Genomic DNA, 56281 nt, shown 5'->3' with positions numbered 1-56281 from the left:
TGAGATCTTCTTCGAGGGCGGACAGGACTTCGAGTACCTCAACGACGCCGAGAAGACCAAGTCCTCGCGCGACGCACGCGGCTGGAAGACGGTGGGCGACATCGGATATCTCGACGAGGACGGCTACCTGTACCTGACCGACCGGCGCCACCACATGATCATCTCCGGCGGGGTGAACATCTACCCGCAGGAGGCCGAGAACATGCTCGTCACGCACCCGTTGGTGATGGACGCCGCGGTGTTCGGCATCCCCGACGAGGAGATGGGACAGAAGGTCAAGGGTGTGGTGCAAACCGTCGACCCCGCCGACGCCACGCCCGAGTTCGCCGACGAACTGCTGGGCTGGCTGCGTGATCGGCTGTCGCACTACAAGTGTCCCCGTTCGATCTCGTTCGAGGCCCAGCTGCCCCGCACCGATACCGGCAAGCTCTACAAGCAGGAGCTGATCAAGAAGTACTCGTGACCGTCCTCGAGCTGGCAGGCGGGATCACCGTCGGGGTCGGTGAACCGGTGCAGGACGCGACGTTGTGTCTGACCGAGAACCCGACCGCTGATCGACGGGCCATCACCGTGGCCTCGGTGGACGACGCGGTCGCCGAACTCACCGCGCGGTGCGCGCGCTGGCCGCAGGCCGCGGCGGTGTGCGACGACGTACTGCGCAGCGTCTCGGTCGCGGGCCCGGTCTTCGCGGGCGTGATCACCGAATCGCTGGCGTACTCGACGCTGCAGTCCGGGCCCGAGTTCGCCCGTTGGCTGGCCGACCGCGGACCGGCGCGGCCACCGGTGATCGGTGACCCGGTGCTGGCGCAGCGCGTCGAGGACACGCTGTTGGTGCAGTTCAACCGGCCGCAGCGGCACAACGCCTTCACCACCGATGCCCGGGCCGCCCTGCTGGAGGCACTCGAGGTGGCCCGCGTCGACGACTCGATCACCGAGGTGGTGCTGACCGGTAACGGCCGATCCTTCTGCAGCGGTGGGGATCTCGCCGAGTTCGGCACCTTCGCCGATCCGGCGAGTGCGCACCTGGCCCGCACCCGGCACAGCCCCGCGCTGGTGCTCGCCGCGCTGACCGAACGGCTGGGCCCGGCGTGCCGGGCGCATGTGCACGGTCAGGTGCTGGGCAGCGGGCTGGAGATGGCGGCGTACTGCGGGCACGTCAGCGCCGACCCCGACGCCACCATCGGACTGCCCGAGTTGGCGCTGGGTCTGATCCCCGGTGCGGGCGGCACGGTCAGCATCACCCGACGGATAGGCCGTTGGCGCACCGCGTATCTGGTGCTGTCCGGGGTCACCATCGATGCCGCCACCGCGCTGGCGTGGGGTCTGGTCGACGAGATCACCACCACCTTCTCCCGCTGAGCAGACGCAAAACTGCCCTCTTGGGGCACTTTTTCGACAGTTTTGCGTCTGCTCGCGGGAGGGGGCGTCAGCGCTGCCGGGCCGGGCGGATCACCAATTCGTTGACGTCCACATCGGCGGGTTCGTCGATGGCATAGGCGATCGCCCGGGCGATGGCGTCCGGGGCGATGGCATCGGCCCGGTAGGCCTGCATGGCCTGCGCCGCGCCCGGATCGGTGATCGTCTGTGCCAGCTCGGACTCCACGACGCCGGGGGAGACCGTGGTGACGCGGATGGCCGGGTCCAGTTCCTGGCGCAGTCCCTCGGTGACCGCCCATGCGGCGAACTTGGTGGCGCAGTACACCGCCGCGGTCGGGACGACCTCATGCGCGCCGATCGATGCCACGGTGACGAAATGCCCGCTGCCCGACCGCTGGAAATGCGGCAGCGTGGCGGCGACACCGTTGAGCAGACCGCGGATGTTGACGTCGATCATGGCGTCCCACTGGTCGACCAGCAGCGCATCGAGCCGGGACAGGGGCATCACACCGGCGTTGTTGATCAAAACGTCGATGCGGCCGTGTTCGGCGACCGCCCAGTCGGCGAACGCGGCGAAGTCGGCGCGATCGGTGACGTCGAGGCGGCGCACCTGAAGGTTGTCACTGGCCAGCGCGGTCAGTCGATCGGTGCGACGGGCACCGGCCACCACCGTGTGGCCCTGGGCGGCCAGCCTGCGGGCCACCGCCTCGCCGATTCCGCTGGTGGCTCCGGTGACGAGGATTGTCTTGGTTTCGGTGTTCTCGGTCATGACCCCAGCGTGCGAGCCGGCGCCGGGCGCGTGCCAGGGTGCAGGACACCCAGGCATGCGCCCGCACGCGCACCTACTGTGGCGTTATGTCGGATCTCGGGGAGTACCTGCGCAGCAGGCGTGCCGCGCTCGGGCCCGCCGATGTCGGGCTCGTCAGCGTCGGACAGCGCCGGGTTCCCGGCCTGCGTCGCGAGGAGGTCGCCCTGCTGGCCGGGGTGAGCGTCGACTATTACGTGCGCCTCGAACAGGGCCGGGAACGCTCGCCGTCGGTGCAGGTCTGCGAATCGCTGGCGGCGGCGCTGCGCCTGGACGACGACGCCCGCGCGCACCTGTTCCGGCTGGCCGGCACGGCGGCGCCGACTCGGGCCGCGGTGGCGCCGGACCGGGTCGATCCGGCGCTGCTGCAGTTGATGGCGGCCTGGCCGGACAACCCGGCACTGGTCTACAACCGCGCCTATGACGTGCTGGCGGCCAATCCCATCGCCGAGGCGCTGTTCGGCGATTTCGGCGCCCACGGCAACCTGATGACGCTGGTGTTCACCGACCCGCGGGCCCGGGAGTTCTACGCCGACTGGCCACGCATCGCGGCCAACTCGGTGGCCGGATTCCGCCGCAACCACGGCGAGCACCCCGGTGATCCCCGCGTCGCGACCGTGCTGGCCGACCTGCTGGCCGTCAGTCCGGAATTCGCCGAGTTGTGGGAGCGCCACGACGTGCGGGCAAAGTCGACCGACACCAAGGTCTTCCGGCACCCGATGGTCGGCACGCTCACCCTGGATCTGCAGACGTTCGCCGTGCGGTCGGCACCCGGGCAGGAGCTCGTGGTGTATCAGGCCGCGCCGGGGTCGCCGAGTGCGGATGCGGTGACGATGCTCGGCAGCCTGGCGGCCACCGCCGACCACTGAATGCAACACGTGCGCAACTGCGCACATGTTGTGCATACTTGGGTGGTGCCCGTCTTTCGGCGACTGTTCGCGGCCCAGGTCATCGCGCTGCTGGGTACCGGACTGCTGACCGTGGCGCTCGGCCTGCTGGCCTACGACCTGGCCGCGCATGCGGCGGGCACGGTGCTGGGCACCGTCCTGGCCATCAAGATGGTGGCCTATGTCGTTGTCGCGCCGGTGATGTCGGCCGTGACCGACCGGCTGGCCCCACGCACCGTGCTGGTCACCGCCGACGCGGTGCGCGCCGCGATCGCGCTGGCGCTGCCGTTCGTCGGGCAGATCTGGCAGGTGTACCTGTTGGTGTTCGTCCTGCAGGCGGCCTCGGCCACCTTCACCCCGGCATTCCAGTCGGTCATCCCCACCGTCCTGGTCGACGAACGCGCGTACACCCGGGCGCTGGCGCTGTCCCGGCTGGCCTATGACACCGAGGCGATGCTGAGCCCGCTGCTGGCCGCCGCGCTGCTCACCGTCATCGGCTATTCCGATCTGTTCCTCGTCACCGCCGCCGGTTTCGCCGCCTCGGCCGCGGTGGTCACCGGCACCGCCGTGCCGGATGCGGCCCGTCGCACCGACGCCGGGCGCTGGGCCACCCGGGTGTGCCGCGGCATGCGAACCATGCTCGCGGACAACGATCTGCGGGCGTTGCTCGCGATGAACCTGGCCGTCGCGGCGGCCACCGGTCTGGTGTTGGTCAACACCGTCGTCTACGTCCGCGGCCTACCGGGCGGCACCGACGCCGATGTCGCGGTGACGCTGGCGGCCTACGGTGCCGGATCGATGACGGCCGCCGCGACGGTCCCGCGACTGCTGACCGTGCTGACCGATCGCGCGCTCATGCTCGCCGGTGCAATCGGCGCCGCGGCCGGGCTGATCCTCACCGCGGCACTGCTGGTGCTGACGGTCCCGGGGCAATCGGCGCTGATGCTGGTGTGGGCGGGTCTGGGCGCGGCCACCGCCCTGGTCACCACCCCGGCCGGGCGGCTGCTGGCGCGTACCGGCCCGAACCGGTCAGCCGTGTTCGCCGCCCAGTTCTCGCTGTCACACGCCGGTTTCCTGGTCACCTATCCGATCGCCGGCTGGGTGGGCGGTGTCGATCAGGGGCTGGCGGCGGCCATCCTGGCTATCCTCGCTACGGGTGCGGCCGCCGTCGCGGCCCGCATCATCATCGGCGGGAGGGGTGAACAGGTCGATGGACCGTACGCCCAGTCTGGTTCACGAGGGCACACCCGACCGTGACCGCCTCGACGCCGCCAGCGACACCTTCCGGATGCTTGCCGACCCGACGCGGTTGCATCTGCTGTGGCTGCTGACCAACGGCGAGGCCGACGTCAGCGCACTGGCGCAGGCCACCGGCGCCTCACGGACATCGATCAGCCAACACCTGGCCAAGCTGCGGTACGCGCGGCTGGTCGACACCCGCAAGGACGGTCGCCGGGTCTTCTACCGGCTGCGCGACGGGCATTTGGGCCGTCTTGTGCGCGAAGGGCTCAATCACGCCGACCACCGGGTGACCGGAGAACCGCCACACGCCTGACACCGGATGGGTCCCGCGGGGCACAATGACACCCGTGAGCCCCGTGGACGTCCCGGCGGCGCTGTGCGCGCAGGCCCAGCGGGTGGCCGACGGTTTCACCGCCGCCACCGGCGTGCCGCTGGATGCCACCGAAACGATCACCGGTCGGGCGGCCCTGCTGGGGCTGCGCCGCGGAGACCGCATCTCGGCGGGCGGCGCCACCCGGATGCTGCGCGGTGCCGACACCTGGTGCGCCATCACGCTGTCGCGCCCCGATGACATCGCCGCGGTGCCGGCGCTGGTCGAGGCCGATGATGCGGGCATCGACGTGTGGGCCGACATCGCGCGGTGGGTGGCGCCGCGGCCGGCCGCCGACGTGGTCGCCAGGGCACAACTGCTGGGCATCCCGGCCGCGGTGCTGGGCGAGGTGGCCGCCGGTGCGGCGCGCATCACGGCACTCGGAGGCCGCCGGGCACCCGCCGCGCAGCCCCTGGTGGTCGACCTGTCCTCGATGTGGGCCGGCCCGCTGTGCACTCAGCTGCTGCGACGTGCCGGTGCGACGGTGATCAAGGTCGAGTCGGTGCGCCGTCCCGACGGCACCCGGGCCGGTCCGCCGGAGTTCTTCGACTGGATGAATCACGGAAAACTCTCGCATCTCGTCGATTTCGACGACACCGCGGCGCTGCGCACCCTCTTGTCGGCCGCCGACATCGTCATCGAGGGCTCCCGGCCGGCTGCCCTGCAGCGCCGCGGGCTGGGGCCCGACGGTATCGACGCCCGCGACGGACGGATCTGGTTGCGCATCACCGGTTACGGCACCGCGCCCGAGGCCGCGCACCGGGTGGCGTTCGGTGACGATGCGGCGGTGGCCGGTGGTCTGGTCGAATATGATTCCGCGAGAGCACAATTCGTCGGTGACGCGATCGCCGACCCGCTCACCGGACTGCACGCCGCGGCGCGGGTGGTCGACGCGTTGGGCCGCGGCGGGGGTGTGCTGATCGAGATGTCGATGGCCGCCACCGCTGCTGGGTACACCGGGTTCCTCGGCGGCGGGCGCCATGACCCCGTGGCTCCGCAGCGATGCCCGTCGGCTTCCCCGCTCGGCGCGGACAACGCGACGGTGCACGCGCTGCTGAACGAAAGGCATTCCCTATCATGCTGATTCGACGGGCGACACTCCTGGACGGGCGGACCGCCGACATCCGCACCGGCGCGGTGATCACCGAGGTGGGTCCGGATCTGGTCGCCCACCCCGGTGAGCAGGTGCTCGACGCCGCCGGGGGCACGGTGATCCCCGGTCTGCACGACCACCATCTGCACGTGCATTCGGCCGCTGCGGCAGCACATTCGGTGCGGGTGGGCACCGGTGAGGTGCACAACCGTGACGACCTGGCCCGGGTGCTTGCCGCGGCCGAGGTCGGCGGCGACGGCTGGATCCGGGCGATCGGGTATCACGAGGCGGTGGCGGGTCCGTTGGACCGCGCCGTCCTGGACGAGGTGTCCCCGTCGGTGCCGGTGCGCGTACAGCACCGCAGCGGCGTGCTCTGGACGTTGAACTCGGCCGGGCTCGCGGCTGTCGGTCTGGGCGATCACCCCGACGGCCGGTTACGCAGCGCCGACCGGTCCTGGTCGGATGCGCTGCAACGGCGCGAGACCTCGCTGGAGGATCTGAGTCGCCGGCTGTGTGCCCTCGGGATCACCGGAATCACCGATGCCACACCGGATCTCGATATCGTCGACATCGTCAAGCTGGAGGAGGTGCATCGGCACGGCGGGATGCGCCAACGCCTGCACCATCTGGCGCCGGGCAAACGCATCCTGCACGACGACAGCCTGGATCTGGCCGAGCTGACCCACTGGATCCAGCGCCGCCACCGCGACGGCGCCCCGGTCGCCGTGCACTGCGTCACCGCCGCGCAGCTGGTGGTGACCATCGCCGCGCTCCGCGCCGCCGGTGATCACCCCGGCGACCGCATCGAACACGCGGCGGTCGTGCCGGACGGTTGCCTGGCCGATCTCGCCGACCTCGGTGTCACCGTGGTCACCCAACCGAATTTCGTCGCCGAACGCGGTGACCAGTACCTGACCGACGTGCCGGAAACCGAACACCATGAACTGTGGCGGGTGTCCTCACTGCTGGACGCCGGGATACCCGTCGCGCTGTCCACCGACGCGCCCTTCGGTGACGGCGACCCGTGGGCCGCGATGCGCGCGGCGGTGCACCGGCGCACCGCCGGCGGTGCGGTGCTCGGCGCGACCGAATGCATCGACGCGCGCACGGCGCTGACCATGTTCTTCGGCACCGCCACCGAGCCGACGGTACCGCGCACCGTCGCCCCGGGGCAGCCCGGTGACCTGTGCGTGCTCGCCGCATCCCCGCAGCGGTTGCTGGCCGATCTCGACGGTTCGGCCGTCACCGCGACGGTGGTCGACGGCGGGGTCGTGCACGGGTCCTGATATCAGTCCGGCGGTTCGTTTCCCGGCTCGGGTTCGTACACATCGGGCGTCGCATCCCCGCGATCGGCCCGCTCTGCGGCCCGCTTACCGGCGGACTCCTTGTCCGGTTCGTCTGGATCGTCCACATAGACGCCCTTGCCACGCGGCATGGTTGTCCCTCCTTCCGGGCGCGGTCCAACTACCCCCGCAACGGTTGCATGAAACCCACCGGTGGGTACCCGAGCCGGCATGGACCAGAAGGCGGCACCTTTGCTCGACGCCCTGCGCGACTACCACGAGTCCCACCGATACGGGTTCTCCCCGCCGGGGCACCGGCAGGGCCGCGGGGCGGACCGCCGGACCCTGCGGGTGCTGGGCCGCGACCCGTTCCTCAACGATGTCCTGGCCACCGGGGGCCTGGACGACTGGCACACCAGCAACGGCTATCTGCGTCAGGCCGAGGATCTGATGGCCGACGCGGTCGGCGCGGACTATGCGTGGTTCTCCACGTGCGGCAGTTCGCTGTCGGTCAAGGCGGCGATGATGGCGGTCGCCGGCGGTGACGGCAGCCTGATCGTCGGACGGGACAGCCACAAGTCGATCGTCGCCGGGTTGGTCTTCGCCGGCGTGCAGCCCCGCTGGGTGAGCCCGCAATGGGATGCCGCCCGCCACCTGTCCCATCCGCCGTCACCGCAGCAATTGGAGCAGGCGTGGGAGCGTCATCCCGACGCCGCCGGGGCGCTGATCGTCAGCCCCAGCCCGTACGGCACCTGCGCCGACCTGCAGGCCATGGCCGAGATCTGCCACGCCCGCGGGAAACCGTTGATCGTGGACGAGGCGTGGGGCGCGCACCTGCCGTTCCACGAGGAACTGCCCACCTGGGCGATGGATGCCGGTGCCGATCTGTGCGTGGTCAGCGTGCACAAGATGGGCGCCGGATTCGAGCAGGGCTCGGTGTTCCATCTGCGGGGCGACCTGATCGACAAGGACCGTCTCGCCGAGTGCGCCGACCTGCTGATGACGACGAGCCCGAATGCCATGGTGTACGCGGCGATCGACGGCTGGCGCAGTCACATGGTCGCTCATGGTCACGAGCTGCTCACCGCCACGATGTCGCTGGCCCGAGGGCTACGTGCCGATCTGGAGCTCATCCCGGATGTCGAGGTGCTCGACACCGAACTGGTCGACGAATCTGCCTCCCACGACCTGGATCAACTGCAGGTGCTCATCGACGTCTCCGCGACCGGCACCTCCGGGTATCAGGCCGCCGACTGGCTACGGCAACATGCGCGCATCGACATGGGCCTGATGGACCACCGCCGAATCCTGGCCACCCTGTCCTTCGCCGACGGCCTGGACACCGCCAAACGGCTGGTGGTGGCGCTGACGCAGTGGCGCGCGGCGGCCGAGCGCTTCACCACACCCACCGAGATCCGGCTGCCGTCACCGTCCGAGATCGAGTTGGAGAGCGTGATGCTGCCCCGCGAGGCGTTCTTCGGTGCCGTCGAGTCGGTGCCGTTGGACCAGGCCGCCGGACGGATCGCCGCCGAACAGGTGACGCCCTACCCGCCGGGTATCCCGGCGATAGTGCCCGGTGAACTGCTCGACGACCCGGTGCTGGAGTATCTGCGCTCGGGGGTGCAGGCGGGCATGCGGCTGCCCGACCCCGCGGACCCGCAATTGGGCACCATCCGGGTGGTGGCTCGGTAACAATCCGGTCACAGTGCAGATCACGATCAATTAAGTGTTTGCCGCCTGACATAAGAAATCGGCCGTGATTTTGGTCATCGGCACACCGACGGCGGCCGTTCTGGGAGGTACGTCACGCCGCGTGGGTGTAACGCCGACGGGGACGGGGTATCACCACGATTCGGTCGGTCCAGGCCCCAACTGAACACGCGTACGGTGGTTTTCGGGTCTGGGAAGGCAACCGGCATGTCCAGGGAACGGCATGCGAAAGGTCCGAGTTCGAAGGACGACATCACATCATGAAGAACACGTTCACAACCATGCGTCGGGTATCTGCGGGTGCGTTGCTGGGTGCCGCCGCGGCGGCACTGGTGGCGACCCCGACGGCGTCGGCGGCTCCGAACTGCAGCCCCGACGCGGTGGCGGGCACCGTCAGCTCGGTGACCGGAGCGGCCAGTGCCTACCTGGGCAGCCATCCGGGCGCCAACCAGGTGGTGCAGGCGGCACGGACCCAACCGCGCGCCGAGGCGTCGGCCAACATCCGCGCCTACTTCACCGCTCACCCGAACGAGTACTACGAACTGCGGGGCATCCTGGCGCCGATCGGCGACACCCAGCGTGCCTGCAATGTGTCGGTGCTCTCGCCGGAGTTGGCGTCGGCCTATGCGGAGTTCATGGCCGGCTGACAGTCGACGACGCAAATCTCGCCGCCCGTGCCTTCAGGCACGGGCGGCGAGTTCGTGACGGCTCAGTTCGCGAAGGTCTTGCTCAGCCACTCCTGCTGGCTGCGCGAGAACGTCTGTGACACACCGCTTTTGGGTGCAACACCGTCGAATCCGTGGAACGCGCCCTCGATGATCGCCACCTCACACGGCACGCCGGCGGCCTGCAGTCGAACGGCGTAGGCCACGTCCTCGTCGTGGAACAGATCCAGGGTGCCGACGCCGATCCACGCCGGTGGCAGTCCCTGCAGATCCTCACGACGGGCGGGTACCGCCTGCTGCGGGTCGGCCGTGCCGAGATAGGCCGACCAGCCGAAGCGGTTGCACTCGTGCGTCCACAGTCGGTGGCCCGGATCATCGAATTCCGAGCCCACCGTGCGGTCATCGAGCATCGGATACACCAGTAACTGCGCGGCCACCGACAGTTCGGCGCGGTCGCGGGCCAACAGGGCCAGCGCGGCCGCGAGTCCGCCGCCCGCGCTGGCGCCGCCGATCGCGACGCGGGTGGCGTCGACGGCGGGCAGTCCGGCCAGCCAGGTCAACGCGTCGTAGCAGTCCTGCAGACCGGCGGGGTAGGGGTGCTGTGGCGCCAACCGGTAATCCACCGCGGCGACCGTCGCGCCGAGGGCGGTGGCGAACCGGCGACACAGCGCGTCGTCCTGGGCCGCGCTGCCTATCACGTAGCCGCCGCCGTGGATCCACAACAGCGCCGGGCCGGGCGCGGCCTGCATCGACGGCCGGTGCAGCCGCACCCGAACCCCGGAGCTCAGGGTGAGCACCTCGACACCGGCCGGCACCCGGCGATCGGTCAGCAGGTTCAGGCGTTGCAGCAGACGCAGATTGGTCGGCGTCACGATCTTGCGGGGCATGAAGCGTGCGATGCGGGACAGGTCGCGGTGGAAGGCCGCTGTGGTCGTCGTCACATCAGCAGTATGTCCTACCGTCCACGACGCGTTGCGCGACCGCCAGGACATCGGCGAGTGCGGCGCCGCGGGCGGCCGGGTCCTTGGCGGCATCGTCATACCGGCGCAGCCGCAACGCATCGGGCCACCACGGGTGGTCGACGAAGGCGGTGTCGATGCCCGCGCCGCCCTGAGCCCGCAGCGACAGCGCCGAGGTGTCGCTCAGCGCATAACCGGGTTCGGTGGCGGCCAGATAGCGCTTGGCCGCCACGTGCGCCCCGGCCAGCCAACCGACGCGCGTGCCGTATCGCGGGGTGAGCCAGTCCCGGGCCAGCGCGTCGTGTGCCGGGCCGTCGGGTAGCAGCGGGCTGTGCGCGACGTCGTGCAGCGCCGCGGCGAGCACCAGCTCGTCGTCGGCACCGTCGTCCATCGCGCGGGCGGCGCACTGCAGGGCATGGTCGAGTTCGTCGACCACCTCCTCGTCCCAGATGCCGCGCAGGGACAGCAGTACTAGGGCCAGATCCGTCTGCTCGGGCATGGGCATCAGCCTACCGCCCTTTGGTCTATACCAACTGTTCATCGAATGTTGGGGACGGCCACATGCAACCGACCCGGCGCCGTCGGATCTGCGGGCCACGATCGAACGTCATGCAGGTGAGCTTCGACCGCGTCGCGGTGTCCGGTGCGCTCGTCGATTTCGACCTGCAGATCGCCGACGGTGAGACCGTCGCACTGCTCGGACCGTCCGAGTCCGGTATGTCCGCCGCGCTGCGCGTGCTCGCCGGACTGGTGCGACCCACCTCGGGCACCGTGCGGGTGGACGGCCGTGATCTGGACGGAATCGCCCCCGCCGACCGCGGTATCGGACTGGTGGCGGCGGCCTACGGGCTGTTTCCGCACCTGCGGGTCGGCGAGAACGTGGCCTTCGGGCTGCGGCGCCGGCGCTGGAACCGCCGGGAGCGGGTGGCTCGGATCGGTGAGGTTCTCCAGCTCACCGGTATGGAGGGACAGGAAAAGCGTTGGCCGCACGAACTTTCCGGTACCGATCGGTTGCGGGTAGCGCTGGCGCGGGCGTTGGCAGCGAAGCCATCGGTGCTGCTGCTCGAGGAACCACTGGCCGCTCTCGACACCGCGCTGCGCCATCGGATGCTCGTCGAGTTGCAGCGGATACACGCGGCGCTACCGGGCGTGACGACGCTGTACACCACCACCGATCATGTCGAGGCCCTCGCGCTGGCCGACCGGATCGCGGTGATGGACACCTCGACACTGCTGCAGATCGGTAGCGCCGAGCGCCTGTGGCGGCGGCCGGGCAGCACTGCCATCGCGGCACTGCTCGGTGCGGCGAACCTGATTCCGTGCACCATCCGCCGGGTGGTCGGCACCTCGGCGCTGGTGTCGGTCGCGCACCGGACGGTGTGCGCGCAGATTCCGCCGACCGGTGACGGTCCCGCCGACTGGTCCCCGGGGGCGCGCGCACTGCTGTGTATTCGCCCGCACGCCCTGCGCATCGTCTCGCTGGGCGATCGAGACGCATTGCGCGCCAACGTCACCTCCGCGCTGTGGCGGGGCGCGACCACCCGCCTGGACGTGATGCTGACCAGCCTGCCGGACCGTCAGGTCACCGTCGAGGTGCCCGGACGCGCCACCGTCGGTGTGGGCGCCGAGATCGGGGTGCGCATTCCGGAACCGGCCGGGGTGGTGCTCCCGCTGGCCGGTTGACTACTTCAGCAGCGGGTCGCGGGGCAGACCGAGGATCCGTTCGGCGATCGAGTTCCGCGTGATCTCCGACGTCCCGCCGGCAATCGTCATGGCCCGGTTGCCCAGGTAGGTCCGGGTCAGGGCCTCGTTCTGGCCGGTGACCGCCGACACCCCGGCCAGCGTCATCCCCAGCTCCGTCAGCCGCTGCGATTGTTCTGCCAGCAGCAATTTGGTGACATTGCCCTCCGGCCCCGGTTCGCTCCCGGCGATGGCCCGGCTCACCCGGCGCAGGTTAAGCATCGGCAGGGTCAGCGTCTCGGCGATCACGGCGCCGGCGTCGTGCACGTGACAGACGGCGACCTCGGCGGGCACGGCGTCCAGCAGATCGACCAGATCGGCGGTCGTGAAGCCGGTCGGTGCCGAGGATCCGCCACCGATCGACACCCGCTCGTTGCCCAGCGTCGCCCTTGCCACCAGCCAGCCCTTGTTGACGTCGCCGACGACATCGGAGTCGGGTACGAACACGTCATCGAAGAAGACCTCGTTGAAATGTGCCTCACCGGTCAGGCCACGCAGCGGATTGACCTGCACACCGGGCGATTTCATGTCGATGGCCATCATCGTGACGCCGGCGTGCTTGGGGGCGTCGGTATCGGTGCGCACGGTGGCCAGACCCCACTGGCAGTGCTGGGCCAGGCTGGTCCACACCTTCTGGCCGGTGACCCGCCAGCCGCCGTCGACCTTCTTGGCCGACGTCCGCACCGCCGCGGCATCCGAACCGGCGCCCGGTTCGGAGAACAGCTGACACCACATCACCTCGCCGCGCAGCACCGGCTCCACCCAGCGCTCGCGCTGTTCGTCGGTGCCGGCCTGGGCGATGGTGAGCGTCACCCAACCGGTGATGCCCATATCGGGGATGTCGATTCCGCGGAACTCCTCCTCGATGACGAGTTGCTCCAGCACATCGGCCGCGCGGCCCCACGGCTCGGGCCAGTGCGCCACCAGGTAACCGGAGTCGACCAGGAAGTCGCGTTGCTGCTCGGCGGGCAGGGCGCGCACCTTGGCCGCCGCCTCGGCAGCCCCGGCGCGGTAGCGTTCGGCCTCGGGCGGCACACTGAACGAGACGGTGTGCGCGGTGCCCGCCCGTTGGGCGTCGACGAGTTCGGCCAGTGGGTCGTTGCCGTCGGCCAGCAGCGCCGACAGCGTGCGGGCCCGCCGCAGATACAGGTGTGAGTCGTGCTCCCAGGTGAATCCGATGCCACCGTGCAGGTGAATGTTGTAGTGCGCGTTGAACACCTGTGCGCGGATCGCGTGTGCGGTCGCGACGGTGGCGGCCAGCGCCGCCTCGTCCAGATCGCCGGAGCGGGCCGCGGCCCAGGTCGCGGCGGTGGTCTGTTCGGCGGCCACCAGCATGTTGGCGGCGTGGTGCTTGACCGCCTGGAAGGTGCCGATGGTGCGCCCGAACTGCTCACGGACCTTGGCGTACTCGACCGCCATGTCCAGCGCCGCCCAGCTGACGCCGACGGCCTCGGCGGCGGCCAGGATCCGGAACACCGTGCGAGCCCGGCCCGTCGCGCCGCGCAGCACCCGATCGGCGGGGATCTCGGCGCCGCGCATGGACACCGCGCCGATCGTGCGGGTCGGGTCCAGGGGTTCGAGTGCGGTGACGGTGACCCCGTCGGCGTGGGCGTCGACGATCAGCAGGTCCTCAGCGGCGGCGAGCACCAGGATGTCGGCATCGGGCGCACCCAGCACTGCAGGCCATTCCGCGGTGGCGGTCAGGTCGGTCTCCATGTCGATCCGGATGTTGAGCCCCAGTGCGGCGGTGGTGCTGCCGTCGGCCAGGCTGGGAAGCAGCTGTGTCCGAACGGAATCGGGAGCGCAGCGGTCGATGACGACGGCGGCGGCCACCGTCGGCAGGAATGGTCCCGGTGCGAGTTCGCGGCCGGTGATCTCGGCGACCACCGCCAGCTCGGCGAGGCCGAAACCGGACCCGCCGAACTCCTCGGCGATGGCCAGGCCGTTCCAGCCCAGCTCGGCCCCGGCCGTCCAGATGGCGCCCGGGTGGACACCGGGATCGGTCAGCGTCGCGCGGGCCGCGGCGCGGCTGTCCAGTCGCTGCAACTGGCCGATGACGGCGGCGGCGAGATCGGTGTGTTCTTCGGTGATGGCCAGCGCTGACTTGCTCATGATGGCTCGAAGTTACCTGGGCCGCGGTGGTGTCATTTCGTGATACAGATCACATTTGCGGTACGGGTAGACAGATCGCCGGAAATGTCTGCTTAGGAAGGGTCGTGCGCGGGTACGCTCGCGCCATGACGGCACAACCGGACCACCGCAGCTCCGGACCCACCCTCGCCAGTCGCGCCCGTTGGTTGCTGAGAGCCAATCACGCCGACCGTATGCTCGCACTTTCGGTGGCCTCGGCATCGCTGCCCATCATCGGTAAACAGCTGGAACCGCTCGGCGGCCTCGCCGCGATGGGGGTGTGGGGCTACCGCCAGTTCCCAGAGCTTTTCGCCGCGTCGGCGAAGTCATGGTTCGGGCCCGGTAACGCCCCGGTGCGCAAGGCCGAACGCGACCAGACGGTGGCCGTGGCCAAGGAGGGGCTGCGCGGCGTGGTTCACCCGACCGAGCTGGCCAGCAGCTGGCCGACCCCGGAATCGATGCCGCCGTTGTGGAACACCATGACCTACCGGCGCGATGTCTACCGCAGCTCGGTGCGCTACGGGGATCATCCCCTGCAGCTGCTCGACGTCTGGCGCCCGGCCGAACTGCCCAGCGAACCGGCGCCGGTGCTGCTGTTCATCCCCGGCGGCGCCTGGGTGCACGGCAGCCGGATCCTGCAGGGGTACGCCATGATGTCGCATCTGGCCCAGCAGGGTTGGGTGTGTCTGTCCATCGATTACCGGGTGGCGCCGCATCACCGTTGGCCGCGGCACCTGACCGATGTCAAGGCCGCCATCGCGTGGGCGCGGGCCAATGTCGACAAGTTCGGCGGCGACCGCAACTTCGTCGCGGTGGCCGGCTGTTCGGCCGGTGGGCATCTGGCCGCGCTGGCCGGGCTGACCCCCAACGATCCGGCGATGCAGGCTGATCTGGACGAAGGGGCCGACACCTCGGTCGACGCCGTCATCGGCATCTACGGCCGTTACGACTGGGAGGATCGCTCGACCGTGGAGCGGGACCGCTTCGTGGACTTCCTGGAGCGCGTCGTCGTCGGTCGCAAGATCGCCCGCCATCCGGACATCTTCCGGCAGGCCTCGCCCATCGCGCGGGTGCACCGCGACGCCCCACCGTTCCTGGTCATCCACGGTTCGGCGGATACCGTGATCCCGGTGGCTCAGGCCCGCAGCTTCGTCGACCGGCTCAAGTCGACGTCGGCGGCGCCGGTCAGCTACGTGGAGTTCCCCGGCGCCGGCCACGGATTCGACATGACCGACGGAGCCCGCACCGGAGCGATGGCCAAGGCAATCGGCTTGTTCCTCAATCAGATCCGCCGAAACTCGACGGCGGGCCAGGTCAAGGCGGTTATATAGAATCCTCCACCCAGGGGAGGAAAAAGCCGTGAAAAGGCTCAGTGGTTGGGACGCGTTTCTGCTCTACTCGGAAGCGCCGAACGTGCACATGCACACCTTGAAGATCGCGGTCATCGACCTGCACGGCCTCGGTGACCGCAGCTTCGGGATCGAAGAGTTCCGGAATGTTTTGCACGGCAGGCTCTACAAGCTCGAGCCGTTCCGCTACCAATTGGTCGACATCCCGTTCAAATTCCACCACCCGATGTGGCGGGAGAACTGCGATGTCGACCTCGAATACCACATCCGGCCGTGGCGGGTGGCCGCGCCGGGCGGGCGTCGCGAGCTCGACGAGGCCATCGGCGAGATTGCCAGCACCCCGTTGGACCGCAGCCGCCCGCTGTGGGAGATGTACTTCGTCGAGGGGTTGGCCGACGACCGGATCGCCGTGGTCGGCAAGATCCATCACGCCCTGGCCGATGGTGTGGCATCGGCGAATCTGCTTGCCCGTGGCATGGATCTCTCGCACGGGCCGCAGCGCGACCGCGACTCCTATGCCACCGACCCGGCGCCGTCCACCGGCGAGCTCGTCCGCTCCGCCTTCTGGGACCACATGCGCCATATCGCCCGCGTACCGGGACTGGTCAAGTACACCGCCGACGGGGTGGCCCGGGTGCGGCGCAGCAACCGCGCGTTCGGTCCGGAGTTGACCCGGCCGTTCACGCCACCGCCGAGCTTCATGAACCATGTGCTGACGCCGCAGCGCCGGTTCGCCACCGCCAGCCTGGCCCTGGCCGATGTGAAGTCGACGGGAAAACAGTTGGGCGCCACCATCAATGACATGGTGCTGGCGATGTCCTCGGGCGCCTTACGCAAGTTGCAGCTGCACTATGAGGGCAAGGCCGACCACCCGCTGCTGGCGTCGGTGCCGATGAGTTTCGACTTCTCCCCGGACCGCATCTCCGGTAACCGTTTCACCGGCGTGCTGATGGCGCTTCCGGTGGATGTCGCCGACCCGCTGGAACGGGTGCGGCGGGCCAGCGAGGCCGCGACCCTGGCCAAGGAGAGCAACCAACTGATCGGGCCGGAATTGGTGGCGCGCTGGGCGTCGTATATGCCGCCGGCCGGCGTCGAGGCGCTGTTCCGGCGGCTGTCCAATGTCGACGGCCAGAACAAGGTGCTCAACCTCAACATCTCCAATGTGCCGGGTCCGCGCGAGCTCGGCCGGGTCGGCGGCGCCACGGTGTCCGAGATCTATTCGGTGGGCCCGCTGACGGCGGCCAGCGGGCTCAACATCACGGTGTGGAGCTATGTCGATCAGCTCAACATCTCGGTGCTGTCCGATACCGCGACGGTCGAGGATCCGCATGAGGTCACCGATGCGATGGTGGCCGAGCTTCGCGATATCCGTGCGGCAGCAGGCATTTCCGCCGAGATCACCGTGCACGGGTGAGACCGGCCCGGGCGATCACCCGAGGGCGTCCTGCCGCCGTGCCGGGGATGGTCCACAATGGCCCCATGACACGGGCGGGCAGGCTGAGTGCGGCGCTGGCCGTCATCGTCGCGCCGGTCGTGCTGGTCGCGTGTTCGTACGGTCCGGCGCCGTCGTCACGCCCACAGACCTCGGCCGCCGCGAGCGCAGCCGAGGACGATCCCGAGGCGGTGTCCATCCTGCCCGGCACGGCGGCGCTGGGTTCGCCGCTGACCGCCAAGGGCGCCACCATCACGCCGCGGGCCGACAACCTCGCCGTCATGCGGTCCGGCGCGGACCTCGAGCTCGGTATCGAGGTGTCGTTCACCGGTGTCACCACACCGATCGACGCGACCGGGGCCGACGGCGGATTCCGGTTGCACCTCAGTGGTGGGGAACAGCTCTCGCCGTCGCGCGCCGATGTGCTCAAGACCGTGCCACTGTCCTCGCGCGTGCGCGCCGACACCAACGGCTGGGTGTACTTCCACCTCAGGCCCGGTCAGTTGCCGACCCAACTGCAGCTGACCGCGGCGCCACAGGGTTTCGGTATGGAGCCCGCGCCGATCGCGATCTGGACCATGCCGGCGAAACTACCTGCGGCCTCGACTCCGGCGCCGCCCCCGCCACCGCCGCCCCCGCCGGGGGCCGAACCGCCACCGGCACCCGCGCAACCCGGCGGTGACGTCGCGCCACCGGCACCGCGGGGCCCGCGGCTACCGCCACCGCCGCGGCTGCCACCACCGCCGCGACTGCCGCCGCCCCCGCAGTTGCCGCAGCCGCAACTGCCGCCACCTCCGCAGTTGCCGCCGCCACCGGCCGAACTGTGCCGGCACACCCCGATCTGCTGACCCGAATTGCACGCCGGCGCAGCGTCAGCCGCGTATCCAGTTCAGGAACCGCTCCACGGCGGCCGCGGTGTTGTGGCCGTGCGCCGAACCGAAGAAGTCGAACGCATGCTGCGCGTGCGGGATCTCGGCATAGATCACCGGTGCCTTCGACACGGCCTTGAGCGCGGCGACGAAATCGCGGCCCTCCTGCACCGAGATCACCGAATCATCCTCACCGTGCAGGACAAAGAACGGTGGTGCGTCGGCGTGCACCAGGGTGATGGGTGAGGCGTCCAGATAGACCTGCCGATTGGTCGCGAATGGCAGCTTGACGATGAACTTCTGCAGCACCTTGACGAATTCGCCGCGGCCGGAACCCTCGTCGGTGAACCAGTCGTAGCGTCCGTAGATCGGCACGGCGGCGGTCACCGATGTCTCTGCCTCCTCGAACCCGGGCTGCCACTTGGGATCGTTGGGGGTCAGCGCGGCCAGGGCCGTGAGGTGCCCGCCGGCCGATCCGCCGGTGATGTACACCGCGGTCGGGTCCCCGCCGTAGTCGGCGATATTGGCCTTGACCCAGGCGATGGCGCGTTTGACGTCGACGATGTGGTCGGGCCAGGTGTACTTCGGGCTGATCCGGTAGCCGATGGACACGCAGATCCAGCCGCGCTCGGCCAGCCGGCTCAGCATCGGATAGGCCTGCGGCCGGCGCATCCCGATCATCCACGCGCCGCCCGGAACCTGCAGCAGCACCGGTGCTTTCCCGTCACGGGGCAGGTCCGGACGCATCCAGATATCGGCCAGGTTGGGTCCGTGCGGCCCGTAGCGCGCCGTCTCGTGCACATAGCGCCGACGTGACCAACCCGTTCCGAACACCCCGCGCGGCTTGCGCTCGGGCTCCTTGGCCTCCAGGTAGTCCGCGCCGAGCGCCGCGCGCAGGGGATCCTCGAAGTAACGCTTGGATTCCTCCTGGCGGCGTTGCAGCAGCAACAGCAGGCTCCAGGTCAGCGCCTTGAGCGCCAACGAGATCCGGCCGTTGCGGGTCTGGTAATGCCCCAGCAGAGCTCGGCGCAGCACATCGAGCAGTGACCCGGTCAGCAGTAGCGGCGCGTTCTCCGACGTCGGCCAGCCGAACGCGAACGTCGGCAGCGTGCTGTACCCCTGGCGGCCCAGCGGGCGGACGGCGTTGCCGGCGTTGACCAGTTCGGCGAGCGCGCCCAGCACCGGGCGAGGTTTCAGCAGACGCATGACCGCAGGGTTACCCACCTACGCGATCCTGCAACTCACCCCGGGCGATCTTTCCGGTGCTGTTGCGTGGTAGCTCGTCGAGGAGGGTGATCTCGCGCGGGACCTTGTAGTTCGCCAGATTGTCGCGGACATGGGCCTTGAGTGCGTCGACGGTCACCGGGTTGCGCGCCACCACGAACGCCGCCAGTCGCTGGCCGAACTGCTCGTCGTCGACGCCGATCACCGCGGCCTCGGCCACATCGGGGTGGGTGACCAGCGTCTTCTCCACCTCGATCGGGTAGACGTTCTCGCCACCGGAGACGATCATCTCGTCATCGCGGCCCACCACGAACAACCGGCCGGCCGCATCCAGGTAGCCGACGTCTCCGGAGTTCATGAAACCGTCGTGGAACGCCTTGTTCTTACCGTTGGTGTAGCCGTCGAACTGGGTGGAGTTGCGCACGTAGATGGTGCCGACCTCGCCGGTGGGCAGCGACCGCAGGTCGGCGTCCAGGATTCGGATCTCGGTGCCCTCGGCCGGTTTCCCGGCGGTGTCGGGTGCCGCCCGCAGATCGGCCGGGGTGGCGGTGGCGATCATGCCGGCCTCGGTGGCGTTGTAGTTGTTGTAGATGACGTCACCGAACTGGTCCATGAACTTGATGACGACATCGGGGCGCATCCGCGATCCCGATGCCGCCGCGAAACGCAGTGTGCGGCCGCTGTACCGGTTGCGGATCTCGTCGGGCAGCTCGACGATGCGGTCGAACATCACCGGCACCACACACAATCCGGTGGCCCGGTGGGTGTCGACCAGCGCCAGCGTGGCCTCGGGGTCGAACTTGCGGCGGGTGATGATCGTGCAGGCCATCGACGCGGCGAAGGCCAACTGTGAGAAACCCCAGGCATGGAACATCGGGGCGACCACGACCACCGGTTCCTCGGCGCGCCACGGGGTGCGGTCCAGGATCGCCTTGAGCACCTCCGGTCCACCGCCGGAATGCTTGGCGCCCTTGGGTGTTCCGGTGGTACCCGAGGTCAGCAGGATGACCTTGGACTTCTGCTTGGCGCGCCGCGGTTCGCGGCCGGCGTATTCGGTGATCAGCTTCTCGACGGTGAACAGTGCCGTCGCGGTGTCGGTCCAGGCCACCACCCGGGTGGTCTGCGGTGAATCCTGCAGCGCCCGTTCGACGGTCGCACCGAACTCCTCGTCGTAGATGACCGCGCTCGGGCGTCCGGCGGTCTCGCGTTGCCACACCTCGGCCAACGCGGGTCCGGCGAAGGCGGTGTTCAGCAGCAGCACGTCCGCGCCGAGGCGGTTGGCTGCGATCAGCGCCTCGACGAAGCCGCGATGGTTGCGGGCCATGATGCCGATCACCTGTGGCTCGCCCGAGGGCAGCTTCTGCAGGCCGGCGGCCAACGCGTCGGCCCGCTGGTCGAGCTCCCGCCAGGTCAGCGCGCCGAGCTCGTCGATCAACCCGACCCGGTCACCACAGCGCTGCGCGGCGCTGGCGAATCCCGATGTGATGCCCATGTTCTCGCGCGCCATGGCGGCGGCGATGCGCAGGTACTTGTCGGGCCGCAGCGGTGCGATGACACCGGCGCGCACCATGGTGTCGACCAGGCCGACGGTGCCGGTGACCCTGTCGATCGCCGGGCGAGCGAAGCGACGGGGGAGATCTTCCAGTCCCATCAGCCGATCACCGGAAGCCTGCGCTCGTCGGCCAGGCCGTCCAGCGCGGTCTGCATGACATGTCGCACATGAGCGTCGACCTCGTCGATATCCGGGTTCTCGCCGAACTGCTCCTCGATACGCACCGGGGGCAGCACGGCCATCGTGATCTTCGCCGGCAGCGGCACATTGAGCGGCACCACCGCCGAGAGCCCGAATGGGAAGCCGAACGACAGCGGGACGATCTTGGTGCGGGCCAGCCGCGCGATGGGGCCCAGGCGCTTGGCCAGCCAGGTGCCGCGCGACAGGTAGAACTGCGTCTCCTGTCCGCCGATGCCGACCATCGGCACGATCGGGACGCCGGCGTTGATGGCGGCACGGACATAGCCCTGACGACCGTCGAAGTCGATCTTGTTGGCCGCCAGGGTGGGGCGGTAGACGTCGAAGTCGCCGCCGGGGAACACCACCACGACACCGCCGGAGCGCAACGCCTCGTCGGCGTTCTCGTGGCTGGCCAGGATGAAACCGGTCTTCTTGAAGAAGTCGCCGGTCGGGCCGACCATCAACATGGCATGGCTCAGCGTGTAGACCGGGCGGCCGTAGCCGAAGCGCTCGTAGAAGTCGGCGGCGAAGATGGGCACATCCATCGGGAACAGGCCGCCGGAGTGGTTGCACACCACCAGCGCGCCGCCCTCGGGGAAGTGCTCCAGACCGCGGACCTCGCTGCGGTGGTAGGCCTTGAGGAGCGGTCGCAGCAGCCCCATCACCTTCTCGGTGAGTCCCGGATCGAACTTGGTGATCTCGGTCGGTTCGATATCGGTCGAGCCCATGGCGGTGCCTCCGGCGGTCGAAATAGAACGTGTTCTAGTTTTGCACGGGATCCGGGCGTGGTCAAAAGGCACCATGGACAGCATGACGACCGATGTGACCGCGTACCTCGCCCGTGTCGGGTACGCCGGCCGGGCAGATCCGACACTGGACACCCTGCACGCTCTGCACGCCGCGCACAATCGGTCCATTCCGTTCGAGAACCTGGACCCGGTGCTCGGCACGCCCGTCGTGGACCTCGGCGCCGACGCGTTGACCGCAAAGCTCGTGCACGGCCACCGCGGCGGATACTGCTACGAGCAGAACGGACTGTTCGGATACATGCTCGAAGAGCTGGGCTTCGGGGTGGACCGGTTGGCCGGCCGGGTGGTCTGGATGCACGAGCCCGACGCGCCACTACCGGCACAGACCCACAATGTGCTCGCGGTGACCGTCCCCGGCGAGGACGGCCGGTTCCTGTGCGACGTCGGGTTCGGCGGTCAGACGCTGTCGTCACCGATCGAGCTGACGGCCGGACCGGTACAGCAGACCCGACACGAACCGTATCGGCTGGCGGACGCCGGTCCGGACACTTTCCGGTTGGAGGCGCTGGTGCGCGAGCAGTGGCAGGCGCTGTACGTGTTCACGACCGAGCCGCGGCCGCGCATCGACCTGGAGGTCGGCAGCTGGTACGTGTCGACCTATCCGGAGTCGATCTTCGTCGTCGGGCTGTCGGCGGCCCTGGTGACCGACGAGGCCCGATGGAACCTGCGCGGTAGGCAGCTGGCCGTGCATGCCAACGGCGCTACCGAGCGCACCGAACTGGCCGGTGCCGCCGAGGTCGTCGGCGAGTTGGTGAACCGGTTCGGGCTCGATCTGAGCGGGCTGGGCGACGTGGAGGCCGGGATCAGTCACGTACTGCAGAGCTGACCAGCACATCCCACGGATCATCGGCGGCCAGCGCCAGCCGGCCCAACCGGCGGGCGTAGGACGCCGTGCTGCCGAACTCGTCGGTCCAGCTGCGCGCCCGCATCGTCACCGACCACAGCGGATGCTCGATGGTGACGCCGATGGCGCCGTGCAGCTGATGGGCGATCGTGGTGACCGGCGTGGTGGCCCGGCCGACGGCCACCTTCGAGACCGTCACCGCGTAGTCGGCGCGGGCATCGGCGAAACCGAACTCGGTGACCGCCGCGGTGGCCAATGCGGTTGCCGCCCTTGCCTGCTCGATCTCACCGGCCATCGCGGCCAAGGCATGCTGGACGGCCTGGAACTTGCTCAACGCGCGACCGAACTGCACCCGCTCACCGGTGTGGGCAACGGTCAGCGCCAGCGCCGCATCGAAGGCACCTACGATCTGTACGCACCGTGCCCAGGCGCCGCGGCGGACGAGTTCGTCGCCGACGGCGGCGTCCAGCCGGGTCAGCCCGGCGGCGTCGTAGCGCACCGTGCCCCGCGGCTCGCCACCGAGATCGTGCCCGAGGGTCACGTCCGGATCGGCGAGCAGACCGACATGCAGTCCGTCATCGGCGCGGGCGGCCAACACGACGGCGGCATCGCCGGGCCAGGGCACGTCCCGGGCCACACCGTCCGCGCCGATGGCCACGGTCAGCGGGCCGGCCGGCACCTCGAGCCCGGCCTGGGCCGCCAGCCAGCCGGCCAGCAGGTCGGTCTCGGCGATCGGCACCGCCGCGCCGTGGCGGGCCAGGCCGGCCAGCACGACGGCCAACTCCGCCGGACCGGCATCCTGCTCGGTGATCAGCCGGGCAAGCCCGGTCTCCTCCAGGTTGTGCCACAGATCGGCGTCGAAGGCCTCCGGCAGCCTGCGATCGCCGAAGCGCGCCTGCGCCGACCGGGCGCCGATATCGTCGACGAGTCGGGCGAGCTCTTCGAGCTCTTCTGACTCTCTCACGGCTAACGCACCCCCAGTCCGCGGGCGATGACCCCGCGCAGCACCTCGTTGGTGCCGCCGCGCAGGGTGAACATCGGCGAATGCTGCCGCGCCGTGGCCAGGACCGCGCGTAACCGGGCGGCGGCCTCGGCATCGGACACATAGTCGAGCAGTTCCGCGCAGATCTCGACGGACTGCTGTTCGAACCGGGTGCCCAGATCCTTGACCAGCGCCGCGCGCGTCGCCGCGTCCTCACCGGCCGACAACGCCCGGGCCACCGACACCGACAGCTGGCGCAGCGCCATCGCCCGGCCCAACAGGTCGCCGACCTCGGCGGCGGTGCGGTCGTCGACGGTCTGACCGGCCAGGGACCGGATGACCTCCATGATCAGGGTGGCCGTCGACAGGATGCGTTCCGGGCCGGAGCGTTCGAAGCCGAGTTCGGCGGTCACCTGATGCCAGCCGTCGCCGATCTCGCCCAGCACGTCGGCATCCTCGACGCGGACCTCGTCGAAGGTCACCTCGTTGAAGTGGTGGTGACCGTCGAGGGTCACGATCGGGCTGATGCTCACCCCCGGCGCGTCCAACGCCACGATGAACTGGCTGAACCCGGCGTGCCGGTGCTCGGGATCGAGCGCACTGGTTCGGGCCAGCACGATCGCGAAGTGCGCGCGGTGCCCGCCGCTGGTCCACACCTTGGTACCGCTGATGGTCCAGCCGCCGTCGACGCGGATGGCCCTGGTGGCGGTGGCGGCCAGGTCCGATCCCGCGCCGTGCTCGCTCATCCCGATCGCCGAGTAGAGCCGGCCGGCGGCGATTCCGGGTAGCAGCCGGCGGCGCTGCTCGTCGCTGCCGTAGCTCAGCAGCGACGGCGCGACCTGCCGGTCGGCGAACCAGTGCGCGGCGACCGGGGCCCCGGCTCCGAGCAACTCCTCGGTCACCACGTAGCGGTGCAGGAATCCGCGTCCGTGCCCGCCGTACTCGGTGGGGATCGTCAACCCGACGAAGCCGGCATCGGCCAGTCGCGCACTGAACTCGGCGTCCCAGCTGGTGAGCCAGGAGTCGATCTCGGGCCGCCAGCCGAAGCGATCCCGGTCCCGGACAAGGAACTGCCGGACCTCGGCCCGAAGCTCGGCCAGGTCACCGTCATTGGCGCACAGCGCGTCGAATTCACTCACCGATTGCGCAGTCTAGGCGCAGCAGGAATTGTCATGGTCGGCCCGGCTGCCGACGGCGATACTCGAAAACCGTGACCACCCCGCGCCGCGACCGCCTCCGGGAACTGCTCGACGCCGTCGTCGACGCGCAGAACACCGACGTCGCCGGGATGGCGCGCAGCAGCTTCGCCTCGGAGTTCCATTTCTCCCGCGAGGTCAGCCGGCTCACCGGCGAACCGCCGGCCGCGCTGCGCCGTCGCGTCATGCTGGAACGCGCGGCCTGGCGGTTGCAGCGCGGCGAGGGCGTGGCGGCGGTCGCGCTGGAGGAGGGCTGGTCCTCACCGGAGGTGTTCTCCCGCGCCTTCCGGCGCGCCTTCGGGGTGCCGCCCTCACAGGCCGACGCGGTCGGGTTCCGGTTACCCGCCCCCAACGGGGTGCACTTCCATCCACCCGAGTCGCTGTGGCTGGATTCGCCGGGGGATGCCACCCAACCCGATGTGTCGCTGCTGATGATCGCCCACGATGTCGCCGATACCGCCCACCTCATCGGAGTGGCCGCGGGTCTGACGGCAGACCAGTGGGCACAGCACATCTCACCGGGGCAGGTGATCCTGGACTGGGACGGCCCGGAACCGAGCGTCGGGGCCGTGTTGGATGCGCTGGTGTGGACCAAGGAGGTCTGGCTGGCCAGCATCGAGGGCCGGGATCTGCCGGTGCGGGGCGGCCGCCGCACGGCCGCGCAGCTGGCCGCCGACCACGACGATGTGTCCGCGCGCTGGACGGCGATGGTGCGCGAGCACGGGCAGCAGGGGCGACTCGGCGACACCGTGATCGACGCGCTGTGCGATCCCCCGGAGTCCTTCCAGCTCTACGGCATCATCGCCCACGTCCTGACCTACTCGGCGCACCGACGGGAATTGGTGCGCGCCATGCTTGCCCGCCTCGGCGTAGCGGTGCGCCGCGGTGACCCACTCGAATGGATGCGAGGTAACTGACATATGGCAACCATCTATTTCACGGCGTCCAGCCTGGACGGGTTCGTCGTCGACGAGGCCGACAGCCTGGACTGGCTGGTGACGCGCGAATTCGATCCGAACGGGGCGTTCGGTTACGACGCCTTCGCCGAGGGTGTGGGTGCGATCGCGATGGGCTCGTCGACATACGAGTGGATCGTGAAAAACCATCCGGGAGAATGGATGTACAGCCAACCCTGCTGGGTGCTGACCAGCCGGACCGGTCTCGTGCAGCAGGAGCATCCGGTGCAGGCGTTCGACGGTGATGTGGCCCGACTGCACACCGTGCTGCTGGAGGCCGCGGGCGACAAGGATGTCTGGGTCATGGGCGGCGGGCAGACCGCCGCGCAGTTCGTGGCTGCCGGCCTGGTCGACGAGTTGGTGGTGACCTACACGCCGTGCAGCCTGGGCGCGGGTGCCCGGCTGCTGCCGATCCGCTCGGAATGGGAACTGCAGGAGGTGGCCCGCAACGGCGAGTTCGTGTGCGCGCGCTGGCGCGGGGCCCCGGCGATCCAGGGGTCGGCTTAGGCTGCGCGGTCGGTGCGCGGCGGCCGGTTCAACGGGTTCAGACGGAGCACCGACGGACGCCGCACACCCAGTTGCCGGGTGAATCGACGGCCGGCGACGTTGAGCTCGATCAGCAACATCGCGGGGCCTCCTCTCTGTGGGTCTCAGCTTAAGGAATGGAACGCCCCTGCATGTAGTGGTTATTCCGGCATCGCCGCAGGTGGCGGGTGAACAACTGATGAATTGCGGATGCACGACGTTTGCGGCAGTTCGATGCGACCCGTCGGGGCGGCCGGTTTATCCTCACCGGCATGGGGCACTACCTTTCCAACGTTCGCGATGTCGAGTTCAACCTGTTCGAGGCCCTGAGCCTGGACAAGGTGCTGGCCACGGGCGAGTTCGGTGATCTCGACGGCGCGTCGGTCCGCGACATGCTGGCCGAGGCCGCCCGCCTGGCCGAGGGTCCGCTGTCCGAGGCGTTCGCCGAAACTGACCGTAACCCACCGACTTTCGACCCGAAGACGCACACCGTCAGCTATCCCGAGCCGTTCAAGGCGGCCCTGCAGGCCTGGCAGGACGGTGAGTGGTTCCGGGTGGGTCTCGACGAGGCCGTCGGCGGCCTGCCCGCCCCGGCAATCCTGACCTGGGCGATCAGCGAGTTCGCCCTGGGCGCTCAGCCCGCGGCATATATCTGCCATTCGGGTCCGGTGCTGTCGGACATCATCTACGGCCTGGGCAATGCCGAGCAGAAGCACTGGGCGGCGTTGATGGCCGAGCGCAACTGGGGCGGCACCATGGTGCTGACCGAACCGGATGCCGGGTCCGATGTCGGCGCCGGGCGTACCAAGGCCACCCAACAGCCCGACGGCACCTGGCATCTGGACGGGGTGAAGCGATTCATCACCAACGGTGACACCGGCGACATCTACGAGAACATCGTGCACGCCGTGCTGGCCCGGCCCGAGGGCGCGGGGCCCGGCACCAAGGGGTTGTCGCTGTTCTTCGTGCCGAAGTTCCTCTTCGACCCGGAGTCGGGTGAGATCGGCGAGCGCAACGGGGTGTATGTCACCGGGCTGGAACACAAGATGGGCCTGAAGGCATCGGCCACCTGTGAGTTGACCTTCGGCCAGCACGGCAGGCCCGCGGTGGGTTGGCTGGTCGGTGATGAGCACAGCGGTATCGCGCAGATGTTCAAGATCATCGAGTACGCGCGAATGATGGTCGGGACGAAGGCGATTGCGACGCTGTCGACCGGTTACCTGAACGCGTTGGAGTACGCCAAGACCCGCATTCAGGGTGCCGACCTGACCCAGATGACCGACAAGACCGCGCCGCGGGTCACCATCCTGCACCACCCCGACGTGCGCCGCTCCCTGCTGACCCAGAAGGCCTATGCCGAAGGGTTGCGCGCGCTGTACCTCTACACCGCGGCACACCAGGACCCGGTGGTCGCCGAGATCACCTCCGGGGCGGATCCCGAACTGGCGGAACGGATCAACGATCTGCTGCTGCCGATCGTCAAGGGTTTCGGCTCGGAGACCGCCTATCGGTATCTGACCGACTCACTGCAGACCTTCGGCGGATCCGGCTATCTGCAGGACTACCCGATCGAGCAGTACATCCGCGATGCCAAGATCGATTCGCTGTACGAGGGCACCACGGCGATCCAGGCGCAGGACTTCTTCTTCCGCAAGATCGCCCGCGACCAGGGGGCGGCGCTGACCCATCTGCTCGGTCAGGTGCAGGCATTCCTGGACCGCGAGTCGCCGCGTCCGGAACTGGCCGACGGCCGCACCGCACTGGCCACCGCGGTCGCCGACGCGCAGGGAATGGTCGGCGCGTTGATCGGTTACCTTGTTGCCTCACAACAGGATCCGCGCGAGCTCTACCGGGTCGGTCTGGGCTCGGTGCCGTTCCTGATGGCGATCGGTGACCTGCTGATCGGGTGGCTGCTGCTCGAGCACGCCGACATCGCCCTGGGTGCACTGGAGACGGCGTCGGACAAGGACCGCGCGTTCTATCAGGGCAAGGTCGGGGCGGCGGAGTTCTTCGCCAGGCACATCCTGCCCCGGCTGGGCTCCGACCGCGCCGTCATCGAGTCGGTACAACTCGATGCGATGGACCTGCCCGAGGAGTCCTTCTGACTCTGCCGGCGAAACCCCCGTACCCGGGGTAGTTGCGGCATCGGGCAACCCCGGGTACGCGGGTTTCGCCGCGGTCGTAGATGAGAGCGTTCTCATCTGCGTCTCACCTTCAGGACATCGCCGCCGCCCAGGCTGGACGTCATGAAGGCGACGATCCTCATACCGATCGCGGTGCTGGCCGCCGCGGGCGCCGCCACCGCCGTGGGTGTGTCGATGACCTCGAGCGCCGATGACGCACCGGCCTCGCCGATCGTCGTGCACGCACCGCAGCAGGCACCCGGCCCGGGCGGATCCGACCTGCCCGCCGCGCCGGACGCGAACAACCCGACTTCGAACCGGCCGGGCGGGGACATTCCGGCCGGCCCGGGCCCGGCCACCGTGCCGCCACCTCTGGTCACCGCCGAGCCCAAGGTGCCGCCGCCACCGGTCGACGTACCCGCGCCGCCACCGGCCATCACCAGCGATGACGACGACTGGGACGATGACGACGGGGGTTGGGACGACTGAACGCATTGGATCGGCCACCGGGCAGGATGGACGATATGCCCTCGCACGCGCCGGTCCGCTCGACCCGGCGACGGCTGCTGCCCTCGACCGCGCGCACCCGGATCATCGGCTGGGTATTGCTGCTGGTGCTCGCGGCACTGGGCATCGTCACCTTCGTGACCTGGCGGCTGCTGGTCTCGGGGATCAACACCCGGATGGACGAGGCGCTGCGTTTCGAGGTGCAGGAGTTCGCCGAGCTCAGCGCACCCGGCATCAACCCGCGCACCGGTGAACCCTTCGCGGGCGTCGACGAGGTGATCCGCGAGGCCATCGCCTACAACATCGCCCGGCCCAACGAGAAGTTCCTCGGCTACGTCGACGGCGAGTACCGCACCCAGAGCCGGCAGGAACCCGGCACCCCGGAGATCCTGGCCGGCGACGCCGCCTTCACCGCGCTGGTGGCCGATCTGACGGTGCCCACCGAGGGTCGCTACGAGCATCCCGAGGCCGGCGAGGTGCGCTACCTGGCCATTCCGGTCACACTCGACGGCAACCCGGGCCGCGGTGTCATCGTGGCCGCCTATCTGGGCGACGCCGAACGCGCCAGTGCCGACGACGCCGCCCGGCTGATGCTGGTGGTCGGCGCGCTCACCGTGCTGGGCGCGGCCGGAGCCGCCTGGCTGGTGGCCGGACGCATCCTGGCGCCGCTGCGCGATATCGTCGACACCGCCCGCAGCATCACCGAAACCGATCTGTCCCAACGGATCCCGTCCACGGGTGAGGGTGACGAACTCGACGCACTGGTCGGCACCGTCAACGGCATGCTCGATCGGGTCGAGACGGGGGTGTCGGCGCAGCGCCGGTTCATCGACGATATCGGCCACGAGATGCGCACCCCCATCACCATCGTCCGCGGGCACCTCGAAGTCGTCGATGCCGGCGACCGGGCGGACGTGGAGTCCACCATCGCCCTGGTGGACGACGAGCTGGACCGGATGAACCGCATGGTGTCGGACCTGATGCTGCTGGCCCGCGCCGAACAACCTGCGTTCCTGCACCCCACCGGTGTCGACATCGGCGCGCTGACCGCCGATGTCTTCGGCAAGATCGGTCGCCTCGGCCAGCGCGACTTCGTGCTGGACGCCTCGGCGCAGGTGGTCGCGGTGGTGGATCCGCAGCGCATCACCCAGGCGTTGGTCGCGTTGGCCGACAACGCCTGCCGCTACACCCGCCCCGGCGACCGGATCAGCGTCGGATCGCAGCTCTCGGGTGGGTGGTTGCGCTTCTGGGTGGCCGATACCGGTCCGGGCGTCGGCGAGGCCGACCGGGCGCGCATCTTCGAACGTTTCGGCCGCGGCAGTGCCGGCGGAAAGCGTTCCGACGGAGCAGGTCTGGGCCTGGCCATCGTGCGGGCCATCGCCCATGCGCACGGTGGCGAGGTGCTGCTGGACAGCACGCCGGGACGCGGTGCCTCCTTCACCGTCGTCGTACCCGCACATGTCGTACCACCGGAAGGAGACGGCCCATGGCCCGCGTCCTGATCGCCGAGGACGAACCGCGCATCTCGTCGTTCGTGGAAAAGGGCCTGTCGGCCAACGGTTTCGCGGTCACCGTCGTGGCCGACGGCCTGTCCGCCTACGACCACGCCGTCACCGGGGGCTTCGATCTGATGATCCTCGACATCGGCCTGCCGGAGATGGACGGTTTCGCCGTGTTGCGCAAGCTGCGCCGGCACAGCTGCACCATCCCGGTGATCGTGCTGACCGCTCGCGACAGTGTGCAGGACACGGTGGCCGGCTTGGAGGGTGGTGCCGACGATTACATGCCCAAACCGTTCCGGTTCGAGGAACTGCTGGCCCGGGTGCGGTTGCGGCTGAGCTCGAGCCGGTCCACCGAGCTGACGGTGCTGGCCTACGGCGGGCTGCAACTGGATCTACGGACGCGTCGTGCGGACGTGGCCGGGCGGACGGTCGACCTGTCGGCGCGCGAATTCGCCCTTGCCGAGACGTTTTTGCGGCACCCGGGTCAGGTGCTCTCCCGCGAGCAGTTGCTCAGTCACGTCTGGGGTTATGACTTCGACCCCAACTCCAACGTGGTCGATGTCTACGTGCGCTACCTGCGGCGCAAGCTGGGCGCCGACCGGTTCGTCACGCTGCGCGGCATGGGCTACCGCCTGGAGAACGTCCCCTGATGCCCAAACGAACAAACGGGCGGGAAATCCCCAGGATTCACCCGCCCGTTCGTCATTCTCGGCGCACAGGGATCAGTCGTCCCAGTCGTCGTCGTACCAGTCATCCCAGTCGTCGTCGGCCAGCACCGTCGTCTGCGAGGTGGTCGCAGGGACCGGGGTGACGGGCTCATCGGCGAAGGCGGTGCCGGCGCCCAGGAAGCCCAGGCCGGTCAGGGCCAGGGCGACGACGAGGAACTTCGTGTTCGGCATCGGGTTGCTCCTTGCTAGGTGGTTTTCTCTGACACCACAAGGTTCGCGTCCGAGCATGAGGACAACAGGAGTCCCGGATGAGCGCTCTCATCTGGTGAGCAGACACAAAACTGCCCCCAATCCGAAGAAAAGGGGCAGTTTTGCGTCTGCTCGCGCAGAAAAGCTACTCCGGGGTGTACCCGAACGGCAGCAGCACGCTCTTGGACTCGCAGTAGCCCGAGATGCCCTCCGGCCCGCACTCGCGACCGATACCGGAGTTCTTGTAGCCACCGAACGGGGCACCCGCGTCGAAGGCATACATGTTGATGCCGTAGGTGCCGGTACGGATCTGCTTGGCTATCTCGATGGCCTTCGGGTAGTCCGTGGTGTACACCGAACCGGCCAGGCCGTACACCGAGTCGTTGGCGATGCGCACCGCGTCGGCCTCGTCCTCGTAGGGGATCACCACGAGAACCGGCCCGAAGATCTCCTCCTGGGCGATGGTCATCGAGTTGTCCACATCGGCGAACACCGTCGGCTGCACGAACCAGCCGGCGTCCAGACCCTCGGGCCGGCCGCCGCCGGTGACGACGCGCGCGCCCTCGTCGAGCCCCTTCTTGATGTAGCCCTCGACGCGCTCGCGCTGCTTCTCCGAGATCAGCGGGCCCACCATCGACGCCGGGTCATCCGGCGGGCCGGCCTGCATTCCGGCGGCCGCCGCGGCGACCTTCTCGACCACCTCGTCGTAGCGCGAGCGCGGCGCCAGGATGCGGGTCTGGCCCACACAGGCCTGCCCCGAGTTCATCAGGCCGGAGAAGATCAGCATCGGCAGCGTGGAATCCAGGTCGGCGTCCTCGAGGATGATCGCCGCGGACTTGCCGCCGAGTTCCAGGGTGCACGGCTTGAGCTTCTCGGCGGCGATCTTGCCGATCTCCTTGCCGACCGCACTCGAGCCGGTGAAGGTGAACTTGTCCAGCGCCGGGTTGTCGGTCAGCGCGCGACCGGTCTCGGGGCCGCCGGGCACCACCGACAGCACACCCTCGGGCAGACCGGCCTCGGCGAACACCTCGGCCATCAGATTGGTGGTCAGCGGCGTCTCGGCGGCCGGCTTGAGGACGATGGTGCAGCCGGCCAGCAGGGCCGGACCCAGCTTGTTGGCGGCCAGGAAGAACGGCACGTTCCAGGCGACGACGGCGCCGACGACGCCGACGGGCTCCTTGAGCACCAGGGTCTGGCCGTACAGGCCGTCGCGGATGTCCTGCCAGGCGAACTTGTCGGCCGCCGACGCGTAGAACTGCAGCGTCGACATCGCCGCGCCGTACTGCATCATGTCGACGATGGTTTGCGGCTGGCCGGTCTCCAGCTTGAGCAGATGCTTGAACTCCTCGGCACGCGCCTCGATCAGCTCGACCGCCTTGGCCAGCACCGCCTCGCGCTCCTTGGGCGCCATCCGCGGCCAGGGGCCCTCGTCGAAGGCCTTGCGGGCCGCAGCGCACGCGGCGTCCACGTCCGCCTTCGCGGCCAGCGGCACCTGGCCGACCTTCTGCTCGGTGGCGGGGGAGAAGACCTCGATGACCTCGGAGGTCGACGGTTGTGCCCACTGCCCGCCGATGAACAGCTTGTCCCACGTTGTCTTGAACGCCGTCTGTGTCATGGACGTCACACTACCGAGAAACCCGGCCAAACGAGAACCTGTTGCAGTTCAGGGCTGCAGCACCAGCACCAGATTGCTCACGGTGAACTCCCGCACGCCCGGCACCGCCGTCATCCACCAGGCCCATCGCGGGTGGTAGCGCGGGAAAGCGTGGACCATAGTGCCGGTCGAGCGGGCCCAGTGCAGCCCGTCGGCCGCCGAAACGGAAAACAACGACGATCCGTAGTCGTTCTTGGGTCGGTGGCCGTGCCTGCGGGCGTACCGGTCGGCGGCGCGCGCCCCGCCCAGATAGTGCGTCAACCCCATCTCGTGCCCGCCGAACGGACCCAGCCAGACGGTGTAGGACAGCACCGCCAGCCCGCCCGGGCGCGTCACCCGCACCATCTCGTTGCCCAGCACCCAGGGGTGGCGGACATGCTCGGCGACATTGGAGGACAGGCAGATGTCGACGCTGTCGTCGGCGAACGGCAGCGCCGTACCCGACGCTCGCACGAAGGTGCCCGCACCGTCGGGCGTACCGGCCGGGCCGGCGTGCATCTCGCGCGGATCCGGCTCGACCCCGATATAGCTCATCCCAGCCGCGGTGAACGCGGACGCGAAATAGCCTGGGCCCCCGCCCACGTCGAGCACGGTGCGCCCGGCCGCGGTGGTCGCGTTCAGGCCGGTCCACAGGTCGGCGACCATGTCGACGGTGTCGGTGGCCAGTGCCCCGTAGAACCGGGCCGGATCGGACTGCTCGAACCGGAAAGCACCGAGCAGTCCGACCGAACGACGCAGGGTGGCCCGGCGGGCGAAGTCACGGGTGGGCCGCACCCGGACAGCCTAGGTGTTGGGACGCGACGGGCAAGGTGCCCAGTTATCGATTCCGCTCACCGGCTTTCCTGCAGATCCCGCCGCCTGATCCGCAGGCTAGGCTGGCCGGGTTATGAGTCCAGGCCCCCGCAACGCCCCCGTGCGGCGCGTCCTGCTGCTGTGCTGGCGCGACACGGGCCACCCGCAGGGCGGCGGCAGCGAGGCGTACCTGCAGCGCATCGGTAGTCAGCTGGCCGCCACGGGCCTCGATGTCACGCTGCGCACCGCGCGGTATCCCGGTGCCCGGCGCCGAGACGTCGTCGACGGGGTGACCGTCAGCCGGGGCGGCGGACCGTACTCGGTGTACGTGTGGGCCGGGCTGTCGATGGTGGCCGCGCGAGTGGGGCTGGGCCCGCTGCGTCGCGCCCGGCCCGATGTCGTGATCGACACCCAGAACGGCATCCCGTTTCTGGCCCGGCTGGCCTACGGCACCCGCTCGATCCTGCTCGTGCACCACTGCCACCGCGAGCAGTGGCCGGTGGCGGGCCGGCGCACCGGGCGCTTCGGCTGGTTCGTCGAATCGCGGCTCTCGCCCCGTCTGCACCGGCACAATCAGTACGTGACGGTGTCATTGCCCTCGGCGCGCGAATTGACCGAACTGGGCGTGACACCGGAACGGATCGCGGTGGTGCGCAACGGCCTCGACGAGGCTCCCGAGGCGACGCTGACCGCGCCCCGCTCCCGCACACCACGCGTCGCGGTGCTGTCGCGGCTGGTACCGCACAAGCAGATCGAGGATGCGCTGGATGCGATCGCGCTCTTGCGCAAGGACATCCCGGATCTGCACCTGGAGATCGTCGGTGGCGGCTGGTGGCGGGAGCGGCTGATCGACCACGCCGCGGCACTGGGCATCACCGATGCCGTCACCTTCCACGGCCATATCGACGATGCGGCCAAACATGCGGTGGTGCAGCGCTGTTGGGTGCACCTGATGCCGTCACGCAAGGAAGGCTGGGGGCTGGCCGTCATCGAAGCCGCCCAACACGGTGTGCCGACCATCGGCTACCGCGGATCCGGCGGACTCACCGACTCGATCGTCGACGGTGTCACCGGTCTGCTGGTCGACGGTCCCGGCGAACTGGCCGAGGGCCTGCGCCGATTGCTCGCCGACCCGGTGCTGCGCGAGGAACTCGGTGCCAAGGCGCGCGCCCGCAGCGCCGAATTCTCCTGGGTGCTCAGCGCGGACGCCATGCGCACCGTGCTCGACGAGGTGGCCGGCGGGCGACGCGTCAGCGGCGTCGTCTGAGCGCGGCGACGAACCCGGCGCCCGACAGCGTCACCAGCCACACGAGATGAGCCGCGATCAGCACCGGCCGATCCGCGGATCCCGGTGCCTCACCGCCCACCTCGTACAAGGTCATCTCCGAATCGCGGTATGCGACAGGCAGATCCAGCGGCGCACCGGAGCCGTGTACCACCACCCACCCCACGCCGGCGGCGGCCAACTCCGGTCGGGATGCCCCGGCGGCCAGCAGCGCGGTGACGGCCCGCGCCTGTGCCCCCTCGCCCGGGATGGTCTCACCGCCGATCAGCAGGTCACCGCTGACCAGCACATCGGCGGACACCCAGCGCGGCAACGGATCCAGCACCGGCGCGGTGCCGGCCCAGGCGAACCGGCGCATGCTGTCCGGCGGGAGTACCGCCACCGGCCGTGGGTCGGCATTGATCCGTTCGGCCACCGCCTGCCAGGCCGGCGGATATCGCACCGCCCGCAGCTGCCCGCCCACACCCCAGGCCAGATCCGGCAGCACCGCGATCAGCGCGACACCACACACCACCGAGACCGACCGTCCGAACCGCGCCGCCCCCGCGGCGGCCAGCACATACCCGGGCATCGCCAGCGCCACCCACTTCTGCCCGTCGCGCAGCACACCGAGCCCCGGTAGCCGGCCGGCCATCCACTCCAGTGTGGTCATACCGGGCCCGGTGGCCAGGCCGGCGGGCACCAGCACCGCGGCCACCGCCAGCACCAGTAGCGGGCGCGCTTCGCGGCGCCGGAGCGCAGCCGGGAGGCCGGCCGCCACCACCGCCAGCAGCACCACGGTGGCCACCACGGCGAACAGCGTCGTGCGGGAGTCGGGCACGGCCTGGGCGTTCCACATGCCAGCGAGACCGGCCAGGCTGCCGAGCGTGCCCAGACCGGGTTCGGCGCGCGCCGCGAACGCCGCCACCCCGGCACCCGCGGTCGAAGAAAGAGATGCCGAAACCACCGCGGCCACCAGCCAGGGCAGCGCGGTGGCCACCGTGGCCCCGGCGGTCACGGCCACCGCGCGCCAGCCCCGGCTGCACACCAGCGCGACGACCGCCGCCAGCAGCGCCCCGGTCGGCGTCAGACCGGCCAGCGCGATCCAGAAGGCCACCGCCCAGTAGCGGTGCCGCAGCATCGCGGTCGCCACCCATGGCAGGCAGCCATAGCCCACCAGCAGGCTCCAATGTCCCTGCAGCAGCCGTTCGGCCACGTAGGGATTCCAAACGGCCAGCGTCGTCGCCAGCAGTTGACCGGTCAGGCCGGTATCGGGCAGCACGTGGGCCACCAGGCGGGCGGCACCGGCACCGGCCGCCAGCAGCCCGCCGACCAGCAGCGCCTTCACCACGATGCCGCCGTCGAGGACGTGCGAGGCCAGCGCGACCGCGAAATCCTGCGGCAACGCGCGCGGCGCCGCCTCGGTCAACCCGAGGGCGGCGTCGGACAGATAAGACCGCGGCGTCGAGACGGCATCGCGCAACAGCAGATAACCCGGACCCAGCAGCGGTCCGGTGACCAGCAGGGCGAGCGCCAGCGCGTAGGCCGGCGCGAGCCAACGGCGAATCAGACCGGTCGGTCCGGCGGCAGGTCGGTGGGCCGTCGGGTCGGGATCTTCTCGGTCTGTGCCTCGGCGGCGGGCATCGGCCCGGACTCGTCGTCCCGGCGGCCGAAGAAGCCGCGATCGTCACCGTCGAGCCCCGGATCGATCAGCGTCGATTCGGCGCGCAGCGCAAACGACCCGAGCAGGGCGCCGCCCACCAGCATGACCAGGCCCAGCGCGGTGAAGGTGATCGGCAGGATGCGGGTCCACAGCGCCAGGTTGTCGGCCTCGTCACGGGCCGCCGCCACCTGAGATTCGACCGTCTTCTCGGTGGAGGTGACGGTGAACTCGGCGAAGGTGACCTCGGGTTCGAGGGCATCCCGCGAGTAGTAGTGGAAGCCGTGTTCCTCGGCGCGCACGATGGTGCCGGTCACCGGATCCACCCAGAAGGTCCGCTCCGCGGCGTAATACCGCGTCATCGTGATCGGATCCTCGGGGTTCTCGGCCTCCACACCCCACAGCGAGGCGCGGGCGGTCACCTCGGAATCCTCGTCGTTGTCGTACAGCGACGCATACTTCACCGGGTCGGCCAGCTTGCCGTCGGCGTCGTAGCCGATGTTCTGGGTGAACCGGTAGGTGGTCAGTCCGTTGACGTCTTCCTCACCGTCGTAGTTGGCGTCGAAGGCCTGCTGCGCGATCGGATCGAAGTACGGGTAGGTCTTCTTCTCGGTGTCGAACGGGAACCGGTAGGACAGCCCCTCGTGCGGCAGCGCGATGTTCGTCGGCGGGCTGTCGTCCTCGATGGTGCGCGGCTTCTGCACGGCGCCACCGGGGTTGGTGTCGCTGGAGACGGCCTCGGCCGACGTGCGGTCCAGCGTCACGGTGTCGACCATGGCCAGCAGCAGACCCTCGTCCTGCTGCTTGTCGGTGCGCCGCAGCGAGCTGCCCACCTGCAGCGTCACGACGTCGGCATTGGCCGGCGCCTCGACGGTGAGCTGCTGCTGCAGCGCGACCGGGACGTCCTCGTTGATGACGAACCGCTCCGGTGACGACAGCGATGCCGGGTCCAGCGCGGTGGCCGTTCCCTCACTCATCAGATCGGCATCCAGATCCAGCGGGATCTTGGCGATCTTGCCGTGGGTGTACGTCGACAGGAGCAATGCTGCGATGAGAAGGGCAGCACCCAGCCCCAGAAGTCCACATGCGGCAAAGCGCAGGGCCACTGCTCGGTTCAACCCGGGCTCCCTTCGGTCGCTGACGACCCTAACAGCACACTGTAAGGACGAGGTTTATGACAACCGCATCCGTCCCGGCACACTGGTGCCCATGACGCTGTCGACCTCCGGCGGGACCCGAGGATTCCTGCCCGCCGTCGAGGGCATGCGGGCCTGCGCGGCCATCGGCGTCGTGATCACCCACGTGGCCTTCCAGACCGGTCACACCGGCGGCGTCACGGGCCGGCTGCTGGGCCGCTTCGACCTGGCGGTGGCGGTGTTCTTCGCGCTGTCCGGGTTCCTGCTGTGGCGCGGGCACGCCGCGGCGGCCCGCGGGCTGCGCTCACGGCCGCCCACCGGGCACTACCTGCGCTCGCGGTTGGTGCGCATCATGCCGGGTTACCTGGTGGCCGTCGTCGTCATCCTGACGCTCATGCCGGACGCAGGAGCCAATCTGACGGTCTGGCTGGCCAATCTGACGCTCACCCAGATCTACGTGCCGCTGACGCTCACCTCCGGGCTGACCCAGATGTGGAGCCTGGCCGTCGAGGTCAGTTTCTATATCGCGCTTCCGTTCCTTGCTCTGCTGGCCCGCCGGCTGCCCTTGCGCGCCCGCATCCCGGCGGTCCTTGCCGTCGCCGCCGCCAGCCTGGCCTGGGGACTGATCCCCTTCGATCCGCCCTACGGGGTGAACCCGCTGAACTGGCCGCCGGCCTTCTTCTCCTGGTTCGCCGCGGGCATCGTGCTGGCCGAACTGTCGGTCAGCCCCGCAGGTCGGGCGCACCGGTTGGCGCGTCGGCCGCTGCTGATGGCCGCGATCGCGGCGGTGGCCTTCGTGGTGGCCGCCTCGCCGCTGGCCGGTCCGGAGGGGCTGACGCCGGGCACCGTGGGGCAGTTCGTCGTCAAGATCACCATGGGTGCGATCGTGGCCGGCACGCTGCTGGCACCGCTGGTGCTCGACGCCCCCGACACCGAGCACCGGCTGCTGGGCAGTCCGGTGATGGTGACGCTGGGCCGCTGGTCCTACGGCCTGTTCATCTGGCACCTCGCGGCGCTGGCCATGGTGTTCCCGATCATGGGGTACTTCCCGTTCAACGGGCACATGCCGGTGGTGCTGGTGTTGACGCTGGTGTTCGGTTTCGCGATCGCCGCCGTCAGCTACGCGCTGGTCGAATCACCGTGCCGAGAGGCCTTGCGCCGCTGGGAAACCCGCCACCACCGGGCCGCCCCGCGGGACAGCGCGGTCGTCGACGCTCAGTAGCCCCCGCCGTGGGTGAAGATCCGGCGTGGGTTGTCCACCAGCATGGTGTGCAGCTGCTCGTCGGTGACGCCGCGCTCCTTCAGCGCCGGGATGACGTCGTTGTGGATGTGCAGGTAGTGCCAGTTCGGCATCACCACGGGCACCACATCCTCGGGCAGGGCGTCGAAATAGCAGGACGCGTCGTGCGAGAGCACCATCTTCTCGGCGTGGCCGCGTTCGCACATCCGCGCCACGGTGTCGACGCGCTGTTCGAAAGGCAGGATCGAATCGATGCCGAACCGGTCCATGCCCAGGTAGGAACCCTGCGCGATGAGCTCCTCCAGATAGTCCAGATCGGTGCTGTCCCCGGAATGCCCGATGACCACCCGGCTCAGATCCACCCCCTCCTCGGCGAAGATGCGCTGCTGTTCCAGACCGCGCCGTAGACCGGCGTGGGTGTGGGTGGAGATCGGCACCCCGGTCTCGCGGTGCGCGGCGGCCACGGCACGCAGCACCCGCTCCACACCTGGGGTGACGCCGGGTTCGTCGGTGGCGCACTTGAGGATTGCCGCCCTGATCCCGGTGTCGGCGATGCCCTCGGTGATATCGCGGACGAACATCTCGGTCATGATCTCCGGACCGTCGAGCAGGGTGCCCGGGCCCTGAAAGTGGAAGCGGAACGGCACGTCGTTGTAGGTGTACAGCCCGGTTGCGACGATGATGTTCAGCTCGGTGGCGGCCGCGACGCGCTGGATGCGCGGGATGTAGCGGCCCAGCCCGATGACGGTGAGGTCGACGACGGTGTCCACACCGCGGGATTTCAGTTCGTTGAGCCGGTCGATCGCGTCGGCGACCCGGCGTTCCTCATCGCCCCAGGCCTCGGGATAGTTCTCGGCGATCTCGGTGGTCATCATGAACACGTGCTCGTGCATGAGCGTCACACCGAGGCCAGAGGTTTCGATCGTCCCGCGTGCGGTACTCAGCTTGGACACGTCGCCGATGCTAGGAGGCTTGCGCTGTGCCCGGGCCGGTTCGCCAGTATCGACAGCTACCCGGTACCAGGGGTACCGTCTTGCCGATGGAACTGTTGGACTCGGACACCCCGGACATTGAGCAGATCGCTCTGCACGCCCGCGCCGTGCAGTTCGACCTGTCCGACGTGCCTGCACAGTGCGTCTACGGCGACCCTTACGCCAGCCACCTGTACAACGGGCTGAGCCTGCTGCTGCCGGCCGGCGAGGAGTGGTTCGTCGCACTGCTGAAAGAGGCGCTGCCGCTGATCGACGACGAGAAGCTGCGCGAGGATGTCATCGGCTTCATGGGCCAGGAGGCGATGCACGCCACCGCCCACACCGGCATCAACGAATACCTGGAGCGCCACGGTATCGACCCCACCCCCGTGCTCGAGCGCGCCAACTGGGTCTTCGGCAGCCTGCTGGGCCCGCGCGAGGTGAGCGGTGCCAAGGCGCACAACTACATGGTGGAGCGGCTGGCGGTGATGGCCGCCCTGGAGCACATCTTCTCGTTCCTGGGTGACTGGGTGCTCAATGCGAAGCGGCTCAATGGTGAGACCGTCGACCCCACCATCGTGGACCTGCTGCGCTGGCACGGCGCCGAAGAGGTCGAGCACCGCATGGTCTCCCACGACGTACTGCGCTATTTCGACCACAACTACGCCCGCCGCGCCTGGGCGCAGGTGGTGGCCGGACCGATGTTGCTCTACCTGCTGTGGCAGGCGACCCGGTACCTGATGCGCGTCGACCCGAACCTGGACATGTCGCGCCGCCGACGCAAGGCGGTCTGGCGCGGTTTGATGCGGTCGGGCCGGCGCGGGGTGGCCCCATCGATTGCGCACACCTCCTGGCGTGCCCTGCAGTACTTTTCGCCGCGCTATCACCCCGGCACCGTCGGCGACACCGCCCAGGCCGTGGCCTATCTCGCCTCCTCGCCCGCGGCGCGGGCCGCTTCGAAGTGAGGCGCACCGCACCACCGCTCGGCACCCCGCTGGATGACCGGGCCACCAACTTCGTCGTCTCGCTGCTGGACCGGTTCTGGCTGAGCCGGGTCGTCAAAGCCGACTACGCCGACGAGCGGGCGGCCCGCACACCGCATGATCCGATGACGCTGGTGCTGTCCGGGCGCGAGATCGTGGCGCACGACAAAGATGTTGTCGCGCTGACGTTCTCGGCCCCCGACGGTGCCATGCTGCCCGGCTGGCAGCCCGGCGGTCATCTGGACCTGCACCTGCCCTCGGGGCGTCGACGGCAGTACTCGCTGTGCGGTGATCCGCAGGATCGCCACCGCTACCGCATCGCGGTGCGCAAGATCCCCGCCGGTGGTGGCGGCTCGCTGGAGATGCACGGCCTGCAGGTCGGCGACACCGTCACGGTGCGTGGACCGCGCAACGGCTTCCCGTTCATCCCCTACGAGCGGGTCCTCTACATCGCCGGCGGTATCGGTATCACCCCCATCCTGCCGATGGTGCGCGCCGCCCAACGGCTGGGCACCGATTGGCATTTCGTGTACTGCGGCCGCAGTGCGGACACCATCCCGTTCCTCGACGAGATCTGGCAGTGGGATCCCGGACGGGTCACCGTGCGCCTCGACGACGAGCACGGCCTGCCTACTGCGGCGGACCTGTTGGGCAGGGCATCGGCCGGCGGTGCGGTGTACGTGTGCGGGCCGCCGCCGATGATCGAGACCGTGCGTCAGGGGATCGGTGAATCCGGGGCCTCCGCATTACATTTCGAGCGCTTCAGCGCGCCGCCGGTACGTGACGGCACCGCCTTCGAGATCGAACTCGCGCGCAGCGGTGCGGTACTGACCGTGGCCGCCGACGAGACGGTGCTCGACGCGCTGGTGCGGCACCGGCCCGATATCGCCTACTCGTGCCGGCAAGGCTTCTGCGGGACGTGCCGGATCGGGGTGTTGGCGGGCACGCCCGAGCACCGCGACGCCCGGCTCACCGACACCGAACGCGCGAACTCGATGTTGGCGTGTGTATCGCGTGCGGTCAGCGAGCGTCTCGTCCTCGACGTGTGACCACCGTCGACGCGGCCAGCATCGCCACCGACAGCAACGCCAGCAGCTGCACACCGGCGGAATGCCCGACATAGCCGTCCACCGACCGCCATGGATTGCGCGACAGCACCGCGCCCGCGGCGATCAGCCCGCCGGCGGTCACTCCCACCGTGATCGCGTCGTCGATGCGGGGGCGGCCGGCCAACAGGTGGCGCGATCCGATCGCGCCCGCCAGCACGAGCGCGCCGGGGATGCCGCTGACCAGGAATCCGGCCAGCACCGCGGCCGCGGCGACGAACACCGGCCGCGGCGCCCAGGTGGGTACCGGCTGCCCGGTGCCGGGCCTGCGCACCGGCACCAGCGCCAGCGCTGCCAGCAGCGGCAGCAGCGCCAGCCCGCCGAACAGCCCGATCCGGTACGGCGTGTTGGACGGGAAGCTCAGCGTCACGGTGCCTTCGGTGCCCGCCGGAACCACCCAGCCCTGCTGCCAGCCGTTCACCGTGACCGGTTGCAGCGCGGAGCCGTCCTCGGTGTGCGCGATCCAGCCGGGGTTCACGCTCTCGGGCACCACCACCACGCGCTCGCGATCACTGTCGGGCACGTCGATCTCCCGATGATCGGCATCCCACGCCCCCGTGTGGGCGGGGCTCATCGCGGCGGAACGCACGTCGCCGGCCTGCGCAGTGGCCAGCGTGATCCCGTCGACGACGAAGGCCTCACCCGGACTGACGAGCAGCTCCTGCTGACCGGCCGGTAGTGACATCGGTTCGGACTGGCAGGGTTTCGCGGCTATCGGCGCGTTGTCCAGCAGCGCGCCCGCGGTCGTGCGGATCGATGTCTGCACGAACTGTCCGGCGGCACCGATGATCGGTCCCCGTCCACACGGCAGGGTGATCGGGCGGTCCCGGTCGGCGGCATCGGCGGCCGCGATCGGTGTGCCCGCGGCGTCCAGCACCGTCACCTCCGCCAGGCCCGGCGGCTTGAGCTGATCGAAACCCAGTGCGGTGCGGTCGATCACATCACGCCAATCCAGGATCGACAGGGTCACGGTATCGGTGACGGTGGGTTTGAGATCGATGGTCTGGGGCTCATCCCCGGTCAACCGCCGCACCTGCGGCCCGGCGCCCAGATCGACCGCGACCAGCGTGGGGTGCGCGGGCAGTGCGGTGCGGCTCGGGGCCAACGTCAGCGCGGCCACCTCGGTGGGCTCGGGCAGTCGCACCGTCAGGGTCGCCGGCTTCTTGAGCTGCACACCGTTCTGCGGGGCGGTCCACGAGGTGAGCGGATCACCGTCGGTGGCCGCGAACGCCGATCCCTGCACGTCGATCAGATCGGATTCCCCGGTGGCGCGCGCCGTTGCGGGCTCGTGCAACAGATCGGCCAGCCGCGGACCCTGGCGCGGCCGGACCCAGACCGTCGGCGTCACGGTGGTCGCCGTCGGCACCGTCAGCGTGCGGCTGAGATTCACCGGTTCCTCGGGCGCCAGCCCCATGGTGGCCGCGCACTGCACGGCGTCGGGGCCGTCCGCGCAGCCGGGCCTGCCCAGCAGTTCGGACCCCAGATCCCATTGCGCCACCGCCGATCCCGGCGGCGGGCCGGGCACATCGAGGGTGCGGCGCAGCGGGATCTGGTGGGCGAAACCGGAGGCGTCGTACTGGGTGACGGTCAGATCGGTGATACCGAACTGCACCCCCGGCGATCCGTCGTCGGTGCCGACGGCGGTGATCCGCAACCACGGTGTCTCGCCGAACGGCAGCGCGGCGGCCAGCGGTTTGCCCGGCTCGTCGAAGCGCAGGGTGGTGGTGCCGTTGATCGTCGAGACCTCGATGCGACGGACCTGAGCGCCGACCGCGGTGGCGCTCGGGGTGATGGTCACCGCCGCGTTGGTCACCGGGTTGTCGAAGTCGATCTGCATCCACTGGCCCACCGCGGCCTGCAGTGAGCTGGACACCCAGCTGGTCGAGGGGTCGGCGTCGATGGCGGCCGCCGGGCCCAGCGCCGGTGAGACATCCGGCAGCGCAGTGGAATCCGCGGCCGAGCTGGACACCGTCAACCGGCCGCCGTCCCAGCGCGCGAACAGCGGGTCGGTGCCCGCCGGATAGTCCATCACCCGGTTGAAGGTGTGCCGCAGATCGCCGGGTGCGCGCATCTCCGAGGAGTGGTGGTCGACCCGGCCGTAGTCGGTCTCGCGGGCGACGGGGGTGTCGGTGACCGTGACCAGCGGTGCGGGCAGGCCCGCGCTTTGCGCATCGGCGGTCAGCAGCATCGGCCCCAGCGGTGGCTCACCGGCCAGCCGGCGCCGTTCGGCGATGCGCAACAACGATTCCGGGCCGCCGTCCACCCGGGCCATGGCATCGGCATCGGTCAGGTACGGACCGGGTTGCGCGCCGTCGACCCGGTATATCTCGACGGCCGGGTAGCGGGGGCGCAGCCCACTGTCGGTGACGAAACCCTCCAGCGTGCCCGGCCCTATCGGGTCACCGAACTCGGCGACCCTGGTCAGGCCAGGGGAATTCTCGACGACGCGGTGCACCAGCAGCGGACGGGCCGACCGGGATGTGTCGGGGTCCAGGTCATTGCGCACCACGACGTAGGAGATCCCTTGCTGGGTAAGGGTATCGGCCAGGCCGGCCGACGGTCGGCCGGCGGCGAACAGGCGTTGCACGGAATCCAGCGCACGGATGGTCTGCGGCGGGGTGAGCGGGATCGAATCCCGCACGCCCCACGGGCTGCTGCCCAGCACCTGCAGGGGCTCGTCGTGGCTGTTGCCCCAGGTCTGCGTGGCGAACGGCGCGCCCGGTGCCACCAGCACCCGGCCACCATCGGTGTTGTGCTCGTCGAGCCAGGCCGCGGCCTGGTGCCAGTGCTGCGGGATCGCCTCGAAACTGCCCGGCGGGGTCAACCGGCCCGTCCAGGCCAGCGATGTCGCGGCGACCAGCGCGGTCAGCACCACGATGCCGACCGCCACCCGGCGATCACGTTCCGGATAGGCAAAGGCGTCCACCCAGGTGCGGCGGGAGGCGCTGCCCGGCAACGGTATCCGGCCCAGCAGATGTGCCAGGCCCAGCGCGATCGGCAACCGCAGCAGGGGTTCGAGCTTGTGCACGTTGCGCAGCGGGGTGCCGTCGGCATCGAGGAACACCTGCACAGCCGCGGCGATCGGGGATCCCAGCCCGCCGGCGTAGCCGACGGCCAGCGCCGTGATGCCGACGAACAGGATGGTGATCAGCCGGCCGCGGGCCGGCATGCTGCGCATCGCCAGACCGGCCAGGCCGGCCGCCGCGACCAGCGTGGTGGCCAGCACCGCGACCGAACCGGTCACCAGTTGTGACCCGGCGGTGGCGGTCGGGGCGACATACGGTGTCCAGCTGTCGGTGCCGCGCAGCATCTCGGTCAACGACAACCAGCGGGTGGTCACCCCGGAGGATTCGATGTAGTCCAGAAACGGCGGGCTGATCCGGCCGAGCAGCACCAGCGCCACCGCCCACCAGGTGACCGCCAGCGCCGTGCACCCCAGCCACCAGCCGGTGAACCGCCACCACTGCCGGTTGGGTCTGTGCGCGGCCCACCAGATGATGGCGGCCAGGCACCCGGTCAGGGTCGCGACGGCGTTGACCGCACCCATCAGCGCGACCGCGGCCGCCGACCGCGCCGCCAGCAGCCGGATCCGCGGATCCCCACGCATGGCATGGATGACCGGCAGCAGCACCCAGGGCGCCAGCATCATCGGCAGCGTCTCCGAGGAGATCGCGCCGAGGGTGGTCAGTACCCGAGGGGACAGCGCGAACGCCGTCGCCGCGATCACCCGTGCGGCGGTGGTGCCGATGCCGAGCACCTCGGCCACCCGCAGCAACCCCCAGAAGCCGACGGTGAGCAGCAACGCCCACCACAACCGCTGGGTCACCCAGCCCGGAATGCCCAGGACGTCGCCGGCCAGGAAGAACGTCCCATGCGGGAACAGGTAGCCGTAGGCCTGGTTCTGAGCCTGGCCGAACGGCAGATCGCTGTTCCACAGGTCGGCGGCGCGCGCCAGGAACCGCCACGGGTTGGCGGTCAGGTCGAGTTTGGTGTCCGGTGAGATGCGGCCCGGAGACTGCAGGAAGGTCAGGACCAGGAAGACGGTGCCGACCAGCCACAGCCAACGCCGCGACAGGACCCCTTCTGCGGCGCCCGGGCTAGGCCCGGTCGCCGTATTCAACGCGGTTGAGCACCGACGACGCCGGGTCCCCGGACTGCACGGGGGGCTTGGTGTCCTGCTGGACCATCAGGGTCACGCCGAAGATGGCTGCCGCACCCAGCAACAGGCCGACCACGATGCTGGCGGCAGCGGGCACGACGAACCGATCCATGCGGCCAACCTAGCACGCGAGGCTGAGTGGACGATTCCAGCCGAGCGGGTGTTCCGACGTCATCACCGGCACGGTGGGAGGGAGCGCGTTGCACCGGATACGACCGTGCTCGAGCAGTCCAAGGACTCACCCGGTACCGGTCTCGAGGCGCAGCGGTCCGCCAGGCGGAAAACTCCGCAGGCGCACCGCCCGGTACCCACCCGGTTACTGTGGGGACCCATGTCGATGTCACGCACCCTCGGTGCCCTGACCGCCCTGTCCGGACTGCTGATGGCATGCGCGCCGGCCGCCGAGGTCGACACCGCCGCCTCCCCGGCACCGCAGACCAGCGCGGCCACCCCGTCGAACGCCTCGCTGGACCGGCCGCTGCCGGCCGCGCCCGGACCGCAGGTGTGCGGCGATATCGCCTCGCTGTCCACCCGCGACAAGCTGGCCCAGCTGCTCATGGTGGGCGTGAACAATGCCGCCGACGCGCAGGCTGCGGTCACCGATCACAAGGTCGGCGGCATCATGATCGGCAGCTGGACCGATATGTCCATGCTGGGGGCGCCGCTGGCCGAGATCGCCGCGTCGAGCACGGCGCTGCCGCTCGGGGTCAGCGTCGACGAGGAGGGCGGCCGGGTGTCGCGGCTGGCCGGTGTGATCGGCAGCCAGCCCTCGGCCCGGGTGCTCGCCGAGACCAAGACCCCCGATGAGGTGTACGGCATCGCGCTGGAACGCGGCCGCGCCATGCGCGGGCTGGGTATCACCGTGGACTTCGCCCCCGTCCTGGATCTGACCCAGGAGAGTGCCGCGATCGGTGACCGCTCCTTCGGCGACGATCCGCAGACCGTCACCGACTACGCCGGTGCCTACGCCCGCGGGCTGCGCGACGCCGGGGTGCTGCCGGTGCTCAAGCACTTCCCCGGGCACGGCCGCGCCGCCGGTGACTCCCACACCGGCTCGGTGTCCACCCCGCCGCTGGCCGAACTGCAGGCCCAGGACATGGTGCCCTATCGCACCCTGGCCCACCAGCCGCCGGTGGCCGTCATGGTCGGCCACATGCAGGTGCCCGGACTGACCGGATCCGAGCAGGCCAGCCTGAGCCCGGCCGCATACGGGTTGCTGCGCGGTGAGATCGGGTTCGGTGGCGTCGTGTTCACCGACGACCTGTCCAGCATGGCCGCCATCAACCAGCAGTACGGGGTGGCCGAGGCGGTGCTGAAATCACTGCAGGCCGGCGCCGATATCGCGCTGTGGATCACCACCGCCGAGGTGCCCGCCGTGTTGGATCGCCTTGAGCAGGCCGTCGCCTCCGGTGAACTGCCGCAGGCCAAGGTGGACGACTCGTTGCGCCGGGTCGCGGCGTCCAAGGGGCCGAACTCGAACTGCTAGCCGTAATCTGTTCCGATGGCCGGAGGAACGAAGCGGTTGCCGCGCGCGGTGCGCGAACAACAGATGCTCGACGCCGCCGTGCAGATGTTCTCCATCAACGGCTATCACGAGACGTCGATGGACGCGATCGCCGCCGAGGCGCAGATCTCCAAGCCGATGCTGTACCTGTACTACGGCTCCAAGGAGGACCTGTTCGGCGCCTGCCTGGACCGCGAACTGAACCGGTTCGTCGACGAGGTGCGCGGCAAGATCGACTTCACGCTCAGCCCAAAAGACATGCTGAGCAACGCCGTTGGCGCGTTCCTGGGCTATATCGATGCCAACCGGGCGTCCTGGATCGTGCTGTACAGCCAGGCCACCAGCTCGCAGGCGTTCGCACACACGGTCCGTGAGGGCCGGGAGCGCATCATTGATCTGGTCGGCAGGCTGCTGCAGTCCGGAACCCGAAACCCGGAGCCCGACGCCGATTTCAACATGATGGCGGTGGCGCTGGTCGGCGCCGGTGAGGCCATCGCCGACCGGGTCAGTTCCGGGGATGCCGATGTGGCCGAGGCGACCGAGCTGATGATCAACCTGTTCTGGCGCGGCCTGAAGGGCAAGCCGACCGACAAGGGCTGACGCCGAAACTGAACACGATGGCGAGGATCGGCGACTTTCCCGCGATCGTCTCCAGGTTCGGCGCGCGGATCAGATTGCGGTGCCCTCGATGAGGCTGAACGGCGTTGCGGTGGGCACCACCCGGTCCAGCCGGAACCCGGCCCGCTGATACAGCGCGCGGTATTCGGCCTCGGTGCGTTCGCGGCCACCGGCCGACACCAGCATCTCCATGTCGAGCCACTTCGGCAGGAACTCGCGGTGGTGTTCGGGGATGACCGCCTCCAGCAGCACCAGTTTGGTGCCGGGCGACGCGGCGGCGCGCACGGTGGTCAGGATGTCGACCGCCTCTGCGTCCGGCCAGTCGTGGATGACGTTCTTCATCACGTACAGCGCACTTGCGGTGGGCACCGATTCGAAGAACGACCCGGACTGCACCGTCACCCGATCGTCGACGCGGAAGCGGCGCAGCAGTTCCGGGGCACCCTCGACCACCTCGGCCAGGTCGTAGAGCACACCGCGAGCATCGGGCGCGGCCTGCAGGATCGCCGCGAGCAACCGGCCGTGCCCGCCGCCGACATCGGTGATGGTCGCGAACGGGGTGAAATCGTAGGCGGCGACCACCGGGTCGATCGCGAGTTCGGACATGCTGGTCATGGCGTCGTTGAAGAGCGCGCCAAGTTGCGGCTCGCTGTGCAGGTAGTCGAAGGCCGGCATGCCCCGCATACCGGGGATCACCGACTGCCCGGTGCGGACCGCCTCGGTGAACCGGCTCCAGTGCTCACGGTGCTGCACCGAACCCACGAAGCGCGCCATCGCCGCAATCGACACCGGCGCATCGGTGCGCAGGGCGTCGGCGAGCGGATTGAGCGCGAACCGCCCGCGGCGCACCGTGAACACCCCGGCGCTGATCAGTGCGCGCATCAGCCGCGCCAGGGCGTCGGGATCGGCGCCCACCCGCTGTGCCAGCTCCTCGGCGTTCAACGGGCCGGCGGCCAGTGCGTCGGCGATCTTCAGTTCGGCGGCGACGCTGATGCCCTGGGACACCCACGCGCCCAGGATCAGCTCCAGCAGCACCGCGGGCGGCGGCGCGCTCTGTCGGCGTAATCGGCCGAGTCCGTCGCGGACCCGGTCGATCACGCGGATGATTCCGGCGGGCGGCACGCGGGTGGCAGGCACCCTGGCAGCTTAGAGCGCGGAAACGGTCGCCGTAAGGTGCGGATAGCCCTTGGACAGGTGTCGCAATGCCAGTTCCCAGCCGTCGTCGGCGCGGTCCACGTAGAGCCCGGCCCGCGCCGGCAGCAGCACCGGCTTGCCGAAGCGCACCGAGTATTTCACCGCGTCCGGCAACTGCCCCTCGATATTGGCCAGCACCGCGGCCGCACTGAACATTCCGTGCGCGATGGCCGTCGGGAAACCGAACAGCTTGGCGCCGAGCGTGCTGGTGTGGATCGGGTTGTGGTCCCCGCCGATCGACGCGTACGACCTGATCTGGCCGGCCGAGATGCTCAGCACGGCGTTGGGCGGCGGCAGCTTCGGCTGTTTGGGCGGCTCCGGTCGCGGCTCATCGGACAGGCTGGTGCGCTGCTGGTGCAGGAACGTCGTGGTCTGCTGCCAGGCCAGGTCGTAGCCCACCTTGATCTCGGTGATGATGTCGACCAGCAGGCCCTTGCGGTGCTCGCGCAGGTTCTCCGCCCGCACCGCCACGTCCAGGGTGTCGCTGACCGAGATCGGGCGGTGCTGGGTGATGTGGTTCTCGGTGTGCACCGAACCCATTGCGGCGAAAGGGAAGTCGAAACCGGTCGCCAGCGACATCACGCTCGGGAAGGTGAGCGCGAACGGGTACGTCAGCGGCAGCGTGTCACCGAAGCGCAGACCGGTCACCCCGGCGTAGGCGGCGACGTTGGCCGGATCGATGCGCAATTCCGGCACGTGCACGGTGCGATCGGGCAGGCCGCCGGCGCGCGGGACGAACGGCAGCGCCCCGGCCACCGCCCGGGCCATGTTCAACAGACCACTGGGCTGATCGCTCATCACGCCCCCAGCAGGGCCTGGCCGCAGACCCGTATCGTGTTGCCGGTCACCGCATTCGACGCCGGGCTTGCGAAGTAGGCGATGGCCTCGGCGACGTCGACGGGTTGACCGCCCTGGAACAGCGAGTTGAGCCGGCGGCCGACCTCACGGGTGGCCAGCGGGATGGCCTCGGTCATCTTGGTCTCGATGAATCCGGGTGCCACCGCGTTGATGGTGATGCCCTTGTCGGCCAGGCTCGGCGACAGGGCATCGACGATGCCGATCATGCCCGCCTTGGTGGCGGCGTAGTTGGTCTGGCCGCGGTTGCCGGCGATACCGGCCATCGAGGACAGCCCGATCACCCGTCCGCCCTCGCCCAGCGCGCCGGCCGATACGAGGCCTTCGGTGAGGGTCAGCGGCGCAACGAGATTGACCGCGATCACCGAGTCCCAGCGCGACTCGTCCATGTTGGCCAGCAGCTTGTCGCGGGTGATGCCGGCGTTGTTCACCAACACGTCGACCGTGCCGCCGTGGTGCTCCTTGAGATGGGCCACGATGGCATCGACTGCGCCTTCCGAGGTCACGTCCAGCGCCAGCGCCGTGCCGCCGACCTTCTCGGCGGTCTGCTTCAGTGCATCCTCGGCGGCAGGCACGTCGACGGCCACCACGGCCGCACCGTCGCGGGCGAACACCTCGGCGATGGTCGCGCCGATACCGCGGGCGGCACCGGTCACGACGGCGACCTTGCCGGCCAGCGGCTTGTCCCAGTCGGCGGGGGCGGTCGACTCGGCGGCGCCCACCCGGAACACCTGGCCGTCGACGTAGGCGGACTTACCGGACAGGATGAACCGCAGGGTGGATTCCAGACCGCTGGCGTCCGGGGCGGCGTCGGCGGCCAGATACACCAGCGACACGGTCGCGCCGCGGCGCAGTTCCTTGCCCAGCGAGCGGGTGAAGCCCTCCAGCGCGCGCTGCACGATCTGCTCATGGGCGTCGGCGGTCTCGCCGGGTGCGGTGCCGATGACCACGACCCGCCCGCTCGGGGCGAGGTTGCGCAGCACCGGGGTGAAGAACTCGTAAAGCGCCTTGAGGCCGGATGGTTCGGTGATGCCGGTGGCGTCGAACACCAGCCCGCCGAAGGTGTCGGCCCAGCGCCCGCCGATATTGGCCGAGACGACGTCGTAGTCGTCGGCCAGCGCGGCGCGCAAGGGTTCGACAACCCTGCCGTCACCGCCGATCAGCAGCGAGCCGTTCAGCGGCGGCTGCCCGGGACGGTAGCGGCGCAGCTCTTCGGGCTGCGGGACGCCGAGTTGTTTGGCCAGGAACGATCCGGGCCCGGAATTGACCACTTGGGAGAACAGGTCGGAAGCCATGGGTACTAACTTACTCCAGAGTAAGAACGGCGGGTAATATTGGGTTATGGCTAACACGAATTCTCGTCGCGTCGCCGTGCTCGGCGGAAACCGCATCCCCTTCGCCCGTTCCGACGGCGCGTACGCCAACGCGTCCAACCAGGACATGTTCACCGCCGTCCTCGACGGCCTGGCCGACCGCTTCAACCTCAAGGGCGAAAAGCTCGACGCCGTCATCGGCGGGGCGGTGCTCAAGCACAGCCGCGACTTCAACCTGATGCGCGAGAGCGTGCTGGGCAGCGCGCTGTCGCCCTACACCCCGGCCTTCGACCTGCAGCAGGCCTGCGGCACCGGTCTGCAGGCCGCGATCGCCGCCGCCGACGGGATCGCGCGGGGCCGCTACGAGGTCGCCGCCGCCGGCGGTGTGGACACCACCTCCGATGCGCCGATCGCCTTCGGTGACGACCTGCGCGGTGTGCTGCTGAGCCTGCGCCGGGCCAAGTCGAACGTCGACCGGCTCAAGCTCGTCGGCAAGCTGCCCGCCGCCCTGGGTGTGGAGATCCCGACCAACGGTGAGCCCCGCACCGGGCTGTCGATGGGCGAGCACGCCGCCATCACCGCCAAGGAGATGGGCATCAAGCGCGTCGACCAGGACGAACTGGCCGCGGCCAGCCACCGCAACATGGCCGCCGCCTACGACCGTGGCTTCTTCGACGACCTGGTCACCCCGTTCCTGGGCGTCTACCGCGACAACAACCTGCGCGCCGACTCGTCGGCCGAGAAGCTGGCCAAGCTCAAGCCGGTGTTCGGGGTCCGCAACGGTGACGCCACCATGACGGCGGGCAACTCGACGCCGCTGACCGACGGTGCCTCGGTGGCGTTGCTGGCCTCCGAGGAGTGGGCCGCCGCACGATCGATCCCGGTGCTGGCCTACTTCGTCGACGGGGAGACCGCCGCGGTCGACTATGTCAACGGCTCCGACGGGCTGCTGATGGCGCCGACCTACGCGGTGCCGCGGCTGCTGGCCCGCAACGGCCTGACCTTGCAGGATTTCGACTTCTACGAGATCCACGAGGCGTTCGCGTCGGTGGTGCTCGCCACGCTGAAGGCCTGGGAGTCCGACGACTACTGCAAGAACCGGCTGGGTCTGGACGGGGCGCTGGGCTCGATCGACCGGTCCAAGCTCAACGTCAACGGTTCCTCGCTGGCGGCCGGGCATCCGTTCGCCGCCACCGGTGGGCGCATCGTGGCGCAGCTGGCCAAGCAACTGGCCGAGAAGAAGGAGCAGACCGGCCAGCCCGTGCGCGGCCTGATCTCGGTCTGCGCGGCCGGCGGCCAGGGCGTCACCGCCATCCTGGAAGCCTGACCTCCGCCCCGCCCAAACGAACAAACGGGCCCGAAAATGCGGGATGACCTCGCCTTTTCGTCAGTCTCGATGCGGGCGGGCGGGGGCCGGTGAAAGTTTTCCGAAAAAACTTTCCGGATCGCTGTAACGCTCGCTGAAGCAGCGTCGATACATGGGATAGCTCCGTGTTGCCGTCTGACCCCCCGACCCGACGGCAACACGGGGCTCTTTACTTTTTCCGGGCACACCCTCCTCGGCCGGGCATCATGGGTGCCATGCAGATCAGCATCTTGGGATCGCTGTCCCGGTCGGGCGCGGGCTCCCTGGTCGACGGTGTCGTGTCGGAGTTCGCCCGGTTTCGTAACGAGGGGTTCCGGCGCATCTGGATGACCCAGATGCCCTACGAGCCGGATCTGCTGACGGTGCTGGCGGTGGCCCTGCGTGAGGTCGACACCATCGAGGTCGGCACCGGGGTGGTTCCCATCCAGAACCAGCATCCGATGCAATTGGCGCAGCGCGCCCTGACCCTCGATGCCATCTCCGGCGGTCGGTTCATCCTCGGCCTCGGCATGACACACGCAGCCGTCACCGAGGGCATGTGGGGCATCCCGTGGGACCGGCCGGTGCGTCGGCTCAACGAATACCTCGACGGCCTGCTGCCGCTGCTGGCCGGCGAACCGGCCGATGCGTCCGGCGAGCTCTACACCACCCGCGGTGCGGTGCAGGTGCCCGGCACTACGGGCACCGCGGTCTACATCGCGGCGCTGGGACCACAACTGCTCAAGATCGCCGGGCGCCGCACCGCCGGCACCGTCACCTGGATGACCGGGCCCACGACGCTGGCCGAGCACGTCAGCCCGACACTGCGGTCGGCCGCCGGCGGGCGCGATGTCCGGGTAGTGGCCGCGTTGCCGGTCAGCGTCACCGATGACGTCGACGCGGCCAGGGCGCAGGCCGCCGAACAGTTCGCCATGTACGGGCACCTGCCGTCGTATCGGGCGATGCTCGACCGCGAGGGATACGCGGGGCCGGCGGACGCGGCCTTGATCGGTGACGAGGAGACGGTGACCGCCCGGATCCGGGAGTTGGCGGCCGCCGGCGTCGACGAGTACGTCGGCGTAGTCTTCGACGCATCGTCCGAGGTCAGAGACCGTACTCGGGCTCTGCTGCGCACGCTCGACGACGCCTGAAATTGCCCCTGGTGTGATACTCGTCACAGGCGTACAGTCGTCTTCACGACGGGTTCGGGAGTGACTGATTCGAAAGAGCCGGCAACGAGGCGAAAGACCGGCCGCGTGAGATACCGCAAGGTATGAATGGACGCCCTCGAGGTTGAGAAACCGAAATGTCCTCCCGGACCCGCCCACGTGTCTTCAGCTGGTGGTGAACAGCCCCGCACCGAGCCGCGATTGCGGCGATGATGCTGACATGGGTGACGTCATTCGTCTTGAGCCGAAGCGCACGCCGCGATCGATCGATCCGCTCTGGCGCGAGGTGCTCGGCCGACGGTTGCGCGCCACCCGGCGCGCCAACGGCGAACGGCTGGTCGACGTGGCCGAGCGCGCCGGGGTGTCGCCGCAGTACCTGTCCGAGATGGAGCGCGGCCGCAAGGAGCCCTCCAGCGAGATGATCGCCGCGGTGTGCGGTGCCCTCGGCATCGAACTGGGGCGCCTGCTCGGCGGCATCTCCGCGGATCTGACCCGCGCCGGTGAGCGGCCTGTGGGCACGACGCTGTTGGCGGCCTAACCCCGTTCGTCGAGAACACGGTCGGCCAGCCCGTAGGCCACCGCTCCGGCGGCGTCGAACACGCGATCCCGATCGGTGTCGTGACGCAGTTGTCCGGTGCTGCGGCCGGTGTGCCGGGCCAGGATCTCCTCCAGCTGATTGCGCATCCGGACCACCTCGTCGGCCTGCAGGATGAGATCCGGGATCGTCCCCCTGCCCTGCGCCGCGGGCTGATGCAGCACGACCCGGGTGTGCGGCAGCACGGCTCGGCGGCCCGGGGCGCCGGCGGCCAGCAGCACCGCGCCGGTCGCCACCGCCTGCCCGATGCATGTCGTGGCCACCGGCGCCTTGATGAACCGCATGGTGTCGTACACCGCCAGCATCGCCGACAGGTCCCCACCCTCGGAGTTGATGTACAGCGCGATCTCCTGCTCGGGGTTGTCGGCCTCCAGGTGCAGCAGCTGTGCGATCAGGGCGTTGGCGACACCGGAATCGATTGCGGTGCCGAGGTAGACGATGCGCTCGCTGAGCAGATGCGAGTAGACATCCATGATCCGCTCGCCGCCGGGGGTGCGAGCGATGACATTGGGGATCGTGTAGGTGGTCACGCCCCGGCCCCGATTCCCAAGCGCTGCTTGCGATTCGGCACGACTTGCGCGAAATCGCCGACCACGTGGTCGATGAAGCCGTACTCCAGCGCCTGCGGTGCGGTGAACCAGCGGTCGTGCACCGAATCGGTGAAGATGCGATCGACGTCCTGGCCGGTGTCGGCGGCGATGATGCCCAGCACGGTGTCGCGGGTGTGCCGCAGATCGTCGGCCTGGACCTCCACCTCGACGGCCGAACCGGCGATTCCCGCGGAGCCCTGATGCATCAGGATCCGCGCGTGCGGCAGGGCGAACCGTCGGCCCGGGGAGCCTGCGGACAGCAGGAATTGTCCTGCGCTGCAGGCCAATCCGAGCGCCAGGGTGGACACCTGCGCCGGGATCAGCCGCATCACGTCGCGGATGGCCAACATGGCCGGTACGGATCCGCCGGGGGAGTGGATCCAGAGCGCGATATCGTCATCGGACTCGGCGGCCAGCGTCAGCAATTGCGCCATCAGGACGGCACCGTTGTCATCGTCGAGGGCGCCGTCGAGGACGAGCACCCGCTTGCGGTACAGATCGTCGCGCAGCTGGCGACCGAACAGTGGTGGTTTCTCGCTCATGCCTAGAGATTGCCGCCCCGGGAGCCTGCCGCGCATGCCACGCTGCTCTCAGCAGAACGCCGCGGCGAAACTCGCGTACCCGGGCCATTTCGGGCCCGGATCACCCCCATCGCGCGTGTCTCGGCGGTGCTCGGCAAAGGGCCCGCACAACGCAAGAGCCCCCGGCGAATCCGCCGGGGGCTCTTGGTCAGGGAACTCAGAACGAGGCTTCGTCCAGTTCCATCACTTCGTTGTCGAGCGCGTCCAGCACGGTACGGGTGCTGGTCAGCAGCGGCAGGAAGTTCTTGGCGAAGAACGACGCGGCCGCGATCTTGCCCTCGTAGAACGCCTTGTCGGCACCGGTGGCGCCGGCGTCGAGCTTCT

At 69.5% G+C, this 56281-nt stretch carries 54 protein-coding genes (2 of these 54 only partly in view); 29 read left to right on the top strand and 25 right to left on the bottom strand.

The window, feature by feature from the left end:
• Together fadD4 and ACWDUN_RS23650 are read left to right on the top strand one after the other, a co-directional pair.
• A protein-coding gene (fadD4, locus tag ACWDUN_RS23655) for a fatty-acid--CoA ligase FadD4 (protein WP_449932460.1) crosses the window boundary here: on the top strand, positions 1–463 show its 3' portion. It extends 1055 nt beyond the left edge of the window; only the last 463 of its 1518 coding nucleotides appear in the window; the start codon falls outside the window, past its left edge; the stop codon is at positions 461–463.
• On the top strand, positions 460–1359 hold the full coding sequence (locus ACWDUN_RS23650; protein WP_449932459.1) for an enoyl-CoA hydratase/isomerase family protein: 900 nt from the start codon (positions 460–462) through the stop codon (positions 1357–1359). Before fadD4 ends, ACWDUN_RS23650 begins: the two co-directional genes overlap by 4 nt.
• Before the next feature lie 67 nt (positions 1360–1426).
• Here ACWDUN_RS23650 and ACWDUN_RS23645 read toward each other — a convergent pair whose 3' ends face one another.
• Positions 1427–2146 (bottom strand): SDR family oxidoreductase, encoded by a 720-nt coding sequence (locus ACWDUN_RS23645; protein WP_449932458.1) that lies wholly within the window; start codon positions 2144–2146, stop codon positions 1427–1429.
• 86 nt (positions 2147–2232) lie between these two features.
• On the opposite strand from ACWDUN_RS23645, the gene ACWDUN_RS23640 reads away from it, so the two are divergent.
• Genes ACWDUN_RS23640 through ACWDUN_RS23620 form a run of 5 tightly spaced genes read left to right on the top strand, consistent with a single transcriptional unit; the run spans position 2233 to position 7060 of the window.
• Positions 2233–3051, top strand: a complete 819-nt coding sequence (locus tag ACWDUN_RS23640) for a helix-turn-helix transcriptional regulator (RefSeq protein WP_449932456.1) — start codon at positions 2233–2235, stop codon at positions 3049–3051.
• Between the two features lie 45 nt (positions 3052–3096).
• On the top strand, positions 3097–4326 hold the full coding sequence (locus tag ACWDUN_RS23635; protein WP_449932454.1) for an MFS transporter: 1230 nt from the start codon (positions 3097–3099) through the stop codon (positions 4324–4326).
• A complete protein-coding gene (locus tag ACWDUN_RS23630) occupies positions 4280–4624 on the top strand; it encodes an ArsR/SmtB family transcription factor (protein ID WP_449932453.1) in 345 nt (114 codons plus the stop codon). The genes ACWDUN_RS23635 and ACWDUN_RS23630 overlap by 47 nt, the downstream gene beginning before the upstream one ends.
• Before the next feature lie 25 nt (positions 4625–4649).
• Complete coding sequence (locus ACWDUN_RS23625) at positions 4650–5765, top strand: CoA transferase (protein WP_449932452.1); 1116 nt, start codon at positions 4650–4652, stop codon at positions 5763–5765.
• Entirely contained in the window at positions 5759–7060 is a 1302-nt protein-coding gene (locus tag ACWDUN_RS23620) for an amidohydrolase family protein (protein ID WP_449932451.1), read from the top strand. The genes ACWDUN_RS23625 and ACWDUN_RS23620 overlap by 7 nt, the downstream gene beginning before the upstream one ends.
• 2 nt (positions 7061–7062) lie before the next feature.
• Here the strand turns inward: ACWDUN_RS23620 and ACWDUN_RS23615 are convergent, their stop codons facing one another.
• The gene (locus ACWDUN_RS23615) at positions 7063–7209 is read right to left on the bottom strand and encodes a hypothetical protein (RefSeq protein WP_449932449.1); all 147 of its coding nucleotides are present in this window, start codon (positions 7207–7209) and stop codon (positions 7063–7065) included.
• A gap of 79 nt (positions 7210–7288) precedes the next feature.
• Between ACWDUN_RS23615 and ACWDUN_RS23610 the strand changes: the two genes are divergently transcribed.
• Together ACWDUN_RS23610 and ACWDUN_RS23605 are read left to right on the top strand one after the other, a co-directional pair.
• Entirely contained in the window at positions 7289–8749 is a 1461-nt protein-coding gene (locus tag ACWDUN_RS23610) for an aminotransferase class I/II-fold pyridoxal phosphate-dependent enzyme (protein ID WP_449932448.1), read from the top strand.
• 278 nt (positions 8750–9027) lie between these two features.
• The gene (locus ACWDUN_RS23605; RefSeq protein WP_449932446.1) at positions 9028–9414 is read left to right on the top strand and encodes a heme-binding protein; all 387 of its coding nucleotides are present in this window, start codon (positions 9028–9030) and stop codon (positions 9412–9414) included.
• Between the two features lie 62 nt (positions 9415–9476).
• Here ACWDUN_RS23605 and ACWDUN_RS23600 read toward each other — a convergent pair whose 3' ends face one another.
• Positions 9477–10319 carry an alpha/beta hydrolase gene (locus ACWDUN_RS23600; protein WP_449932472.1) on the bottom strand — a complete coding sequence of 281 codons (843 nt, stop codon included), beginning with the start codon at positions 10317–10319 and terminating at the stop codon, positions 9477–9479.
• 55 nt (positions 10320–10374) lie between these two features.
• Positions 10375–10896, bottom strand: coding sequence for an HD family phosphohydrolase (locus tag ACWDUN_RS23595; protein ID WP_449932445.1), 522 nt, complete (start codon positions 10894–10896; stop codon positions 10375–10377).
• 104 nt (positions 10897–11000) lie between these two features.
• On the opposite strand from ACWDUN_RS23595, the gene ACWDUN_RS23590 reads away from it, so the two are divergent.
• Entirely contained in the window at positions 11001–12074 is a 1074-nt protein-coding gene (locus ACWDUN_RS23590; RefSeq protein ID WP_449932443.1) for an ABC transporter ATP-binding protein, read from the top strand.
• Here the strand turns inward: ACWDUN_RS23590 and ACWDUN_RS23585 are convergent, their stop codons facing one another.
• Positions 12075–14243: an acyl-CoA dehydrogenase gene (locus ACWDUN_RS23585; protein WP_449932442.1), complete on the bottom strand. Its 2169-nt coding sequence runs from the start codon at positions 14241–14243 to the stop codon at positions 12075–12077. It lies immediately after the preceding gene.
• 125 nt (positions 14244–14368) lie between these two features.
• On the opposite strand from ACWDUN_RS23585, the gene ACWDUN_RS23580 reads away from it, so the two are divergent.
• The 3 genes from ACWDUN_RS23580 to ACWDUN_RS23570 all read left to right on the top strand — a co-directional run bounded on the left by ACWDUN_RS23580 (position 14369) and on the right by ACWDUN_RS23570 (position 17890).
• Positions 14369–15592: an alpha/beta hydrolase fold domain-containing protein gene (locus ACWDUN_RS23580; protein ID WP_449932441.1), complete on the top strand. Its 1224-nt coding sequence runs from the start codon at positions 14369–14371 to the stop codon at positions 15590–15592.
• Between the two features lie 28 nt (positions 15593–15620).
• Entirely contained in the window at positions 15621–17024 is a 1404-nt protein-coding gene (locus ACWDUN_RS23575; RefSeq protein ID WP_449932439.1) for a WS/DGAT/MGAT family O-acyltransferase, read from the top strand.
• A 65-nt stretch (positions 17025–17089) separates the two neighbouring features.
• Positions 17090–17890, top strand: coding sequence for a hypothetical protein (locus ACWDUN_RS23570; RefSeq protein WP_449932438.1), 801 nt, complete (start codon positions 17090–17092; stop codon positions 17888–17890).
• A 24-nt stretch (positions 17891–17914) separates the two neighbouring features.
• On the opposite strand, the gene ACWDUN_RS23565 is transcribed toward ACWDUN_RS23570, so the two are convergent.
• The 3 genes from ACWDUN_RS23565 to ACWDUN_RS23555 are packed head-to-tail and all read right to left on the bottom strand — an operon-like array spanning position 17915 to position 21595.
• Positions 17915–19117 carry an alpha/beta hydrolase gene (locus ACWDUN_RS23565; protein WP_449932436.1) on the bottom strand — a complete coding sequence of 401 codons (1203 nt, stop codon included), beginning with the start codon at positions 19115–19117 and terminating at the stop codon, positions 17915–17917.
• 10 nt (positions 19118–19127) lie between these two features.
• Positions 19128–20786 carry an acyl-CoA ligase FadD12 gene (fadD12, locus tag ACWDUN_RS23560; RefSeq protein ID WP_449932435.1) on the bottom strand — a complete coding sequence of 553 codons (1659 nt, stop codon included), beginning with the start codon at positions 20784–20786 and terminating at the stop codon, positions 19128–19130.
• Positions 20786–21595 (bottom strand): 1-acyl-sn-glycerol-3-phosphate acyltransferase, encoded by an 810-nt coding sequence (locus tag ACWDUN_RS23555; RefSeq protein ID WP_449932434.1) that lies wholly within the window; start codon positions 21593–21595, stop codon positions 20786–20788. The genes fadD12 and ACWDUN_RS23555 overlap by 1 nt, the downstream gene beginning before the upstream one ends.
• A gap of 82 nt (positions 21596–21677) precedes the next feature.
• Here ACWDUN_RS23555 and ACWDUN_RS23550 point away from each other — a divergent pair, with 82 nt between their 5' ends.
• The gene (locus ACWDUN_RS23550) at positions 21678–22502 is read left to right on the top strand and encodes an arylamine N-acetyltransferase family protein (RefSeq protein ID WP_449932433.1); all 825 of its coding nucleotides are present in this window, start codon (positions 21678–21680) and stop codon (positions 22500–22502) included.
• On the opposite strand, the gene ACWDUN_RS23545 is transcribed toward ACWDUN_RS23550, so the two are convergent.
• Positions 22480–23484, bottom strand: coding sequence for an acyl-CoA dehydrogenase family protein (locus ACWDUN_RS23545; RefSeq protein ID WP_449932432.1), 1005 nt, complete (start codon positions 23482–23484; stop codon positions 22480–22482). The genes ACWDUN_RS23550 and ACWDUN_RS23545 overlap by 23 nt on opposite strands.
• Positions 23485–23486: 2 nt before the next feature.
• Positions 23487–24641: an acyl-CoA dehydrogenase family protein gene (locus tag ACWDUN_RS23540; protein WP_449932430.1), complete on the bottom strand. Its 1155-nt coding sequence runs from the start codon at positions 24639–24641 to the stop codon at positions 23487–23489.
• Between the two features lie 71 nt (positions 24642–24712).
• Here ACWDUN_RS23540 and ACWDUN_RS23535 point away from each other — a divergent pair, with 71 nt between their 5' ends.
• Both ACWDUN_RS23535 and ACWDUN_RS23530 read left to right on the top strand, forming a co-directional pair.
• Complete coding sequence (locus ACWDUN_RS23535; RefSeq protein ID WP_449932429.1) at positions 24713–25615, top strand: helix-turn-helix domain-containing protein; 903 nt, start codon at positions 24713–24715, stop codon at positions 25613–25615.
• Positions 25616–25618: 3 nt separating this feature from the next.
• Positions 25619–26161, top strand: a complete 543-nt coding sequence (locus ACWDUN_RS23530; protein WP_449932427.1) for a dihydrofolate reductase family protein — start codon at positions 25619–25621, stop codon at positions 26159–26161.
• On the opposite strand, the gene ACWDUN_RS23525 is transcribed toward ACWDUN_RS23530, so the two are convergent.
• The gene (locus ACWDUN_RS23525; protein WP_449932425.1) at positions 26158–26280 is read right to left on the bottom strand and encodes a hypothetical protein; all 123 of its coding nucleotides are present in this window, start codon (positions 26278–26280) and stop codon (positions 26158–26160) included. The two genes, ACWDUN_RS23530 and ACWDUN_RS23525, sit on opposite strands and share 4 nt — an antisense overlap.
• 171 nt (positions 26281–26451) lie before the next feature.
• Between ACWDUN_RS23525 and ACWDUN_RS23520 the strand changes: the two genes are divergently transcribed.
• The 4 genes from ACWDUN_RS23520 (at position 26452) to ACWDUN_RS23505 (ending at position 30961) form a co-directional block, all read left to right on the top strand.
• Positions 26452–28284, top strand: a complete 1833-nt coding sequence (locus tag ACWDUN_RS23520) for an acyl-CoA dehydrogenase (protein ID WP_449932424.1) — start codon at positions 26452–26454, stop codon at positions 28282–28284.
• A 141-nt stretch (positions 28285–28425) separates the two neighbouring features.
• On the top strand, positions 28426–28791 hold the full coding sequence (locus ACWDUN_RS23515) for a hypothetical protein (RefSeq protein ID WP_449932423.1): 366 nt from the start codon (positions 28426–28428) through the stop codon (positions 28789–28791).
• A gap of 35 nt (positions 28792–28826) precedes the next feature.
• A complete protein-coding gene (locus ACWDUN_RS23510) occupies positions 28827–30311 on the top strand; it encodes a sensor histidine kinase (RefSeq protein ID WP_449932422.1) in 1485 nt (494 codons plus the stop codon).
• A complete protein-coding gene (locus tag ACWDUN_RS23505) occupies positions 30296–30961 on the top strand; it encodes a response regulator transcription factor (protein ID WP_449932421.1) in 666 nt (221 codons plus the stop codon). Before ACWDUN_RS23510 ends, ACWDUN_RS23505 begins: the two co-directional genes overlap by 16 nt.
• 72 nt (positions 30962–31033) lie before the next feature.
• Here the strand turns inward: ACWDUN_RS23505 and ACWDUN_RS23500 are convergent, their stop codons facing one another.
• The 3 genes from ACWDUN_RS23500 to ACWDUN_RS23490 form a co-directional block, all read right to left on the bottom strand.
• Complete coding sequence (locus ACWDUN_RS23500) at positions 31034–31210, bottom strand: hypothetical protein (RefSeq protein ID WP_449932420.1); 177 nt, start codon at positions 31208–31210, stop codon at positions 31034–31036.
• 163 nt (positions 31211–31373) lie between these two features.
• Positions 31374–32843, bottom strand: a complete 1470-nt coding sequence (locus tag ACWDUN_RS23495; RefSeq protein ID WP_449932419.1) for an aldehyde dehydrogenase — start codon at positions 32841–32843, stop codon at positions 31374–31376.
• Between the two features lie 48 nt (positions 32844–32891).
• A complete protein-coding gene (locus ACWDUN_RS23490) occupies positions 32892–33656 on the bottom strand; it encodes a class I SAM-dependent methyltransferase (RefSeq protein WP_449932418.1) in 765 nt (254 codons plus the stop codon).
• Between the two features lie 112 nt (positions 33657–33768).
• Between ACWDUN_RS23490 and ACWDUN_RS23485 the strand changes: the two genes are divergently transcribed.
• Positions 33769–34941 carry a glycosyltransferase family 4 protein gene (locus tag ACWDUN_RS23485; RefSeq protein ID WP_449932417.1) on the top strand — a complete coding sequence of 391 codons (1173 nt, stop codon included), beginning with the start codon at positions 33769–33771 and terminating at the stop codon, positions 34939–34941.
• On the opposite strand, the gene ACWDUN_RS23480 is transcribed toward ACWDUN_RS23485, so the two are convergent.
• Together ACWDUN_RS23480 and ACWDUN_RS23475 are read right to left on the bottom strand one after the other, a co-directional pair.
• Complete coding sequence (locus ACWDUN_RS23480) at positions 34925–36508, bottom strand: hypothetical protein (RefSeq protein ID WP_449932471.1); 1584 nt, start codon at positions 36506–36508, stop codon at positions 34925–34927. The two genes, ACWDUN_RS23485 and ACWDUN_RS23480, sit on opposite strands and share 17 nt — an antisense overlap.
• Positions 36505–37716 (bottom strand): DUF3068 domain-containing protein, encoded by a 1212-nt coding sequence (locus ACWDUN_RS23475; RefSeq protein ID WP_449932416.1) that lies wholly within the window; start codon positions 37714–37716, stop codon positions 36505–36507. The genes ACWDUN_RS23480 and ACWDUN_RS23475 overlap by 4 nt, the downstream gene beginning before the upstream one ends.
• 91 nt (positions 37717–37807) lie before the next feature.
• Here ACWDUN_RS23475 and ACWDUN_RS23470 point away from each other — a divergent pair, with 91 nt between their 5' ends.
• Entirely contained in the window at positions 37808–38956 is a 1149-nt protein-coding gene (locus tag ACWDUN_RS23470) for an acyltransferase family protein (RefSeq protein WP_449932415.1), read from the top strand.
• On the opposite strand, the gene ACWDUN_RS23465 is transcribed toward ACWDUN_RS23470, so the two are convergent.
• Positions 38950–39927, bottom strand: coding sequence for a phosphotriesterase family protein (locus ACWDUN_RS23465; protein WP_449932414.1), 978 nt, complete (start codon positions 39925–39927; stop codon positions 38950–38952). The two genes, ACWDUN_RS23470 and ACWDUN_RS23465, sit on opposite strands and share 7 nt — an antisense overlap.
• Before the next feature lie 86 nt (positions 39928–40013).
• Here ACWDUN_RS23465 and ACWDUN_RS23460 point away from each other — a divergent pair, with 86 nt between their 5' ends.
• Both ACWDUN_RS23460 and ACWDUN_RS23455 read left to right on the top strand, forming a co-directional pair.
• Positions 40014–40910, top strand: coding sequence for a metal-dependent hydrolase (locus ACWDUN_RS23460; RefSeq protein ID WP_449932413.1), 897 nt, complete (start codon positions 40014–40016; stop codon positions 40908–40910).
• A complete protein-coding gene (locus ACWDUN_RS23455; protein ID WP_449932411.1) occupies positions 40907–41977 on the top strand; it encodes a PDR/VanB family oxidoreductase in 1071 nt (356 codons plus the stop codon). Before ACWDUN_RS23460 ends, ACWDUN_RS23455 begins: the two co-directional genes overlap by 4 nt.
• Here ACWDUN_RS23455 and ACWDUN_RS23450 read toward each other — a convergent pair.
• Positions 41949–46109, bottom strand: coding sequence for an alpha-(1->3)-arabinofuranosyltransferase domain-containing protein (locus ACWDUN_RS23450; RefSeq protein WP_449932470.1), 4161 nt, complete (start codon positions 46107–46109; stop codon positions 41949–41951). The two genes, ACWDUN_RS23455 and ACWDUN_RS23450, sit on opposite strands and share 29 nt — an antisense overlap.
• A gap of 22 nt (positions 46110–46131) precedes the next feature.
• Positions 46132–46305 (bottom strand): DUF2613 domain-containing protein, encoded by a 174-nt coding sequence (locus ACWDUN_RS23445; RefSeq protein ID WP_083056138.1) that lies wholly within the window; start codon positions 46303–46305, stop codon positions 46132–46134.
• Between the two features lie 219 nt (positions 46306–46524).
• Between ACWDUN_RS23445 and ACWDUN_RS23440 the strand changes: the two genes are divergently transcribed.
• Positions 46525–47679 carry a glycoside hydrolase family 3 N-terminal domain-containing protein gene (locus ACWDUN_RS23440; protein WP_449932409.1) on the top strand — a complete coding sequence of 385 codons (1155 nt, stop codon included), beginning with the start codon at positions 46525–46527 and terminating at the stop codon, positions 47677–47679.
• A gap of 15 nt (positions 47680–47694) precedes the next feature.
• On the top strand, positions 47695–48297 hold the full coding sequence (locus tag ACWDUN_RS23435; protein WP_449932408.1) for a TetR/AcrR family transcriptional regulator: 603 nt from the start codon (positions 47695–47697) through the stop codon (positions 48295–48297).
• A gap of 69 nt (positions 48298–48366) precedes the next feature.
• Here the strand turns inward: ACWDUN_RS23435 and ACWDUN_RS23430 are convergent, their stop codons facing one another.
• Genes ACWDUN_RS23430 through ACWDUN_RS23420 form a run of 3 tightly spaced genes read right to left on the bottom strand, consistent with a single transcriptional unit; the run spans position 48367 to position 51659 of the window.
• The gene (locus ACWDUN_RS23430; protein ID WP_449932407.1) at positions 48367–49452 is read right to left on the bottom strand and encodes a methyltransferase; all 1086 of its coding nucleotides are present in this window, start codon (positions 49450–49452) and stop codon (positions 48367–48369) included.
• Positions 49453–49461: 9 nt separating this feature from the next.
• Entirely contained in the window at positions 49462–50307 is an 846-nt protein-coding gene (locus ACWDUN_RS23425; protein ID WP_449932406.1) for a MaoC/PaaZ C-terminal domain-containing protein, read from the bottom strand.
• Entirely contained in the window at positions 50307–51659 is a 1353-nt protein-coding gene (locus ACWDUN_RS23420) for a 3-oxoacyl-ACP reductase (protein ID WP_449932405.1), read from the bottom strand. Before ACWDUN_RS23420 ends, ACWDUN_RS23425 begins: the two co-directional genes overlap by 1 nt.
• Positions 51660–51705: 46 nt before the next feature.
• On the opposite strand from ACWDUN_RS23420, the gene ACWDUN_RS23415 reads away from it, so the two are divergent.
• From ACWDUN_RS23415 to ACWDUN_RS23405, 3 genes are all read left to right on the top strand, one after another.
• On the top strand, positions 51706–53004 hold the full coding sequence (locus ACWDUN_RS23415; RefSeq protein WP_449932403.1) for an acetyl-CoA C-acetyltransferase: 1299 nt from the start codon (positions 51706–51708) through the stop codon (positions 53002–53004).
• 245 nt (positions 53005–53249) lie between these two features.
• Positions 53250–54173 (top strand): TIGR03564 family F420-dependent LLM class oxidoreductase, encoded by a 924-nt coding sequence (locus ACWDUN_RS23410; RefSeq protein ID WP_449932402.1) that lies wholly within the window; start codon positions 53250–53252, stop codon positions 54171–54173.
• A 238-nt stretch (positions 54174–54411) separates the two neighbouring features.
• The gene (locus tag ACWDUN_RS23405) at positions 54412–54729 is read left to right on the top strand and encodes a helix-turn-helix domain-containing protein (protein WP_449932401.1); all 318 of its coding nucleotides are present in this window, start codon (positions 54412–54414) and stop codon (positions 54727–54729) included.
• Here ACWDUN_RS23405 and ACWDUN_RS23400 read toward each other — a convergent pair.
• The 3 genes from ACWDUN_RS23400 to ACWDUN_RS23390 all read right to left on the bottom strand — a co-directional run.
• The gene (locus ACWDUN_RS23400; protein WP_449932400.1) at positions 54726–55316 is read right to left on the bottom strand and encodes a ClpP family protease; all 591 of its coding nucleotides are present in this window, start codon (positions 55314–55316) and stop codon (positions 54726–54728) included. The genes ACWDUN_RS23405 and ACWDUN_RS23400 overlap by 4 nt on opposite strands.
• Entirely contained in the window at positions 55313–55918 is a 606-nt protein-coding gene (locus tag ACWDUN_RS23395; protein ID WP_449932399.1) for a ClpP family protease, read from the bottom strand. Before ACWDUN_RS23395 ends, ACWDUN_RS23400 begins: the two co-directional genes overlap by 4 nt.
• Positions 55919–56114: 196 nt before the next feature.
• Positions 56115–56281, bottom strand: the end of a protein-coding gene (locus tag ACWDUN_RS23390; RefSeq protein WP_449932397.1) for an acyl-CoA dehydrogenase. It continues 1669 nt past the right edge of the window; 167 of the gene's 1836 nt are visible here — the last part of the coding sequence; its start codon lies off the right edge, out of view — the gene reads right to left on this strand; it ends in the stop codon at positions 56115–56117.

The sequence above is a fragment of the Mycobacterium sp. NPDC003323 genome, assembly GCF_053589535.1.
Note: the sequence above shows the minus strand (reverse complement) of the source record. Positions and strands in the feature narration are given on the sequence as shown.

Bases quoted from the DNA above. Each gene is read 5' to 3' on its own strand.
- ACWDUN_RS23470 (WP_449932415.1), top strand. From the start codon at position 37,808: ATGACGCTGTCGACCTCCGGCGGGACCCGAGGATTCCTGCCCGCCGTC.
- ACWDUN_RS23630 (WP_449932453.1), top strand. From the start codon at position 4,280: ATGGACCGTACGCCCAGTCTGGTTCACGAGGGCACACCCGACCGTGAC.
- ACWDUN_RS23495 (WP_449932419.1), bottom strand. From the start codon at position 32,843: ATGACACAGACGGCGTTCAAGACAACGTGGGACAAGCTGTTCATCGGC.
- ACWDUN_RS23600 (WP_449932472.1), bottom strand. From the start codon at position 10,319: ATGCCCCGCAAGATCGTGACGCCGACCAATCTGCGTCTGCTGCAACGC.
- ACWDUN_RS23440 (WP_449932409.1), top strand. From the start codon at position 46,525: ATGTCGATGTCACGCACCCTCGGTGCCCTGACCGCCCTGTCCGGACTG.
- ACWDUN_RS23590 (WP_449932443.1), top strand. From the start codon at position 11,001: ATGCAGGTGAGCTTCGACCGCGTCGCGGTGTCCGGTGCGCTCGTCGAT.
- ACWDUN_RS23515 (WP_449932423.1), top strand. From the start codon at position 28,426: ATGAAGGCGACGATCCTCATACCGATCGCGGTGCTGGCCGCCGCGGGC.
- ACWDUN_RS23625 (WP_449932452.1), top strand. From the start codon at position 4,650: ATGACACCCGTGAGCCCCGTGGACGTCCCGGCGGCGCTGTGCGCGCAG.
- ACWDUN_RS23420 (WP_449932405.1), bottom strand. From the start codon at position 51,659: ATGGCTTCCGACCTGTTCTCCCAAGTGGTCAATTCCGGGCCCGGATCG.
- ACWDUN_RS23615 (WP_449932449.1), bottom strand. From the start codon at position 7,209: ATGCCGCGTGGCAAGGGCGTCTATGTGGACGATCCAGACGAACCGGAC.
- ACWDUN_RS23520 (WP_449932424.1), top strand. From the start codon at position 26,452: ATGGGGCACTACCTTTCCAACGTTCGCGATGTCGAGTTCAACCTGTTC.
- ACWDUN_RS23435 (WP_449932408.1), top strand. From the start codon at position 47,695: ATGGCCGGAGGAACGAAGCGGTTGCCGCGCGCGGTGCGCGAACAACAG.
- ACWDUN_RS23605 (WP_449932446.1), top strand. From the start codon at position 9,028: ATGAAGAACACGTTCACAACCATGCGTCGGGTATCTGCGGGTGCGTTG.
- ACWDUN_RS23415 (WP_449932403.1), top strand. From the start codon at position 51,706: ATGGCTAACACGAATTCTCGTCGCGTCGCCGTGCTCGGCGGAAACCGC.
- ACWDUN_RS23565 (WP_449932436.1), bottom strand. From the start codon at position 19,117: ATGCGTCTGCTGAAACCTCGCCCGGTGCTGGGCGCGCTCGCCGAACTG.
- ACWDUN_RS23425 (WP_449932406.1), bottom strand. From the start codon at position 50,307: ATGAGCGATCAGCCCAGTGGTCTGTTGAACATGGCCCGGGCGGTGGCC.
- ACWDUN_RS23445 (WP_083056138.1), bottom strand. From the start codon at position 46,305: ATGGATCGGTTCGTCGTGCCCGCTGCCGCCAGCATCGTGGTCGGCCTG.
- ACWDUN_RS23610 (WP_449932448.1), top strand. From the start codon at position 7,289: ATGGACCAGAAGGCGGCACCTTTGCTCGACGCCCTGCGCGACTACCAC.
- ACWDUN_RS23530 (WP_449932427.1), top strand. From the start codon at position 25,619: ATGGCAACCATCTATTTCACGGCGTCCAGCCTGGACGGGTTCGTCGTC.
- ACWDUN_RS23460 (WP_449932413.1), top strand. From the start codon at position 40,014: ATGGAACTGTTGGACTCGGACACCCCGGACATTGAGCAGATCGCTCTG.
- ACWDUN_RS23505 (WP_449932421.1), top strand. From the start codon at position 30,296: ATGGCCCGCGTCCTGATCGCCGAGGACGAACCGCGCATCTCGTCGTTC.
- ACWDUN_RS23405 (WP_449932401.1), top strand. From the start codon at position 54,412: ATGGGTGACGTCATTCGTCTTGAGCCGAAGCGCACGCCGCGATCGATC.
- ACWDUN_RS23550 (WP_449932433.1), top strand. From the start codon at position 21,678: ATGACGACCGATGTGACCGCGTACCTCGCCCGTGTCGGGTACGCCGGC.
- ACWDUN_RS23645 (WP_449932458.1), bottom strand. From the start codon at position 2,146: ATGACCGAGAACACCGAAACCAAGACAATCCTCGTCACCGGAGCCACC.
- ACWDUN_RS23580 (WP_449932441.1), top strand. From the start codon at position 14,369: ATGACGGCACAACCGGACCACCGCAGCTCCGGACCCACCCTCGCCAGT.
- fadD12 (WP_449932435.1), bottom strand. From the start codon at position 20,786: ATGGGACTGGAAGATCTCCCCCGTCGCTTCGCTCGCCCGGCGATCGAC.
- ACWDUN_RS23640 (WP_449932456.1), top strand. From the start codon at position 2,233: ATGTCGGATCTCGGGGAGTACCTGCGCAGCAGGCGTGCCGCGCTCGGG.
- ACWDUN_RS23570 (WP_449932438.1), top strand. From the start codon at position 17,090: ATGACACGGGCGGGCAGGCTGAGTGCGGCGCTGGCCGTCATCGTCGCG.
- ACWDUN_RS23595 (WP_449932445.1), bottom strand. From the start codon at position 10,896: ATGCCCATGCCCGAGCAGACGGATCTGGCCCTAGTACTGCTGTCCCTG.
- ACWDUN_RS23485 (WP_449932417.1), top strand. From the start codon at position 33,769: ATGAGTCCAGGCCCCCGCAACGCCCCCGTGCGGCGCGTCCTGCTGCTG.
- ACWDUN_RS23395 (WP_449932399.1), bottom strand. From the start codon at position 55,918: ATGAGCGAGAAACCACCACTGTTCGGTCGCCAGCTGCGCGACGATCTG.
- ACWDUN_RS23525 (WP_449932425.1), bottom strand. From the start codon at position 26,280: ATGTTGCTGATCGAGCTCAACGTCGCCGGCCGTCGATTCACCCGGCAA.
- ACWDUN_RS23510 (WP_449932422.1), top strand. From the start codon at position 28,827: ATGCCCTCGCACGCGCCGGTCCGCTCGACCCGGCGACGGCTGCTGCCC.
- ACWDUN_RS23585 (WP_449932442.1), bottom strand. From the start codon at position 14,243: ATGAGCAAGTCAGCGCTGGCCATCACCGAAGAACACACCGATCTCGCC.
- ACWDUN_RS23500 (WP_449932420.1), bottom strand. From the start codon at position 31,210: ATGCCGAACACGAAGTTCCTCGTCGTCGCCCTGGCCCTGACCGGCCTG.
- ACWDUN_RS23555 (WP_449932434.1), bottom strand. From the start codon at position 21,595: ATGGGCTCGACCGATATCGAACCGACCGAGATCACCAAGTTCGATCCG.
- ACWDUN_RS23410 (WP_449932402.1), top strand. From the start codon at position 53,250: ATGGGTGCCATGCAGATCAGCATCTTGGGATCGCTGTCCCGGTCGGGC.
- ACWDUN_RS23620 (WP_449932451.1), top strand. From the start codon at position 5,759: ATGCTGATTCGACGGGCGACACTCCTGGACGGGCGGACCGCCGACATC.